The following is a 57,671-nucleotide window of genomic DNA, read 5'->3' as shown; positions in this document are numbered from 1 at the left end:
GGATTTATTTTAAATAAAGGTCCTTTTTCGGCAGCACTACCTGTTCCATTCTTACGTTTAATTAAATGATCCATAGTGATCACACCATCTTTTAAAAGAGGCATAAACTGACCAATAAGCGGATTTTTAGTATGAATGACGGACTTTAAAACAAAATGCTCAATACCACTAATTTCAATAGACTCAGCTCTGATCCAAAACGTTTCTTTATGCTTTTCAATTAAACGCTGACGTAAAGTAGAACCTTTCCAAACGACTATTTCTCCATCACTAATATGCTTTTCGACGAGAAGGTCTTTATCTTCTAAGTACTCAAAAATTAGACCTTGAGAGTTAGCAACTTTAGTACTGATTGAACAATAAAGTTTTAAGTCTTCATCCCGTGTATATCCATATTTATCAATAATTGCACCGCTACTTTTTAAAGGACTGATATCCCAATTGGCAACCTGAGCAAAAATAGTTGAACGTGTTTTTTGAGCCTTATCTTTTTCTCGTGCAGATTTAAGCTCAATTCCTTTGTAGTCCGGATGCTTTGACGAGTTTGCTGAAATACCAAGCGCATGTTCAATGGTCATGCCAATGCCAGTATCGCCAGACTTGATCGATTTTAAAGGACCTAGTTTTGCTATTGCTCTTAGCTTATCTAATAACTCAATAGCGATCGCATCTGATTGAGCAGAAAACTTTTGTAGTAAAGCAAGTTGTTGACTTAAATCGATTTGAGAAATATTAAAAACATAAAGCAAACCATCAACTAAAATCAAAGCAAGTGTGTCATTTGCCTGTACATGTGGTTTTAGTTTATAAACCCAAATACGTGGATCACCTTGTTTTGTTTTTGGTCTATATAAACTGACTTGTGTATCGATAATTTCACTGCTAATTACTAACTTTGCAGGTTTTTTCTCAATATCGCCCTGAGTTTGTGTTGAATAATCATGATAATGATTGAACTTGAAAAAATCTCGTAGGGGCGCAACTGCATCCATAATAGATTTATCAATACCCGTTGCGGTAATGATTAGTTCACTATGATCTAGACCAAGTTTTGCTAATAGCTCACGGTTATGGCGAATTAAATCTTCATTGATCAGTGGATAAGGGACAATAGATGGCGATACTGAAATAGGAGTATCATTTAAAGATTCTTGATTCTTGGATGCATTGTTGAGAGCAATCCAATTTTTATAACCATACTGTTGAGCAATTTTATTTAATGCCAAAGTATGAGAAATTTTTAATTCATCTTTTAAATCTTTGGCATCATCTTTTAAACGCTCGATTTGGCGTTTTGGAAATACTGGTACTTGTTTCACTGAAATCACCTTTTTGGTTCATACTTGGAAATGCTCGACCCGTAACAAAGCTTTCCTGTACAAACAAAAAGACAGAAGTGTTTTCAATGAGATAACCAAAAGGGGTTTTTACAGTTACGGGCTGTAGGCTTACTCAGGGAGGCCTGAGCTAATATTTCCACAACTTAACAAAAATAGCAACTTAACAACGCTATAAAGCGACATTTTGCGTCGTTTGAGCCTGGTTTTTTATTTGGTTTATAATTAAAATGCATACGTTATTAAATTGTCTCGTTAAAGGAATGTCTAATTTGAACCATATTGAATTGTTTGCAGGCTGTGGCGGTTTGTCACTTGGGCTAGAGTCTGTAGGTTTTAAATTAGTCATGGCAAATGAGCTTTCCCCTATGGCAGCAGAGACATTTGCATATAATTTTTTTAATGAAAAACTGGGTGAAGAGACTCAAGAAAGCCAAGTTGTTTGGCTTAGTACTAAATTTAATAAAGAAAAAATAAAAGAACGCTTAAGAGAGGATCCTAGAACTTACCCCGAACTAGGGGAAGGTATTACAGACCTTACTGAAAATGCGACACTGAATAAAAAATTAGTGGTTGGTAATATTGTTCAATTGAATCTATGGTTAGAACAAAACTTAAAGCAGGCAACTGAATTAAAAAATGCTTTTGGCGAGAAGGGCGGATTAGATCTAGTTTCAGGAGGTCCACCTTGCCAAAGCTTTAGTATGGCAGGCTTAAGACAATTCGATAACAAGCGTAATGTTTTACCATGGGAGTTTGCAAAATTTGTTCAAACAACTCAGCCTAAAATAGCATTACTGGAAAATGTCACAGGTATTTTAAGGGCATTTGATGTCGAAGGTAAAAAATACTATGCCTGGTTTGAGGTTGCTAAAGCTTTTGCTCAAATAAACTATATTCCATTATGTCTACATATCAATGCTAAATATGCAGGTGTGGCCCAAAATCGTCCACGCTTTATTTTTCTTGGGATTCGACAAAATGTATTTGATAATATTTATCCTAAGCTTAGCGAGCAAGAGCAAAAGATATTTAAACAGTCTTTGAGTTTTGTTGAGCAGTTGAAACAAGGTGGAAATGTTGAGTATGGTGCTTTAAGTTATTTTGATGTCAGTCATGATGAGCAATTGAGCGTATTCAATAATACTTTTTTAAGCCCGCTGATAAAATATAAAAATAATGAATTTTCAGTTCGAGATGCGATAGATGATTTACGTCATAAAGGGGCACAACACTCTAAATATGTTGAGTTAATTAATAGTACTTTGATGCCTAATCTAGAATCATTAGAGAAAATAAAAAATCATGATTTAAGAAATAATGGTATTCACGTACAAAGACGTTTTAGGATTTATCAAATTCTTCAAACACTGGATAGTGCAGTAAAAAAAGAAGCTTTAGATTTATTGAAGGGAAAGATTTATTCTATTTCAGAAAAATCAGCACAAATTTTACTTAGTCATGATTACTTAGTTGATTTAAATAAATATTCTAAGTTTTCTAATATTGATGACTTAATTAAATACTTTAAGGAGCATCAAACGAAAAAACAAACTCAAAAAGCATTAATTGCAACTCAACCTGCACCTGCTGCTTTATCAATACCTGATGATGCATGCCACTATCACCATGATGAGCTAAGAACCTTAACTGTTCGGGAAATGGCTCGGATCCAATCTTTTCCTGATCATTTTGAGTTTAGATCTAAAGTGACTACGGGAGGGCAAATGCGACAGTTTGAAGTTCCTCAATATACCCAAGTCGGTAATGCTGTACCACCTTTGCTAGGACAGGCGCTAGGCAATGTCGTCAAAGCTTTATTGGATAAATATAAAATTAAAGATTAGCTTCTAATTATGTTGTTAATCCGCCACTCTTATTGAAACTATGAGTGGATTTTTCAACAATCCATTTCAATCGGTCAATCTCACTTTTAAAACTATCTAGTTTGACAGGTGACTCTGTACTGATTTCAGGTATGCTATAGGCGAGACTAATGATAAATTTAGCCATTTGCCGTTTTATCTCATTCATTTTTACATCTGCGGCACGTTGTGTATTTACATTACCAGATTGTTTCTTTAATAACTTATTGCCTCCAACCCGTTTTCGGGGTTATCTGTGGTCACTCGTTGACGTGTGGCTTTACCTAAATCTTGATAGCCAGCAGAACACCAGTGTAATCTGATTCCGATCTTGCTCGCTATAATGGAATTGATCGCTATCACTCCTAGTCACTGTAATGGATAACAAATTTTGACCTTAAGCGGATTTAGCTGAACCAGCCTTAAAAATAAGTAAACGATTTTTTTGACTACCATTTCTACACCATGGGTTTGATGCTTAATTAAAATTACGTAATTTCTAGTGTTCCACCGATCCCTCTTTAATGACGCATTTTTATAACAAGTATCAGTATGCGATAAATAGCGCCTGATCACTTAACAACGACAGTTAATATTTTTAATTTCAATCATTTAAAACTTAACCAAAGGTGTACATATTTCTTGCCTATAATAAAATTAATTAGTTATAGTTAAAAGTATTTTAAATAATTTGAAAATATTTTATTTTTCCCGCTATTTTGAAAAATAACTAAATGATCTCAGTGCGGCTTATCTAGTAAAGAAGATTAGTTTTATTTAAGGAAAATCAAGGACACACCATGAGGATACAGAAATCATAATCGGAGTAAAATTATAATGAATCTAAGTATTATGATCATCATTGGTTTAATCGTGTATTCGATAGCAGCCATGACTTATGTATACCGTTGGCGAGGAAAAGCACGTTATGAGTCACTCTCACAATATTTAAGAAAAAGTTGGCCTATATTTGCACCATTTAATTGTGTTCTGTATATGACGACACGCAGCTTTGCAAAAAAGCCAATATTAGATGCTGATTTTTTGGAAAATATTGAAGTACTTAGAGCCAATTGGACAATTATTAGAGATGAGGCAGTAGCATTAGAATCATCAGGTGTGTTTGAAGTGATCAAGACACCTGGAGCAGACGGTTATTATGATGTTGGTTTTCGCACTTTTTACAAACGTGGTTGGAGTAAATTTTACTTAAAATGGTATGGAACATCGCATGTTTCTGCGCAAAGATTATGTCCCAAGACATTGGCATTACTTAATCAAGTTCCTGCTATTCGCGGTGCCATGTTTTCACTGTTACCAGCAGGTTCTGAACTGAGCTTACACGCAGATCCTATCGGTAGTAGTTTTAGATATCATCTCGGTTTGCTGACACCTAACGCTGAAAATTGCCAAATTAATATTGATGGGCAAACCAGTACTTGGTTTGATGGTAAAGATTTTGTCTTTGATGAAACCTACCCACATTTTGCATATAACACAGCAAATTCAGCGCGTTTAATTCTGATGTGTGATGTTGATCGTCCGATGAACATATTCGGACGAATTTTTAACAGTGCTTATCGTATTCTTGTCAAAGGTACCGTTGTTCCAAACACGCCTGAAGATAAAAGAGGGCTGTATAGTGCGATTTTTAAATTTTTTGCGCCATTTAGACAGTATTCAATACAATTTCGTGAAAAGCATTTCAAGACGTATAAAATACTCAAATTCATTTTAAATTTAACTCTGCTATCTCTGATTTTTATGATCTTGTATGGTGTGGTTTATTTATTTGAAATACTCTTTTTAATAAATTAAAAATAACGTATTTCCTGACTCATTCAAGGTATATCCTTGCTCTGGTTGATGCCGAATTTTACTATTTTGTCTTTTTACAGCGACTTCTGCATCCCTAAACTTGGCTATAGATGCCAATAGGTTGATATCTGATTTATTAATTTGATCACCATGTTTTAAACCATTGGCTTTTATAAAATGCCTAGTTTTTTCTATTCAAATCATAAAAATATATAAGGCTCTAACTGATTGCTCATGTTGAAAAAAATGTGAAATTTATCGAAATTTTCACCCCATTGTTTTTATTTGATTGTATTGCTGTTATATTGTTTTATGTGAACATTTGTAAGTGCTCTTCCAAAGCTGTGTTTTGCAATCTGTCTTAAGTTTTGATGTGTTTGGAAGCAATTGATATTTAAAAGTGGGCGATTTAAATAACTAACGTGTTAACTGAAAGTGCAAATGAGGTAAACATGAAATTAGAATTCTTAGAAGCTCATCAGACCGAACAGCTCAGTGCTTGTCGACTATCGCTGATTTTAGGGGTCTATACCTCAAATAATAAAATTGAACGCTATTTGCGTGTAGCGCGTGCCGTTCTCAATGTAGAAAATGCTTTTTTTACTTTTCATAATGAACCTTATATTTGGGTTGCAAATGAAGACGGTGATTTCAAAGCCGCATCAGTTCCGCATAAACTGAGTTTATCACCGTATTTTGGCAGTCAGCTCATCGTTTCAGAAACCCATAAAAATTATGAAAAATTCTCGCAATATATGGCTGAAATTGGAATAAAACACCAACGCTTATTATGCTATGACTTTAAGTTAGAAGATGATGACTCTATTGCACATGTTTATTTTTATGATGATAAAGATACAAGGTTTACAAGCAAACAACAGGCTTTATTAGAAGAACTTAGCTCAGGTTTGGTGACGATTTTAGCGCGTAAATCTGAATCTCAAGATTATTATGAGCTATATGAGCAAGAACGTGCTTTAAATTTTAGTAAGACCAAGTTTTTCCAAGTCATTGCACATGATTTACGTGCGCCATTCCATGGGTTAATTGGCTTTTCGGATGTTTTAGCAAATGAACGAGAAACATTGAGTGATGACGGTATACAAGATATTGCAGACTATCTGCATGATACCTTGCAATCGACTTATTCCTTACTTGAAAATTTGCTCAATTGGGCGATGGCAGAAGGTGGACGCTTTGTTTATCACCCGATTAATTTTAAATTAAAACAGACCACAAAGATCGTTTACGATGTGCTTAAGCCTTTGGCAGTAAATAAAAATATACAACTGATTGAAAATGTTGCTGAGGATTTAAGTGTTTTTGCTGATATGAATATGGTGACCTCGGTAATTCAAAATTTGGTTTCAAATGCTTTGAAGTTTACCCGTACTGATGGTTCTGGAAAAGTTTCCATTGTTGCGCACCCAGTAGGGAAAAATATAGAAATTATTATTCATGATACTGGTTTGGGAATGACACAGTCGCAAATTGAGCAACTGTTTGAACCACAGATCAAAGCCAGTATAAAAGGTACCATTGGGGAGCGAGGAACAGGTTTAGGGCTGGTTCTATGTAAACGATTTGTGGATCTCAATCATGGAAAAATCTCTGTAAGCTCTAAAACAGGTGAGGGAACGACTTTTATTGTTGCGTTACCTGCTGCAAAAAACACCCATCAAACTTTGGTTTGTCCTGAAATCAAGCAAGATAAAATAAAAATTTCATAATTTTATATTTGAATAATTTAGCTTGATTGTGGGTGGTGGTTTTTTGAGCTTTGTTTTTTAAGAAAAGTACAAAAACCTCCCTAAATGTAAAGCAAACTGCTATAAATAAGTTGATAAAACATAAGTACAGGCTTTTCAATGAACATTGAGCAATTGCAAAAAACATTACATGCAAGTCAGTATGCAGAACAAGTATTAAGTCTACATCAAGCCACTTTAGAACATGATTATGCAATTGATCAATTTCAACAATCGCTCAGTACAGCTCAAATTCAACAACTTGTTTACGATCATTTAGTCAATATTCAAGATGAAAATACGTGGATGAAAGTCTTACGTATTCTTCGTGCTCGCTTAATGTTTCGTTGGATTTGGCAAGATGCCAACCAACTGACCAATGTGGTGAAGTTGACACGAGAACTGTCTGATTTTGCAGATGCCTGTATCGTTGCAGCAAAAGATTTTGCCCGAATTCCTTTGCTAGCAAAACATGGCGAACCAATGGGTTATAACGGAAAGCTTCAAGATTTGATCGTCATTGGGATGGGCAAGCTTGGGGCACAAGAGCTGAACTTATCTAGTGATATTGACCTGATTTTTGCCTTTGATGAACAAGGTGAAAGCAATGGTCGTAAGTGTATTGATGTACAGCAATTTTGCATCTTGTGGGGGCAAAAGCTGATCTATTTATTGGATCACATTACTGCAGATGGTTTTGTATTCCGTGTGGATATGCGTTTACGTCCTTGGGGGGATGGTTCAGCACTGGCAATAAGTCATGTGGCTTTAGAAAAATATTTAAGTCAGCATGGGCGTGAGTGGGAACGTTATGCATGGATTAAGGCACGTATTATCACAGGTGGACAAGACGGTGACAGTTTATTGGACATGACCCGCCCATTCGTTTTTCGTAAATATGTAGATTACACCGCTTTTGAAGCCATGCGTGAAATGAAAGCCATGATTGAACGAGAGGTGGCTCGGCGTAACATTGCAGATGATATTAAGCTGGGCGCTGGTGGTATTCGTGAAGTTGAATTTATTGTGCAGGTTTTTCAGCTGATTTATGGCGGAGCAAAATTAGAGTTACAAGACCGCCAATGCCTTGTTAGCCTAAAACATTTGGGTGAGGCGGGATTACTCGATCATCAATCCGTTGAGGATCTTGAAGATGCTTATCTATTCTTACGACGTGTAGAGCATGCTATTCAAGCTTTGAATGACCAGCAAACACAATCTTTACCGACAGAACCTGAACTTCGTCAGCGAATAATTGATACCTTGGGTTTTGATGATTGGGCTGCTTTTATTGATTTTCTCAACCAAAAGCGCAGCAAAGTAACGTTTCAATTTGAGCTTTTGATTAAAGAAAAAGGGCTAGATTCTCCAATTGAAAGCTTTAGTCAGTTGGAAAGCCAGCTCAATGAGATCTTAGACAGTAATGCTCAAAATCTGATTCATGAGTTTTGGTATGGTCATGCAATCAAGAAACTGCCTGCTAAAGCTGTACAGCGTTTAAAAGAATTCTGGCCGCATTTGGTTGAAGCAGTTTTACAGTCGAATAGTCCGCAAGTGGCTTTAATGAGATTGATGCCGTTGGTCGAATCTGTAATGCGCCGTACTGTGTATTTGGTGATGCTGATTGAAAGCAAAGGGGCGCTGCAACGTTTGGTCAAAATGGCGACAGTCAGTCCATGGATTTGTGAGGAATTGACACATTATCCAGTTCTGCTGGATGAGTTTTTATCCATGGATTTTGAACTGCCTCGACGAGATTATTTGGAAGATTCACTACGCCAGCAATTACTGCGTATTGAAATTGATCAAGTTGAAGATCAAATGCGAGTATTGCGCTTATTTAAAAAATCCAATGTGCTTACCGTTGCCGCAAGCGATGTACTAGCAGAAAGCCCGTTGATGAAAGTTTCGGATGCTTTAACAGATATTGCAGAAGTTTCTGTGATTGCGACATTAAATTTGGCTTATCAGACGGTTGCCAAGCGTCATGGTTATCCTGTCGATGCAGAAGGCTTACGTTGTTCATTAGACCACATGGCCTATGCTGTGATTGGTTATGGCAAAGTAGGCGGCATTGAACTGGGCTATGGTTCAGACCTCGATCTGGTTTTTATTCATTATATGGATGAGCAAGCAGATACTGATGGTCAAAAGGCCATTAGTGGTTTTGAATTTGCGATGCGTGTTGCGCAAAAATTTATGTCTCTGATGACCACACAAACTTTAGATGGTCGAGTCTATGAAATTGATACCCGTTTGCGCCCCTCTGGTGAAGCAGGCTTATTGGTCACCAGTTTAAAAGCATTTGAACAGTACCAACTCAAAAGTGCCTGGTTGTGGGAACATCAAGCAATTGTTCGCGCACGCTCAATTGCTGGTGAGCAAAGCCTAAGAGCAAAATTTGAAGAATTGCGTTGCAGGGTTCTCACATTACCAAGAGAAGAAGAAACGGTTCGCAAAGAAGTCTTGAACATGCGCCAGAAGATGAAAGATCATTTGGGTTCCTCAAAAGATCAGAAAAAAGATGGAATTTTTCATCTAAAACAGGATGCAGGTGGTATCGTTGACATCGAATTTATGGCACAGTATGTCGTATTAGCCTGGAGTGGGACGAATCCTGATCTCGCCCATTATTCCGACAACGTACGAATCCTTGAAGATGCCGCAAAGGCAGGTTGCTTATCCAGCGACGATGTATCCGCATTGATTCAAGCTTATCTCAGTGAACGCGCCGAGAGCCACCGTTTGGCACTTGCAAATCATAATATGCAAGTGAGTGCTGCGGATTGGCACGATACCCGAGAGGTCGTTTGCAAGTTATGGCAAAGATTAATTGATCCAACAGCGAGTTTCGCTTTGGAAAGTGAATAATTGTGTAAAAATTTGGAGTGTGCGCCATGAATTTGGCTGATCGTGATGGTTTTATTTGGCAAGATGGACAAATGGTTGATTGGCGTGAAGCTAAAATTCACGTCTTAACTCATACATTACATTATAGTATGGGTGTTTTTGAGGGTGTCCGTGCTTATGAAACACCTAACGGTACTGCGATTTTCCGTCTCCAAGACCATACAAAACGTTTGTTAAATTCTGCAAAAATTTATCAAATGAAAGTTCCATTTGATCAAGCAACTCTTGAACAAGCTCAAATTGATGTTGTCCGTGAAAATAAATTGGCGTCATGCTATTTACGCCCAATTATTTTCATTGGTTCGGAAAAATTAGGTATCGCTGCAACTGATAATACCATTCATGCGACAGTTGCTGCATGGAGCTGGGGTGCTTACCTCGGTGATGAAGCAATGGCAAAAGGTATTCGTGTTAAAACTTCATCATTTACGCACCATCACCCTAACGTGACTATGTGTAAAGCCAAGGCTTCAGGTAACTATACCTTGTCTATTCTTGCACACCAAGAAGTGGCGCATTCTGGTTATGATGAAGCAATGCTTATGGACCCTCAAGGTTATGTATGCCAAGGTTCAGGTGAAAATGTATTCTTAGTCAAAGACGGTGTATTACATACACCAGATATTGCTGGCGGTGCATTGGATGGGATTACGCGTCAAACGATTATCACCATTGCGAAAGATATGGGTATTGAAGTTGTTGAACGTCGTATTACCCGTGATGAATTCTATATTGGTGATGAAGCATTCTTTACTGGGACTGCTGCTGAAGTGACGCCGATCCGTGAATATGATGATCGTGAAATTGGTTCAGGTGCACGTGGTCCGATTACTGAGAAGATTCAGAAAGCATTCTTTGATGCTGTTCAAGGTAAAGATCCAAAATATGCACATTGGCTGACTTATGTAAAATAAGTGGCTGAATGCTAAAAAGGATTCCTAGTGGAATCCTTTTTTTGTGCTTAAATTTGAGTATTGAAAGAATTGAAAGCAAAATTCAAATGCTAAAATTAAGCTTTAAACTGAACAATACTATTGATTAAACCTGATAAAAATCTCGATACCAATCTACGAATTGCTTAACACCATCATCAACAGATACCGATGGTTTGTATCCGACCATCTGTTCTAAAGCACTACTATCCGCAAAAGTATCCGGCACATCGCCTGGTTGTAATGGAAGTAATTCTAAAATTGCTTCTTTGCCTAAAGCTTTTTCAATAGCATGAATATATTCAATCAATTTTACTGGATTGTTATTGCCGATATTGAAAATACGGAAAGGCGCATAACTGGTCGATGGATCAGGATTTTTGCTGTCCCAGTTTGGATCAGGTTGCGCAATTTGATCACTTGAACGAATCACACCTTCCACAATATCTGAAATAAAAGTGAAGTCACGGGTATGGTTGCCGTGATTGAATACAGGAATAGGTTGGTCTTCAATAATGTTCTTGGTGAACTTAAACAAAGCCATGTCTGGACGGCCCCAAGGACCATAGACAGTAAAAAAGCGTAAGCCGGTTGTCGGTAAATTGAAGAGATGGCTATAACTGTGCGCCATGAGTTCATTGGCACGTTTGGTTGCCGCATAGAACTGCACAGGATGGTTAACACCATGTTTTTCACTAAATGGCATGGTGGTATTCGCGCCATAAACACTACTGGTACTGGCATAGGTTAAATGTGGCGTTTTGGCATAACGGCATGCTTCAATAATATTGGTAAAGCCAATTAAATTACTTTCGACATAACTCAATGGATTTTCTAATGAGTAACGGACACCAGCTTGTGCAGCCAAATGAATCACCCGATCAAATTGATGATCTTGAAAACATTGATCAACGATTGCTTTATCAGCAAGATTGGCATGAATAAAAGTGAACGTTTGCTGGGTTTGTGCCGCCGTATCTTTGAGAACTGCTAATCGGGCTTGTTTTAATGCGGGGTCATAGTAATCATTCATATTGTCAAAGCCGACAACATCATCACCACGCTCTAAAAGTTTTTTTGCAACATTGAAGCCAATAAAACCTGCTGCACCTGTGACGAGGACTTTCATTCATCTGCTCCGAAAATATCTCGTGTATAGACTTTATCTAATACATCACTTAAGTCATTAGAAACCCGATTGGCAATAATCACATCACTTTGCTGTTTAAATTGTTCTAAATCATTGACGACTTTGGACTTAAAGAACTCATCTTCTTGTAAAGTCGGTTCATAGACAATCACTTCAATTCCTTTGGCTTTGATGCGTTTCATCACACCTTGGATTGCGGACGCTCTAAAATTATCTGAACCACTTTTCATCACTAGGCGATAAATACCAACTTTATTGGGATTACGTGCAATTACCGAGTCTGCGATGAAGTCTTTACGCGTACTGTTTGAGTCAACAATAGCTTGAATCAAATTACTTGGAACGTGATTATAGTTGGCTAAAAGTTGTTTGGTGTCTTTCGGTAGGCAATAGCCACCATAACCAAATGACGGATTGTTATAGTGATTACCAATACGTTGATCTAGACAAACACCATCAATAATTTGATGAGTATCTAAACCAAAAATTTGCGCATAGGTATCCAGTTCATTGAAATAGGCAACGCGCATAGCGAGATAGGTATTGGCAAATAACTTAATTGCTTCAGCTTCAGTTGCGTCAGTAAATAAAACAGGGCTGTCTTTTTTGATGGCGCCTTCGATCAATAAGTCAGCAAATAGTTTTGCGCGATCAGATTTTTCCCCAACAATAATACGGGAAGGGTACAAATTGTCATGCAATGCCTTTCCTTCACGTAAAAATTCTGGAGAAAAGATAATATTTTCAGTGTGGAATTTTTCTTTTAAGCTCTTGGTAAAGCCGACAGGGACAGTTGATTTAATCACCATCACTGCATTTGGGTTGACCTCTAAGACTTGCTGAACCACGCTTTCGACACTTTGCGTATTAAAATAATTGGTTTTGGTGTCGTAATCCGTTGGGGTCGCAATAATCACAAAATCTGCATTGCGATAAGCTGCTTGATAATCTGTCGTGGCTGTAAAATTTAATGATTTTTCTTTTAAAAATAATGAAATATCCGCATCTTGAATGGGCGATATTTTATTGTTGAGCAAGTTAACCTTAGATTCTAAAATATCTACTGCAACAACTTCATGATGTTGTGCAAATATCATTGAATTGGATAAGCCAACGTAACCTGTTCCAGCGACTGCTATTTTCATAAAAACCTAATATAGAAAATGTGCTTGCAAAAGTTGTATTCAATTTCACAGAGCGTTCATTCAAAAAAGATTGCTCAATAAAATATCGAACAATTAAAATGATCATGATCAATGTAAATTGTTAACGCATCATAGCATATTCTCATGAAACAAATTGTTCAGCATATGCAATCGAATACAGTAACTTGGCGATGGTAATGGTATGATATAGGGATTGTTCAGGTGGAAGATTGATGCATGCAGGTCAATGAATCAAATTTACAGTCGAATTTAGTTGAATCAGAACAGAATATCGTTTTGTGTATGAAGTGGGGCAGCAAATATGGTGCTGATTATGTCAATCGCCTATATAACATGGTCAAACGACATACCACAATTGATTTCCAAATGGTGTGTTTGACTGACCGTACAGAAGGTATTAATCCAGAGGTTCAATGCTTTCCAATTCCGCCGTTAGCATTGCCTGAAGGAAGTCCTGAACGTGGATGGAATAAGTTATCGACTTTTGAACCTGATTTATATGGTTTAAAAGGTAATTTATTATTTTTAGATCTTGATGTGGTCATTGTAGACAACATTGATGACTTCTTTAGCTACCCAGGTGAATTCCTCATTATTCACGACTGGAAACGTCCTTGGCGTGTGACTGGGAATAGCTCAGTTTATCGTTTTAAGTTGGGTACTTTTCCTGACATCTTGCCTTATTTCCGTGAAAACTTTAAAGAAATTAGTCATAAATTTCGAAATGAACAAGAATATTTGTCTTGGTATGTAGATCAGCAGCAAAAACTTAGCTACTGGCCAAAAGATTGGTGTAAGAGTTATAAATATCATTGTTTGCAAAAGCTACCATTGGCTTATTTTAAGCCACCAGTCAAGCCACAAGATGCCAAAATTATTATTTTCCATGGGGAAATTAATCCACCTGATGCCGTAACTGGAGGTGGGGGTAAATGGTATCGCTATGTGTTGCCTTCAGACTGGATTAAAGACGCTTGGCAATAACTTTATTTAGATGATTAGAACATTTGAGAACAATATAGATGCAAAACCTTGATATCGTGATTGCTTGGGTCGATGGCAATGATGTTGAGTTAAAACGTAAACGTCAGCAATATCTCACAGGTGGTGATGCCTCAGATGCTGTGAGCGATACACGTTTTGCCAGTAATGATGAGATCTATTACAACATTGCATCTATATTGAAGTATGTGCCTTTTTGCCGTCATATTTTCATTGTTACAGATAATCAGCAGCCTGAATTTTTAAATGAATTTGTAGCGCAAGGTCTTTGTGATGCAAATAAAATTCGTGTCGTTGATCATCGTGAGATTTTTGCCGGTTATACGCAATTTCTACCCACGTTTAACACCCGGTCAATTGAAAGCATGTTATGGAATATCAACGGGCTTTCAGATTATTTTATCTACTTAAATGATGACTTCTTTTTTAATTCACCAGCTCAAATTGAAGATTTTCTTGAGAGCGATAAAATCGTCACCTATGGACACTGGAAAAGTTGCTTTAGTTACAAGACCAAGCTGAAATATCGTCAATTTTTAAATCGTAATTTTAATAAACCGATTCAACCTGGTCATGTGATTGCACAAATGCTGGGTGCTGATATTTTAGGATTTAAAGAGTTTTTTGAAATCCATCATTATCCACACTGTGTCGATCGTAAAATTTTAAGTGAATATTTATTGTGTCATCCATACCTATTAGAAACACAGATTAAGTATAAGTTTAGAAGTGTCGAACAATTAAATCCAATCTCCTTGATGAATCATTTAAAGATTCAAAAAAATGAAGCTGTTTTAAAGCCTGATTTGGCTTTGGCTTATTTGAAAAATGCTGAAAGCTTACCTGCGTTTGTAGAAGCATTGAATCAAGACAATATTAAATATGGTTGTATCCAAAGTTTAGATCAACTGAATTCTGAGAATGCTGCACAGGTACGTCGTAAAATGATCGATAAATTATATGACTATTTACCTAAATCAGTTATTTCAGCCAAAGTTTTATCGTAGGAAGCCAATCATGAAAGTTAAAACATATCTGATCAATTTAGATGGTAGTGATGAGCGGCTTGCTCGCGCAACAGAACAATTACAGGCGGTAAACTGGGAGTTTGAGCGTTTTTCTGCTTATGATGGACGCGGCAAAGAATTGTCATCTTTTCAGGATTATGATGATGCGTTAACGCAGCAAACTTTAGGAAGACGGTTACTTAATTCAGAACTGGGTTGTTATCTCAGCCATTATGGCTGCGCTCAGAAATTTTTAGCAAGTGATGCGGATTATCTTGTTGTCTTAGAAGATGATATGAAAATTACAGCTAATTTCAAACAATCTATGGATCAAGTTTTAGCTTATTTAGATCGCCATCAAGCGCTAGATTGGTATCTGGTAAATTTAGCGGCAAAGAAGAAAAAGTTAGCCAAAGATATTACTCAGTTAGGTGACTATTCATTGTGGCATGCTTATTATTTTCCTATTCGTGGCTTGGGCTTAATTTGGTCACGTAAAGGTGCTGAAGCGTTTATTGAACAAGGCAAAACAATTGCCATGCCTGTTGATATCTTTTTCCAAACTTGGTTGAGTAAGAATGGAAAAGGATTAGGTGTTTGGCCTGCTTTTGTTCGCCCAGCAGGTCTAGATAGCGATATTTTAGGTACAGTTGCAACACAAGGAATATCTCGTAAAGAGAAAGAAAATCGTGACCATTCTTATGGTTTTAAGAAGCAAAAACGTATGTGGCGTGATCGGATGTATGCGCTAAGGCATAAGTATTTATGAACTCTATCACTTAGAGTTCATCTAATAAAGAGTTAGGTTTGTATTTTTTATTTAGATAATATTTATTGATAAGGTTTCTTTCTTTACCAATTAATTTAATGAGTTTAGGCATCTTTTCTGGTTTATTTTCTATAGTTAAATCATAAAGGACGTCATGCTTTTTCCATTTGTTTTCAACTTGAATTCGAAGGGCATTTTGATCGCAGTTGATTAAAATAATTGAAGGGCTATGCTTTCGCATAACGACTTGAGCTGCAATATAAGCACATAAATAAACAGGTTGTCCTATTTTTTGAAAATAATCGGCATGATTTGAATAGCTATTTTTAACAAAATCAACATATTTTTGCGGACTTAATTCAATTGCTTTCAAAAGCTCTTGCTTCCATGCTGTTATAAAATCATTATTTTTTGTTGTTGCAATGAGCCATGTCTCAATAACTGGATAGTTGAAATTTAGTGTATTTTTTTTACGATAATAACCGAAAGAATCTGTTTTATTTTCAATAACTAAACTTTGAATCCAATCTAAACTTTCATAAGTGATGATACTTGCATCTAACCAAAAGCCTCCATGGTTTGAAAGCAAGTCTAAGCGGATGAGATCTGACTTTAACTGTGGTGTAATTTCGGGTAAATCATAAAAATTGACAGTGCTATGTTCTGTAATTGTATGTGCATTCAAGAAGAATACTTCATAACTTGGGTTTAAGTGTTTAATTTTCTTTACACAATCCTTCACAAGGATACATTCTTTACCTTCCCAGTAGATCCAAATTTTTTTCGGAATTTCATAGGGAGTATTATTTTTATGTGCATTTAAAACAATTTTCTCATTGAAGTTGTCAAAATCATTGAGTGTTTTTCTGCGATCGAGCATAAAGTTGAGATTAAAAGAAATAATGCTAATGATTTTTTTGATAAAGCTCATGACTTAGCCTGTGAGTCTAATACAAACGATCGTAATAAGGTTAAAGTATAACAACTTTTCTTTGGTAGAGTTAAGCAATGCTAATATTATAAAATTATATTGGATTTTTCTTCAAAAAACCTTAATTTTAATAAAGACTTTTAATTACCCAATAATTTACAAAAAATTATACTACTTTGTTGATAAATACTTGTTAAAATTATTTTGATGGATATAGACACAATTCATGATGAAACTTAAAAAAAATAATAGTAAAATATTTAAAATACCAACTGTTTTAATGTTATGAAAAAAATAGTCATAAGCTTGTCAACAGCACAAGAGCGTAGAGAACACATAAAGAATCAATTCAGTACCAAAAATGTAGATTTTGATTTTTTTGATGCTTTGACTCCAGAACCTGCTGCCATTTTTGCTCAAGAGCTAGGTTTAAATATTGACAATCAAATTTTGACAAAAGGTGAAGTTGCTTGTTTTATGAGCCATGTATATTTATGGGAAAAAATGATTAAAGAGAATATTCCATATATGGTTATTTTTGAGGATGATATTTACCTAGGTGATAATGTTAGTGAGTTTTTATTGGACTCAAATTGGCTAGATTCAGAATGGCATTTAATTAAATTAGAAGAGTTTACTCCTAGAGTTGCACTAGGGAAAAAAAATAAAGTTTTTAATGGGCAAACAGGACGAGCAGTATTTCAATTAAATAGTAAGAATTTAGGTACTGCAGGTTATATTCTATCACAACAAGCCGCTGTTATTTTGATTAATTATATAAAATCATTAGATAAGTTGATTGCACTGGATCACTTAATGTTTGAAAATGTTGTTAAGCAAAAAATTTTAACAGTTAATCAACTTAAACCAGCTTTATGTATTCAAGATGTAACATTATATTCAACTAAAGATAGTGTTAAGTTTGCCAGTCATTTATATAAAGAGCGTTTAACGAGAAGAAAGTACAATAAAAAGAAGGGAATAGATAAAGTTTTTTTAGAACTCTATCGTATATTGCATCAGCTAAAAAGTATCTTGTTTTTTAAGTCGGTAGGTTTTAAATAGAGTAATTTATGGAAAATTTTGTTATTAGTTTAAAATCAGCAGAAGACCGTAGAGCACATATTCTCGAGCAATTTGAAGAGAGAGGCATTCCCTTTTCTTTTTTTGATGCTATTGAACCGAATCAAGTTGAAAAAACTGCGATAAATTTATCTATTCAAATTTCTGGTAGTTCTTTAAGTCATGGTGAAATAGGGTGTTTATTAAGCCATGTGACACTTTGGCAAAAAGTAATTGATGAAAATATAGAATATATAGGTATTTTTGAAGATGATATTTATTTAGGGGACGGTGTTGAAAAATTTATTTGTAACGAAGAGTGGATAAAAGATAATTGGAATATTATTAAGGTTGAAAAAAACTCTAAATTCAACTATTTGTCTTTAATAGATAAACATGTTTTAAGTGATAATAGAGTAATTTCAAAACTATTAAATGCTAATTTTGGTACGGCAGGATATATCTTATCAAATAAAGGGGCACATAGCCTTTTAAGATTTATTCAAAATGAAGTTTTAATTGATCATATAGATCAGATTATGTTTAAAAAATACTTAAGCAAAGGCGAATTTTCTATTTATCAAATTAATCCGGCGTTATGTATTCAAGAATATCTTTTGTACCCAGATAATATTACTTTTAAATCTAGTTTAATGTGGAGAGATTGTAGTAAAAATAAAGAACAGAATATTATAAAAAAAATTAATCGAGAGTTGGTAAGGTTTTTATTGCAGGTATATAGGCTCCCTTTAAAGGTAAAAATACTGTTTAAATAATAGTTCTTTTTGAAAGTACAATTTTTTGCACTCTGTACGAAATAAAACTTTTATAAACATTGCTTGAATTTTGACTAATGCAAGGCGTTTAGTTTAGAGTTATTTATATATTTGATAAGTGAGATACCCATGGAACTTCCAATAATTCATGCTTTATGGATCGGAGATAGACTTGGAAAAATATCAAGTTCTTGTCTTAGATCATTTGTGTTGAGGGGGCACAAGGTTTTATTACATACATATGGTGAGATTTTAGACTTACCTGAAGGGGTTCAGTGTGTTGATGCAAATGCAGTAATTCCAAAAAATAAAATTTTTAAACATAATCGGACAGGAAGTTATGCACTTTTTTCCGATGTTTTTCGATATGAATTACTAAAACAAGTTTCAGGTGTTTATGTTGATTGTGATGTCTATTGCTTAAAACCTGTAATAATTCCACCATCAAATTATTTGTTGGGTTTTGAAAGTAATAATAAAATAAATGGGGCGGTTTTAGCATTACCTCATGAAAGTCAATTATTAACATCTTTATTGAATGCTGCATATAATCCATTTTTTGTACCACCATGGTATAAAAAATCGAGACAAAGAAGATTAAAACTTAAGAAAACTTTCGGTATAGGACAAAACATTGCAGATATGCCATGGGGGGTAATTGGTCCAGATGCTATTACTTATTTCGTGAAAGAATTAAACTTATTAAATCAAGTGCAACCGATCGATATCTTTTATCCTGTTCATTATGATTGCATTAATTTACTGACTGATCCGCTATTAAATATAGAGGATGTTACAAGTTCAAGAACAAGTTGTGTACATTTATATAATGAGATATTGAGAGCAATTGACATAGATAAAATTGATGAAAATTGTATTTTAGCAAGAATGTTTAAAAATGAAATTTAAAGATAGAGTGAAGTTATAAAATGCATCCAGTAAAGAAAAAAATTAAAATCGGTCTAATTATAGATGAGTTTTTTGGGGCGGTTGGTACAGCTTATGGTGGTTATGGATTTTTAGCGAGAAGACATATTGCTAAATATATTCCTAATGAAGATTTTCAAGTGGACGTATTGCTTGGTCGAGGTAAGCGAGATTTTTTTGCTGAATCATATCAAGTAGATGGTAGTAACGTTTATCGTTTACCGAGAAGAAAATGGTTTGCTAGACATTGGTTAGCAAAACAAAACTACGACATCTATTTAAGTATTGAGTTAACATATAGCTATATTTTAGAAAATGAGCGGAATAAAAATAAAAAAATGATTCTATGGATTCAAGATCCAAGACCACATTATGAATGGGACGAAATTAATACAGTAAAGCTTTTTCCAGAAACTAATTATTATAACCAAAAAATTTATGATCTTGTACATGATTGGTATAAAGCAGGGCGGGTAAAATTTGCTTCACAAGGTTACTTTTTAAATCAAAAAGCAAAGGATTTATATGCTTTAAATGATGATGTTTCAATTCAATATTTACCGAACCCAATTGATATTTCACATGAGTTTAATTTTGAGACTTATCAAAAAAAACAAATGATTATTTTTTTAGGACGAATTGAATCTGTTAAACGTGGATGGCTTTTTTGTGAGATTGCAAAAAAATTGCCGCAATATGAGTTCTATATATTAGGGCAAACATTTAGAGAGGATGATAAAAACTCTGAGATTATGAAGGATTATTATGCAATCGAAAATTTACATTTTGCTGGTCATGTTGATGGTGATAAAAAAGAAGAGTATTTAAGAGATGCTAAAATACTGGTAAACACTTCTATTCATGAAGCTTTGCCGATTTCATTTTTAGAGGCTTTATCTTTTGGTACTCTACTTGTGAGTAATCGAAATCCTGAGGATTTAACTGAAAAATTTGGTATTCATGTCGGAGATGTTTTAGGCGATGGATTTGATAAGATTGATCTATTTGTTAAGGCGATTCAAAAACTCATGTCAGATGATGAGATGCGTAATACACTTGGAACACAAGCAATCCAGTATATTAAAGATAGGCATAATGTTGAAAAGTTCAGAGAAGACCTCAGAAAAATGATCTTAACGGAAGTGCAAAGCATTGAGTAAATATGGCTCAATGCTCAACTTATTTATACAAATTCCTACCACCCTCTAACTTCCTAAATCGTTTATAGCCCCATAAATACTGTTCAGGAGCGATATTAATCATTCGCTCCATTTCTTTGTTCAAGGTATCGACAGAAAGCTGTAAATCTTTAGAATTAATATCTTGAGATAGTGCAGTAAAATGTAAATCAAAACCTGAGAAATCAGGGCGACGGACACAAGTTAAACCCACGACTGAACATTGGGTCTTTGCTGCAAGCTTTGAAAGCAAAGTTGAAGAAAATGCTTTTTGCCCATAAAAGTCAGAATAAATACCCCCAGACTCTTTAGGAATATGGTCGGGAAGGATGGCTGTAAACCCACCTTGTTTTAAATGTTTAAATAATGCACGTACACCAGTATCATCAGTGGGTACTAGTGTTGCATTTAAGCGTTGGCGAGACTCTAACATAAACCGATCTAAGTCTTTATTTCTGCTTGGCTTGTACATGATAACGGGATGAGTATGTTGGTTGATCCACGCATTCATGAGCTCCCATGCCCCAAAATGGGGTACCACACCAATACAGCCATTGGGGTTCTTTAAGGCATTGAGAAAAATCTCAGCATTATAGACCTGTTTAATTTGTGCTAAGGCGAATTCTGGAGAAGATCCCCAAATTTTAATTGACTCTGCATAAGTCATACATTGACTTTTTAAACTGGCTTTAATCAGTTGATTACGTTGTTGTTCATCAAGCTCGGGATACGCTGCTGTTAAATTCAATTCAGTGGTGCGTTTTGCTGAAGAATTACTGATAAACAATAAATTCCCGACACCTCTAGCAATACTTTGTATCATCCCTAGAGGTAATTGAGAGAAAGTTTTAAGTAGCTTATACATTTAATTATTATTAGTCGCGATCAGCATTGCCTTTCAACACCAAATAAATTAGTGCTGAAATAATAAAGAAACCAGCAATAAAACTGCTCATGCTGAAATATAGAATACGTTGATAAGTATCTAAATTAAACAACTGATGGCTTAGGATATAACGCATAAATCCCCATTGAACCACTGAAAATACAATGATAATAATTGTATGACGAAGTACATTAGGTCGCATAGCCATAGGTTTTCACCTCAAAAGTTAACAGCGATAGTATGCCATTTATGAGAACTTATCTCAATTAGAACCTATCTAAAAAAATGCATATGAAAAATAGAAAACCCTGCATAGCGCAGGGTTTTCGATGAAACAGCTAAAAATTATTTAGCTTCTTCAGCTTTCGGTTTTTCGCGTAAACGAATACCCAAGTCACGCAATTGATTTGGTTCAACTGGTGCTGGTGCTTGAGTTAATGGACACTCAGCAGTTTTAGTTTTCGGGAAAGCAATCACGTCACGGATAGACGATGAACCTGTCATCAACATCACTAAACGGTCTAGACCGAATGCTAAACCACCATGAGGAGGTGCACCGAATTTTAAAGCATTTAATAAGAAACTGAATTTTTCTTCAGCTTCTTCTTCGCCAATACCTAAAGCTTCAAAAATGGCTTTTTGCATTTCTAAAGTGTAGATACGCAATGAACCACCACCGATTTCAGTACCATTCAATACCATATCGTAAGCAACAGAAAGTGCTGCACCAGGATTACTTTTCACTTCTTCAACACTTGATTTTGGAAGTGTGAATGGGTGGTGAACAGACGTCCATTTACCATCATCAGTTTCTTCGAACATTGGGAAGTCAACCACCCAAAGTGGTGCCCACTCGGTTGTTGACATGTTCATGTCATGACCGATCTTGATACGTAAAGCACCCATTGCATCATTTACAACTTTGGCTTTATCTGCACCAAAGAATACGATGTCACCGTTTTCAGCACCAACACGCTTTAACAAATCAAGCACGATTGGTTCGATGAATTTAACGATTGGGGATTGAAGACCTTCGATACCTTTTTCAAGTTCATTGACTTTAATATAAGCCAAGCCTTTCGCACCATAAATTCCAACGAATTTAGTGTATTCATCAATTTGGCTACGTGGCAGTGAACCTGCTCCTGGTACACGAAGTGCAACAATACGGCCTTTAGGATCTTTTGCTGGGCCTGCAAATACTTTGAACTCAACGTCCTGCATCATGTCAGCAACGTCTACAAGTTTCAAAGGAATACGTAAGTCTGGTTTGTCAGATGCATAATCTCGCATAGCATCTGCATAAGTCATGCGTTGGAATTTGTCGAATTTCACACCAAGAAGTTCATTGAACATCTTAACGGTCATGCCTTCCATCAAATCCATAATATCATCATCGTTTAAGAACGATGTTTCGATGTCGATTTGAGTAAATTCAGGTTGACGATCTGCACGTAAATCTTCGTCACGGAAACATTTTGCGATTTGGTAATAACGGTCTACACCACCAACCATCAACAATTGTTTAAACAATTGTGGTGATTGTGGAAGCGCATAAAAGCTACCATTTGAAACACGGCTAGGCACTAAATAGTCACGCGCACCTTCAGGTGTTGCACGTGTCAAAATTGGTGTTTCAACATCCAAGAAGCCGTTTTCATCTAAGTAGTTACGAATTAACGTGGTCACTTTAGAGCGGAAACGTAAACGATCAATCATTTCTGGACGACGAATATCGAGGAAACGATATTTCAGACGGATTTCTTCAGAAATATTGGCATTTTCATCATTCAATGGGAATGGTGGAGTTTCAGATGCAGCAAGAACTTCGATTTCTTTACCTAAAACTTCGATTTGACCACTCACCATATTGGCATTTTCGGTGCCTTCATAGCGACGACGTACACGTCCTACAATTTTTAATACATATTCTGAACGTGCTTTATCTGCAGTTGCAAATGCTTCTGGGGTATCTGGATCGATGACGACTTGAACGAGACCATCACGATCACGCATATCAAGGAAAATCACCCCACCGTGGTCACGGCGACGATGTACCCAGCCGCAAAGTGTTACAGTCTGGTCAATTTGAGCTTCGGTTAAAGAACCGCAATAATGAGTTCGCATCATAGCGTTAAAAATCCAACTATATGGGTTAAGGAAGCGAGTACGTAAACAGCGCATCGCCTAAAAATGTAATGTGAGATTATGCCTCTTTGAGCGGTGAGTCACAAGGACTTGGGGCAAAAACTAACATGTTGCCGAATAAATTTAAGCTGATTTCGAGAAAGTTTCAGTGACTGAAACGGCAAATAGAGCATCATTGAAAATATTTTTTATAATTTAAATAATGAAACAAAAGACAACCTAAAGTGAAACAAAGGATTGAACCTTGGGTAAAGGCTTTCATAAAAAAGCCAATCAGTACATATAAATCAGTATCCTGTGGAATGAAGCCTGTACTTTTGGCAATATAAACATAATACAAGCAACCACTAAAAAACGCAGTTACAAATAAACTTATACAGAAAAAATTTACTTTAGGATTTCGTATTTGACTGACGCTATATTTAAAAAAGTAATGCAAACCCATCCACATTAAAAACGGTAAAGCCGCAGCAGAACAGCCGATTTGTAGGACTTTATGCATCGGGTAAATACGATCAAACATACTGACGGGTTGCGCTAAAAATTCTTTAAAAGCGAAAGTTCGAAAATCTAAATGGGTTAAACCATCCCAAATAATATGGGTTGCTGTACCTAAGATAATCGCCAATACCATCCAAATTAGAAATTGAAAAAAAGTTGAAAAACAAGCAATATTTAATGGTTTTTGAATGCCTAAAAACTTAAATAATAATGGGCGATATAAGCTATACCAAAGTAAGCAGAACAGTAATCCCACCAATAAATCTGGATAGATAATTCCTTTAAATTGATGATTTAAATAAATTTCAGTTTTAACCAACACTCTATACAAATCTGGTGTCATTGTGCCAATCGCAAGTGCTGCAATCGGCAAGCGATTTCCTGAAAGTTTGGACAAAGGTGGCGCTAAAACAGCATGTGAAAGTGTAAAGGGCATTAGAATATTAAAAAGTTAAGCAATGGTTTTGATCTGATTCTATATAAAAAGCCAAAGAACGAATGTTTTTTATTGCAAAAATATTGAAATGTTATAATATAACATAATTCAAGAATATTGAGCTTTGAGAGCAATCGCATGTCCTTTACCAAAAGTGCCCTAACACTTTCCATTTCTGCAGTTATTTCAACTTCTATTTGGGCGGAAGATCAAACCAATACTGAAAAAAATCCACAACAATTAGAAACCATTACCGTTGTTGGACATCCCTTGGTCCGTTCAAGTCAAGATTTTGGCGTTGCAGATGAAACTGTTTCACGTGAAAAACTACAACAGGCTGGCACGACTTTAGGTGAAGCACTCAAAGATGAATTAGGGGTCTATTCCAATACCTTTGGGGCGGGTTCTAGTCGCCCTGTAATTCGTGGGCAAGAGGGTGCACGGGTTAAAGTAACTCAGAATGCAACAGAGACAATGGATGTTTCAAGCTTATCACCCGATCATGCCGTCACTGTAGATCCGCAGCTGGCACAAAAAATTGAAGTCATTCGTGGACCATCAACATTATTATATGGAGCTGGGTCTGTGGGTGGTTTAGTCAATGTGGTTGACAGTAAGATTCCGACAGCAATGCCTGAAAATGGTTATGAAGGCAATGTTGGTCTGCGTTATAACACAGGCAACGACGAAAAAATGGCACATGCTGGGGTGACTGTTGGTTTAGGTTCAAATGTTGCATTACGTGTAGAAGGCTTAAAACGTGATGCCAATGATTACATTACCCCGAACTATATCGTAACAGAAGAGCATGGTGATCATGCACATAGTACGAAAGAGCGTCGAGTTGGTAATACATTTTCAGAGTCTGAAAATGTAAATGTCGGCTTATCTTGGATCGGTGAACGTGGTTTTGCGGGTGTGTCTTATAGCAATCGCCAAGATCAATACGGTTTACCTGGGCATAGCCATGAATATGAGTCATGCCATTTACATGGCTTATCACTTCATTGTGGTGGGCACGATGATGACGACCATGCGGGTCATGACCATGATCATGGTGAAGAAGACCATGATCACGCTGAAGCTGGGCCATGGATTGATATGAAAACAGAACGTTATGATTTCCGTTCTGAGCTCAATGAACCTTTTGCAGGCTTTAAAAAACTTCGTGCACAAGCAAGTTATACCGACTATCAACATGATGAAATTGAAGGAAGTACAGCAATGACAACCTTCAAGAGCAAAGGTTATGAAGGTCGTGTTGAGTTGTTACACAATCCGATTGCTGCTTGGGAAGGCGTGTGGGGTGTCCAAGCCAGCCAGCAAAAATTAGATATCACAGGTGAAGAAGCGGTTCTTGCACCAAATAAAACCCAAAAATATAGTGTATTTGGCTTAGAGCATCGCCAATTTGGTGATTTTCATGTGGAATTAGGGACTCGTTTTGATCATCAAACAGTGGATGTCGACTCAGATCAAAAAGACTTTGATGGCAATGCATTCTCATATTCTGGTGCTGTGAATTGGGCATTTGCACCAAATTACACGCTCTCTTTAACGGGTTCTCATCAAGAACGATTGCCTTTAGCACAAGAACTTTATGCTGATGGAAAGCATTATGCGACCAACACTTATGAGTTGGGCAATCAAGATTTAAATAAAGAGAAGTCAAATAATGTGGAATTAGGCCTGCATTATGATAATGACAAGTTGAGCTATCATGTACATGTCTATCAAAATTGGTTTGATAACTACATTTATGCCAAAACTTTGGATCAATACGAAAACTTCCGTCTGATCAAATATAGTCAAGATAAAGCCAAGTTCTATGGGACAGAAGGTGAAGTCGCTTATCAGTGGAATGATGTGTATAAAACCAGTCTGTTTGGCGACTATGTACGCGGTAAAATTGAAGATGAAAATGCACCGCGTGTTCCTGCTGGTCGTTTAGGTGCTCGTGTAAATGCTGAGTTTGATGAGCGTTGGTCTGGTTCAGCAGAATATTCACATGTGTTTAATCAAGATAAATTTGCGTCTTATGAACAAGAAACCAAAGGTTATAACATGGTGAACCTAGGCGTTGCTTATCAGTATCCTTTGGCCAACAAACAAGAAGCGAAAGTATTCTTTAAAGCCAACAACCTGTTGGACGAGAAGATTTATGAACACACTTCTTTCTTATCGAATATTCCGCAAATTGGACGTAACTTTGTCATAGGTATGGACTATAAGTTCTAATTATTTGCAATCATTCACCAAATCGTTATTGAAAAATAAAGGAATTCGACCTAGGCTCTAAGGGTCTGCCAATACTTCATCTGTATTTGCGACAACGAGTGTTTTAGAAGGTACAAGGCATGAACTATGAAATTTAGTGATCTAAATGAGTAGGTCATAACGATGTAGCATCAAAAACACTCTAGTCGTTTCTGCTGTGCCTTGCGCTGCAAACAAAGCAGTGCTTTGTTTTTTGCTCAGGGTTGTGGTTAAAATTATCTCAAACATCGTTATGAAACTTGAAAATAGTCTCGCTATTCTCTTCATTTCATGCCTCGTTTGCTCAATTTTAGCCGACAACGCAAGTTATATATGAAATGTTGACAGACCCTAAATTGGTCTAGGTCTTTTCTTATGCGTATCTTCAATAAAATTCAAAACAAACTGAATTGGTCAAAACGTCGCTATTTCGGCATTATTATCGGCATATTGGCCTTAGGATATCTCTCATCTGCGATTTATCATGTTTATAAACCGCTTCCTAAAGGGCTGAATTTTACCGGACCATTGCGTCACGCCAATGTAAAATTTATGGCCGATGAAACCTATATTGATGCGCAAGGGAAGCAGCAACTTGATCAACATATCTTTGATAATGTGTTACAGCTGATTAAGCAAGCCAAGACCACCATTGTGATTGATATGTTTCTATTTAACAGTGAAGTCGGCGATTCTAAAGTTCAGCAACGAGAATTAACCAAGCAATTAACCCAAGCCTTGATTAATGAAAAAATTGTAAACCCAAGCTTAGAAATCAAGTTTATTACCGATCCAATCAATTCTGTTTATGGTGGAATTCAGCCTGAACAATATCGTCAATTACGTTTAGGTGGTATTGACGTGATTGAAACGAATTTAACACCACTCCGCGCATCTAATCCTACTTGGTCTGGGATATGGTATTTATGCTGTCAGGATATTGGCAATAACCCAAATAAAGGCTGGCTGAATAATCCATTTGGCGAAGAAAAAATTACAGTCCGCAGTTATTTAAATTTATTTAATTTTAAAGCCAATCATCGTAAAACCATCGTGGTTGATACTGCAGAAGGTTGGAAAACCATCGTCACATCTGCCAATCCTCATGATGGTAGTTCACGTCACTCCAATATTGCATTAATGGTTGACGGTGCAACTGCGACAGATATTTTAAATACTGAACAAACCGTCGCGCATATGTCGGGAGGTGATACGCCTTTTGTTGCATTTGGCAAACTACCTGAAAATCCAAATGATCCTCAGGTTCAAGTACTCACTGAAAAAGCAATTTATGGTGCAGTTTTAAACATGTTGGCGTCAGCAAAAGCCAATGATCAAATTGATTTAGCCATGTTCTATTTATCAGAGCGCCAAATTGTTAAAGGTTTAGTAGCTGCCAAGCAACGTGGAGTGAAATTACGTATTTTGCTTGATCCGAATAAAGATGCATTTGGTCGTCAAAAAAATGGTATCCCAAACCGTCAAGTGGCTTCAGAGTTAAATGACGCAGGGATTGATGTACGTTGGTGTAATACCCAAGGTGAGCAGTGCCATAGTAAGATGATCGTAAAGCATAATGCGCAATCTGCGGAAATGATTTTAGGTTCTGCCAACTTTACCGCACGTAATTTAAAAAATTATAATTTGGAGACTGATTTACGCGTGGTTGGCAATCCGCAACAGCAAGTTTTTATCGATGCTGAACAGTATTTTAATACGGCTTGGTCAAACTTAAATGGTCGTCAAATGAGTGTGGATTACAGCAAATACGCTGATGAATCAAAACTTAAATACGGGGTTTACCGTTTTATGGAATGGAGTGGTTTGTCGACGTTTTGATTTATTCAAAAAAATATGTATCGAAATGAAGAGATTTCGGTACATAATTTAAAGCTTGGTAGATTTTTTAATAACAAAGCTGAGCTTTAAATGAAAACATTACAAACATCATTTTTAAAATCATTACTTACACTGAGTCTGTTTATTTCACCACTTAGTTTTGCAGAGAATGCTTTAGTAGTTCAAGCAAAAACATTGCAAACAGGTAGTCCCACTGTCTCAATCAATATTGACAAAGCCATTCAATTATTCAGACAAGCTGCAGATCAAGGTGATGCAGAGGCTTATTTTCTACTTTCAAAATATTATTCTAATTCAGCAGATTATCGTTTTTTACCTGAAAATAGTCATTTATATAAACAGCTGCGTTTGGAAGCTGCTCAACGTGGTAATTTTGATGCATATTTATCATTAGATTTAGAAGCGGGTATCGCTGAAGGTTTTGGTATTTCTAATGATATCAGGCAAAAACTAATAAAAATTCGTCCACAAATTTTAAAACTTGCTGAACAAGGTGATGTTGAAGCCATACGTACATTCGTGCTTGCATTAGACAATGGGAATGATGATTACAGTGATGAACAGTGTAAATGGTTATATAAAGCAGTACAGCAGGGGGATTTATTGTGGGCGGGATCTAGTATCCAGAATTGTCCAGAAAACATTCTAAAAAAACTGGGTGCCAAGACGAAAGCTGCTTATGAAAAAGATCATAAAGATAGTGATTTAGCTCATTTTCAAATGCTTCAGCAACGTTCGAATCAAGGTGATATTGGAGCAAAAATAAAATTACTTGAAGATTATGCTGCTGACTCATACTTGTCAGAAAAGGATATTAAACAGCTCGAAAATGAGGTTTTAACGCATTATCAAAAACAAGCATCTCAAGGTGCGAGTGATGCGTATTTGATGCTTGCATTAAAAAAAGATGCGGATAAAGATAAGCAGAATTTGTATCTAAAAGCTGCGCAATTAAATAATCATGTGGCATTAACAGAACTTGGATCTGACTATTTATGGTCAGATGAAGAAAAACAAATAGATATTAATAAAGGTCTAATTTATTTAAAACAAGCTGCAGCACAAAACGATCCTGATGCAATAAATTATCTCGGTGTTTGGTACTATAACGAAGAAAATGAAGGCTATGATGAAGCACTTGCGCAAAAATATTTTAAACAAGCTGCTCAACTAGGGTCTGTCAATGCAATGGATAATTTGGCACGCATCGAAGATGAACCAGAAGATTATCGTTGGGCTGTTTTGGCTTATGAAAATGGATCATCTGAAGAAGATACGCAAAGTAAAGCCCTAGAAGCGTATCAAACAGGCAAGGGCACAATAAAAGATCCGATCAAAGCGAGAAATCTAAAAACATATATTCAAATGCGAGCCCAGTTCAACAATAATTTAGGTGGCTTGATTGAAAGCATCAATAATGATGCTGAGCGTACTGAAACTGAATCTAAGAACCGAAAAAGATAAACTCAGTTCTTCAACCTTAGTGTTGATCAGTTAAGCATTTTTAAAACCTCCCCCTTCAAAGTAAGCTATGCTTGTCGCTGCGAAGGGGACGGTTAACGAATTGAAATGTGTGCTTAGCTGTCGCTTTCTATTTAGTTTTTTGGATTTGGTGGCACTAACTCATCCAAATCTTTATTTGAAATATGATCTAACTCATGTAAATCAGTTTTGATTTTCCATTTGCTTTCATCATCTACAGGTTTTGGTAAACGTGCCTCTAACCAGTCACACACCACATCGGGTGAAAAATCTGCATGGTTACATTGAATCACCCAAGCTAAAAATTGTTTCGCTTCACCATTCATATACGGAGGAGGAGAAACGGGTAAAAACTGAGTCGGAAGGCGTTCATTTTTAGAAATATAATTTAGAACGTGACCAAGTTCTTGTACAGTTTGCCACGCTAAAGGATGGTCAATATTGATTTGAAATTTAAACCACCATGCTTGTTTGCCATCTGAACCATAGCTATCAATAAATGCCTCTTGCACACTTGGGATTTTGCAAAAAAATTGATGTAAACGGTCAAAGCTCAGTTCAGCCACAATACAGCACTCATCAGATTAAAATTATATTTTATCAGATTGATGTCAGAATTTACCCAAGTTGATGTATAAACAATAAAGAAGATTAAATTTCGACTGTAATTCATCCATTATTTATCTTGAATGATGGATTAAGCTGTTGTGTATACGTTCAAGTTTGGAGGTTGAAATGAAACAGATACTCAGTTTAAGTGTCTTGATGTTGATGCTTTCAGTGACTTCAACAATGACATGGGCAGATGCTAAAGATTGGGCGAATTATCGCAGTGTTGAGCGGCCTCAAAAGAAATATCCGACAACGACCTATAAGTATACAGATCAATATGGCCGCCAAATGTCACAGGAGATTCCTGTTCGACCTCAATACCAGCATCCTTATCCGACATACCCAAGCTATCCAAGTCGCCCCTATCCGCATCCAAATGGCCCATACCCAAGTTACCCACCACAAAATGGTGTGACGATTATTTATAATCATCAGTTTCCAACACGGACGGAATATTCAGGTAGCAGTTATGGTTATGTAAATGGTGAGGGTGGTCATATAGAAAGCTCACAATATACCTTAATTAGTGATTGGCGACGTTATGGATTACCTGACCCACAGGTTGGTATGCATTGGATTTTCCAGAATGGTCGTTATTTACAAGTGCTCAATGAGCGCTGAATGTGATTTAAAAGCAGCATCATGATCAATAGCAATGTATTAAATTTTCAACACAATAAAAAAGTCCCTTCTCCACTTTGTCTTACACTTTAATATAGTATTACTTTGATTTTGCTTAGGGAGAAGGGTAAGCGTATGAATCAAGACAAGAGACTAGGCCAGTTCATCGTCTTCTGGTCGTGGTGTTTTGCCATGAGGTAATGATTTTTCAGTATGTTTATCACGAATGACAGAAGGATATGTCCAAGATGCATATCTCACGATCAAAATTGCAATGGCTAAAATTAAAACCGATCCCGTAATAATCACTAAATCCATATCTGCTTTATGGTCATGCTGAATATCTGAAATTAGTAATCGCGTGAGTGCGGTGATTGCGATATAAATTAAGAAACGTACAGGCATGTGGTTGGTCTTAAAATAGATCCCCACCATTGCACCTAATTCCAAATAGATGAATAACAATAAAATATCGTCAATGCTGGCGTATTGTTTCACGGTTAAAATTTCAATAATTGTATGTACCGCTGACCAAGCGATCATACAGCCAATGATAAACAGCGCAATATAATGAAATGCTTCTACTGCAATATTGCCCAATTTATCGAGGAGGTTTTCTATTTTTTCTATACGTGGATCTTTATTCATAACATCCTCCATTTGTGCGTACTATTTATGATTAAACACTATGCAAATTTCATGCACATGAAAAGCGAAGTGAAATGTTTATGGCGAATAAATAACAACTATTTCATTAAGGAATTGATCATTTCATCTGATTAGTCTATAGATAGATTATTTTCAATACAATTAAAGGAATAACAATGTATTTGTACCGACCAATTGGGCTTTTTGAATATCAATTGATTGCAAAGAGTGGCTTTAAAAATTTCCCACCAAGATTGTATTGGCAACCTATTTTCTATCCTGTTTTAAATCAGAAGTATGCTGAAAAAATTGCTTTAGATTGGAATACCAAAGATCAAGCAAGTGGTTATATTGGCTATGTCACACGGTTTGAACTGAATGATGAGTATCTGGCTCAGTTTGAAATACATACGGTTGGTGATGATTTTTGTCAGGAGTTATGGATTCCAGCTGAGCGACTAGACGAGTTTAATCAGCAAATTATAGGGAAAATTGAAGTGGTTAATATTTTTAAAGGTGAAGCTTTTACTGAAGATGCTGAATTACCTGAAATATTTAAAACTAGTCCAGATGGCTCGAAAGAGTATTAGGAAATAAAACATGTATCTTCCTACTCATTTTAAACAAGAGAATCTCCCTGAACTTTTCGATTTAATTGAAAAAAATCCATTGGGAAGTTTGATGGTTACTTATGACGGTGAAATTGAAGCGAACCATATTCCTTTTGAACTGGATCGGTCAGCTGGCAAGACTGGATTGTTACGTGGACATATCGCCAAAGCCAACCCTTTATTTACCTTGTTAGAACAGGTTCGATCGGCTTATGTGATTTTCCATGCTGAGCAAAGTTATATTTCACCGAATTGGTATCCAGGGAAATTTGAGCATCATCGGGAAGTACCGACATGGAATTATCGTGTTGTGCATGTGAAGGGAACAATTCGAAAAATAAATGATGAAAAATATTTGCGGGGTATTTTGGCGCGATTGACTCGTCAGCATGAAGCACCACAGGCGGTACCTTGGAAAATGGGGGATGCGCCCAATGATTATATCGCTGCTTTATTACAGGAAATTGTGGCTATCGAAATAGAGATCGAATCAGTGATGGCTAAGTTTAAAGTGAGTCAAAACCGTTCTCAGATCGATGCGGCAAGTGCGGCAAATGCTTTACAAAACCAATCTCCAGAGATGGCTGAATCGATTCGGAAGTTTTATCCAAAGTAAGATTATCTGATGTAACTTGATTTATGTTGCGATCAACTTTTATAGCCACACGATATAATTGCACCATCCTTGATTTTAAGATGCATAGAAAAGCAAACCTAACGGCTTTATGACATTCAAGAGATATAGATCAGTAGGTGTTCTAAAAAAAGCATCAGTTGCAAATAAAAAACGCCCGAATCATCGGGCGTTTTATGTCTTATTTCAATTGATGATGAAATTAAGCCTGATTAGTAAAATAATCTTCGCTGAAATTCATAATAACTTCTGCACCTGCTTTGATTTTAGCAACACGTGCATTTAAATCAGGCAAGAGGCGTTGGATGAAGTAATGAGTCAATGCAAGTTTGTCTTGATAGAATTGACCTTGCTTATTTTTTGCAGCATTGGCAATACGAGCAAACATATAAGAGAAACTTAATAAGCCAACGACATGCAGATACTCTACTGCCGCAGCATTTGCGAAATCAGCATTTTCTTTTGCACGTTCTAAAATATGCTGCGTAATCATATCTACTTCAGTTGCGATATCTAAAGTCGCATCTTTAATGAAGTTTAAGTCGGTATCTAGACCATTGGCAAAATCACGGATCTCTTCAATATATTCAGCAATGAATTCACCATTACATTTAATTGTTTTACGACCAATTAAATCTTGTGACTGAACGCCGTTGGTACCTTCATAGATTTGCGCGATACGTAAGTCACGCACACATTGTTCCATGCCCCATTCACGAATATAGCCATGACCACCAAACACCATTTGCGCATCGATTGCGGCATTAAACGCGGTGTCTGTTAAATAGGCTTTGGCAATTGGCGTCAATAATGCAACACGATTATTTGCCTTCGCTACAGCTTCAGGATCGGTTGAAAATTTAGTAATGTCGAGTTGTTGACCAACATAGACTGCAAATGCACGAGAAGCTTCATTGTTGGCACGTGCATTGAGTAACATACGACGTACATCACCATGTACAAGGATGCTGTCAGCAGGTTTGTTTGGAGATTTAACACCTGTCGCACTACGGCCTTGTACGCGATCAGTCGCATATTGTGCTGCATTTTGGTATGCATATTCAGAAGCGCCTAGGCCTTGAATACCCATTGACAAGCGTTCGTAATTCATCATCACGAACATTGCTGCAAGCCCTTCATTTTCTTTACCAACAAGGAAACCTTTGGCTGCATCAAAGTTCATGACACATGTTGCAGACGCTTTGATCCCCATTTTGTGTTCAATTGAACCAGGACCAGCTGTATTACGTTCGCCCAATGAACCATCAGCATTGACGAGGAATTTAGGCACGATAAAGAGTGAGATACCACGTGAACCCGCAGGTGCATCAGGTGTTTTTGCTAAAACAAGGTGAATGATGTTGTCAGCAAGATCGTGATCACCACCAGTAATAAAGATTTTAGTACCAGTAATGTTATATGTACCATCTTGATTAGGTTCAGCTTTAGTTTTGATAATCCCTAAATCTGTACCTGCATGAGGTTCAGTTAAACACATCGTACCAGACCATTCACCTGAATAGATTTTAGGTAAATAGGTTTCTTTCTGTTCTTGAGATGCATAGCTATTTAAAGCCATACCAGCACCGACAGAGAGAAGCGGGTAGAGCATGAATGATGGATTGGTAGCAAATAACATTTCATCTGCAAGTACAGTCAGCATTTTTGGCATTGCCTGACCGCCCCATTCCTCTTCAGCACCTAGGCCAATCCAACCGCCTTCAGCGTATTGTTGGAATGCTTCTTTAAAACCAGCAGGTGTCGTGACTTTGCCATTTTCATAATGAGCGCCTTCTTCATCACCTGTACGGTTTAAAGGAAGCGTAACATTTTGTGCAAATTTAGCCATTTCTTCTAAAATTGCTTCAGCCGTTGCTGCATCAACATGTGCAAGCTTTTCGTTGGCTTGCCAGAATTGCTCTGCATTGAAAACGTCATTCAGAATGAATTTCATATCTGCAAGTGGCGCATTATAAATTGGCATGTTCGTTCACCTGTTTATTGTTTGAATCTGTAGACTTAGATCAGTTTAACCAACAAGCATGTATGTTGTTAGATGGTCTAAGTAAATAACGCTCTATTTATAAAGAAAAAGGACTGCCAAAGCTATGACCGTCCTTTCTCTATTTCTGCACTCTTGAGTACAGTTTTCTAAATACCTAGCTCGGCATTCTACTTAGAATGCAAAGTCTTCAGCATCTAATGACATCAATGGATCTAAGCCACCCGCGATCACGTCAACATGTGAACGAACGCGTGGTAAGATTTTCTTGAAGTAGAAACGAGCAGTCTTAATTTTTGCATTATAGAAGCCAGTTTCAGTAGAGCCTTCAGCAAGTTTTTGTTGAGCAACAAGCGCCATGCGAGCCCATAAGAATGCAAGCGTTACATAACCAGAGAAGTATAGGTAGTCAACCGCAGCTGCGCCTACTTCATCTGGATTTTGCATAGCTTTCATACCGATTTGCATGGTTAAATCACCCCACTCTTTGTTAAGAGCAGCAAGTGGTTCAACAAATTCTTTCAGGTCAGCATTGTCTTTGTTTGCTTCCGCAAATTTATGGATGATCTTGGTGAAGTCTTTCAACATTGCACCTTGCGTACCCAATACTTTACGACCTAACAAATCAAGTGCTTGGATTTCAGTTGTACCTTCGTATAAGCAAGAGATACGCGTATCACGTACAATTTGCTCCATACCGTGTTCAGAAATAAAGCCGTGACCACCAAATACTTGTACACCATGCTTCGCTGATTCAGAACCTGTTTCAGTTAAGAATGCTTTCGCAATCGGTGTCAATAATGACAAGATATTGTCGGCAAATTTACGATCTTCTTCAGTAACACCTTGCTCTACGATATCTGCATATTGAGATAAGAAGTAAACCAATGCACGACCACCTTCAGCAAAGGCTTTTTGTGTCATCAACATGTTACGTACAGCTGGGTGAACAATGATTGGATCAGCTTCTTTCTCTGGTGCTTTAGGACCAGAAAGTGAACGCATTGCCAAACGATCTTTCGCATATGCAAGTGCACCTTGGAAAGATGATTCAGACGCTGTTAAACCTTGAACAGCAGTACCAATACGTGCAGTGTTCATGAAGGTAAACATTGCATGTAAACCACGGTTTTCAGGTCCAATCAAGAAACCTTTTGCGTTATCAAAATTGATCACACAAGTTGCATTACCGTGGATACCCATTTTGTGTTCAATTGAACCACAACGTACTGCATTACGGTCTGCAATAGAGCCATCTGCATTTACATTGAACTTAGGTACGATGAATAACGAAATCCCTTTAGTGCCTTTAGGTGCACCTGGTAGACGAGCCAAAACGATGTGAACGATGTTGTCCGCCATATCGTGTTCACCAGCAGAGATAAAGATTTTCTCGCCAGAAATTGCATAGCTACCATCTGCTTGTGGCTCAGCTTTAGAACGGATAATCCCTAAGTCAGAACCTGCATGAGATTCTGTTAAACACATGGTACCAGTCCATTCACCTGAAACAAGTTTAGGTAAATATGTTGCTTTTTGCTCAGCAGAACCATGATGCTCAATTGTACGAACCGCACCATGTGAAAGACCTGGGTACATACCCCACGCCCAGTTTGCAGAACCCACCATTTCAGAAATAGCCGTTGCTAAAGAACCTGGTAAACCTTGACCGCCATGTTCTTCTGGAACTGAAAGAGAAGGGAAGCCTAATTCTACATATTTGTCATAGGCTGCTTTAAAGCCTGTAGGCGTAGTCACTACACCATCATTCCATTTACAGCCTTCACTGTCACCGATTTGGTTAAGTGGAGATAATTCATTTTCACAGAAATCCGCGCCAGCTTCTAAATATTGATCAATCAATTCACGGCTTACGGTTTCTTGGAATGCAGGGAGTTTCGCGTAATGTTCTTCAGCATTTAATAATTCATGCAAAACGAAGTGCATATCACGTAAGGGTGCTTTGTATTGTGGCATATCGGTTTCCTCAATACTGGTTAAACCAGATTTATAATCTTCATAAATACGACGTGTGTCTTCTATGACACATATTTGTTCCGCTACATCGTGCAACATCTTATAGTGACGTACAAGTATTTCATGGTTATTTCTCTGTGACTGTAAAGTCAAAGAAAAAAGGATTGAAAGCTGTAAGTGCATTGAGTGTAAACACTTTTCATTGAAAAATAAGGATACAAATAGTCAAAATCGTAAAAACTTGTGTCCAATAAAATGGCAGTCAAAATATGACGGAAATGCCATTTATATTTTTAAAATGTAGCGAAAAGATTGAAGTGCAGACTTGATCTTGGATGAGGCGTGATTGAATGTGTGGTTAAAACTATAGATATTGAGAACGTTTTTAGTTTTTTTACGCAATATGACTTTGAATGATTTAAACCAATAAACGCACTGCATGTTTTGTTAATGGTGATATTTTTATGGCAATCACTCGCCCCAAAGCCGATCCACAATGTCTTCTACCGAGTATTCAAAATATCGCCCTGTTTGATCTTTATTGCGCTGAAACAATTGATGCTTAAATGCTTTAAAATTGATTTTTAAAAAATTGTAGAAATAGCCCCCAGAGAATATGGTGCGGAGGTAAAAAGCATTGATGAATTCATTTGCATGTTGAGTGTTAAAGTCTGAGCTTTTAATCCGCTGGACGATTTCAGTAAGCTCTTGTTTTGAAATATTATGAATGATTTTAGGCTCAGGTAGGCAAATATCAAAGCTTAAATTTTCGATGCCTTCGGCTTCCCACCACTCCCAAAGATCATATTGAGAGATGTCTTTGCTGGTAATTTCTGTGAGCTTTTCACTGAGTTTTTGATATTCAAGCGAATCTTCATCACCAAACTTATCGCAATAGTCGGTGTAATTAGCAATCAATTTGAGTACGAGCGGGTAATGTTGTTGTGCTGTTTCAAAATCGGGTTCTATTTCTGTACGAAGTTTATTCATCGTTTGCTATGTTTAAATGATCAAAAAGTTTTAATGGTGCTATCAATAAGCGACAAGAAAAGCATAAATTCTAAAATGAAGTCGAGAAATGAGAAATTAATGTTTTAAGCCCATTTTCACAGATTTACCGCTCTCTTTCACCAATTTACCTTACTCGCCAGTATGACCTTCTAAATGAAAACCGTCGTTTATTTTTACTGGGAAGAGGAGGGTAAATTGGATGATTCAAACGGGTAGGCTAATTAAACTCGCCCACTGAGCGCTCTTTTGCCCAGTCACGTAAGATAAATTTTTGCAATTTACCTGTCGATGTTTTTGGAATCTCACAAATCACTACACTTTTAGGGACTTTAAAGCGTGCCAAATGCTGTTTGCAGAATTCAATCACCTCTTCAGGTGTGGTTTCTGCACCTTGTTTAAGTTCAATAAAGGCACAAGGAACTTCTTGCCAACGCGAATCGGGTTGCGCAACCACTGCCGCAGTCATAATTGCGGGGTGAGTATAAAGAACCTCTTCAACTTCTAAAGATGAGATATTTTCACCACCTGAAATAATGATGTCTTTTGAACGATCCATAATTTTTGCATAACCATCGGGCTGGCAAACCGCTAAATCACCAGTATGAAACCAGCCACCTTTAAAGGCTTCTTCTGTGGCTTTGGTATTTTTTAAATAACCTTTCATGACAATGTTGCCACGGAACATAATTTCTCCCATGGTCTTGCCGTCATTAGGTACAGGTTGCATCGTTTCAGCATCCAACACACGCATACCATCTTGTAATGGATAGGGGACACCTTGGCGCGAATGTAATTGTGCTTGCTCTTGAATGGATAGGTCACTCCAACCTGCTTGAGATGCACATAATGCAGAAGGGCCATAAGTTTCAGTGAGACCATAGACATGATTGACTTGAATACCGATATGATGCATTCCTTCAATAATTGCCGCAGGCGGTGCAGCACCAGCCACCATTACTTCTACATGATGTTCAAATTTAATTTGTTGTTCTTTCGGGGTGTTGATCAACATCGATAAGACAATCGGTGCACCACAGAAATAGTCAACTTTGTATTGATCAATGAGTTGATAAACTAACTCAGGATCAATTTTACGTAAGCAGATATTGGTACCGCCGTTGGCTGCAACAGTCCAAGCAAAACACCAACCATTGCAATGGAATAGCGGAAGTGTCCATAAATATTTACAACGTGGCGTCATACCACAGGCGATGATATTACTGGCTGCATTGATATAAGCACCACGATGGTGATAAACCACACCTTTCGGATTGCCTGTAGTGCCAGAGGTATAATTTAGACTAATCGCATCCCATTCATCCTGAGGTAAATGCCACTCAAAATCTACATCGCCGCCTTTTAGCCATTCCTCATATTCAATTTGACCAATACGTGCTGTAGCATCATTGTTTTCGTATTCCTCATCTGCAACATCAATGATATAGATTTGTTGAGCAATAAGCGCTACAGCTTCTTTAGCCAAAGCCGCAAACTCAGGGTCAACCAAAAGAACTTTGGTTTCAGCATGCTCTAACATAAACGCAATGGTTTTGGCATCTAAACGAGTATTCAGCGTATTTAAAACAGCATCAGCCATAGGGACTGCAAAATGCGCTTCGACCATCGCAGGGATATTGGGTAAAAGAACAGAAACGGTATCGTTTTTTTGAATCCCCAGATTTTGTAATTGATGGGCAAATTGACGACAACGGGTATAGGTGTCACGCCAAGAGATATGACGAGCACCATGTACAATCGCATCTTGATTTGGATAAATGTAGGCTGCACGCTCTAGGTAACGTAAAGGTGATAATGCTACAAAGTTTGCAGGTGTTCGTGGTAATTGATCATAGGCACTGACCATGTTTAGCTCCATCTATATTTGTTCTAATTTCCGTGTTTAAAAGATATGCATAAGCCTGTCAGAATTCATTTAGGCTTTAGTCGAGTACTCCCGCTAAATATGCATCGTTAGACATCTTTACCCTTATTTAAATATTTTTTGGAATATTTAATTTATTGAATTAAATTAATATTTTGTAAGCTTAATATAAGTATTAACCCTGATTTTATGCAGAATCTTATTTAAAACTACGTCATTCAAATACGAATAACTGAACCCAACAGTTTCGCTTTTTTGTATTCCGTTGGCGAAGATCCAGTCCATTTTTTAAACGCACGACGAAATTCCCTTAACTCACTAAAACCAAGATTGAAACTGATTTCACTCATCGATTGATTTTCTTCAATCCACTGTTTGGCTTTTTTTTCTAACACCTGTTGCTTTAATAACTGAAAATTTAGTCCTTCATTGAGTAGTAAACGCCGTAAATGGCGTTCGCTAAAATGAAAATATTGCGCTGCTTGCTGCATATCAAAGCGTTCAGGTAGATGGCTTTCAACCAAATGTGCTAACACTTTTGCCAAACTGTGTTGATTCATTTGATCAAATTGTTTTAAAGCTTGATCACAAATCAGAATTGCACTTTGATAATTGACAGGACTATAGTTTTTGAGGCTTCTCGACAAGAGTGTTTTGTTAAATCGGATGACATTTTTAGCCGTTTTAAAATAAATTGGACAATTGAAAATTCTTTGATAATCATTGATATATGCTGAATGATCATAGCTCAGTTCTAAGCTGATTAACTCATAGCTATGGTCTAGCATCATATTGACACAGGTAATAATACTGGCAAAAACTTCATCACAGAAAAAGGCTTTTAGCTCACCACAGTTACTTCGCTCAGAAAGTTCAATTTCACAATAATCATCAACAAGATTGACGGTTAAATCTAAGACACTGCCTGAAATGGGATGATAGTGCAGTGCGGTCTCCAATGCTTCAGCCACCGTTTTACAGGCTTGCATGGCAAAGCCCAAAATACCAATTGAAATCTGACCTTCACTACTGCCCAGCAATAAGCCTAAATTTTGTTGCTGGGTATCTTTAACTGCGAGATGAATAACCTCACAGAGTTCTGAAAAAGCAACAAAACCATGCCCTTGGCGAATTTGTTCCAAGTCTAAATTTTGTGCTGCGAACCAATTGTCATATTGCCAGTGTTGTTGTTCTGCATAATGAACCAAACTCGTCAGTATCATTGGTGGAATATAAAATTGAGTATTGGCAATTTCCTTTTGCTGCAAGCTCATAAAGTCCGCTTCGCCCCCCATATTATTGTTGCTTTTACCCTAGTTGGTATCGCATATTTTTGATTAAGATTCAATCTACTTCTCGTGTTCGCTGATATAAAAAAGATAAAGGATGACTGCATATGTTTATGGTGGGTTGGGATAAACAAGAAATAAACATTCAGCCACAAGGTTATGCCATGTTTGGTTATGGTATGTGGTCGCATCGTGCTTATCAAAAACGTACAGCATTGTTTGCTCGTACATTCACTATCCGTCGTTTAGCTTTAGAACAACCCATTATTTTTTGTTGTCTGGATTTTGGTTGTATTACTTATGCGATCCGTAGTGGTGTTGTTGAGCGCTTAAAACAACAACTAGCTGAGCAATTTAATGAACAGCACTTGGTCTTGATGGCAACCCATACTCATTCTGGCCCTGGCGGTTGTGCTTATGAAGCTTTATACAATATGCCGACCCCAGGTTTTGTTCCAGAGCATGTCGAAGCTGTAGTAAAGGCGGTCATGCTCAGTATTTCCAATGCCTTAGACACTGAAAAAGAAACTGAACTTCGTTATCAAAGTTGCCAATTTCCTGATGATATTCCAGTGGCATGGAATCGATCATTGCAGGCATATAATCGTAACCCCGATGTGATTCAAAGAGCCGAAGCAGAAACCCATCTCGCCTTAAATCGTGAAATGCAATTAATCGGTTTTTACCGTGATGATCAATTATGTTCATTGATTTCATTATTTGGAGTGCATGCAACCTGTTTGAGTAGTCAACTCAAAGCCCATGATGGCGACAATAAAGGTTATGCTGCTGCGTTAAGTGAACATTATCTATTAACACAAGGTATTCCAAACCCTGTTGCAATTTTCGCACAAGCAACGGCAGGAGATGTCTCTCCAAATTTTCATGGCCCCAAACAAGATGCGATTCGCAATAAAATTAAGGGCGAAAAAGAATATCAATATGCTGAGCAAAATGGGCGTTATCAAAGTGAAATTGCGATTAAAGCACTGACTACACCGCTTGAAAAAAACACTAACAATGTGATGGAAGCATGTTTACTCCAAGGCAGTATCGATGCTGTTTTATCTTATGTAGATCTGAGTCAAGTCAATGTGCCAAGTGAATTTAGTCAGGGGATCCAAGGCGCTAAAACCAGTGCAGCTTGTCATGGTGTTGGCTTCTTCGGGGGAACACCTATAGATGGTAAGGGGACACCTACAGCGATTCTTAAAGTGATGTCTTTACTTGCTAAACGAGTACGTAAGCAACGTTTAGCAAACTCGAATTCTCTACAGTACAGCAAATATAAAGCACTCTATGACTCACAATTCCCGAAAGAGATTGTTTTAGAAAGTCCGGATAATCAGTTGCTGGGTAAAGGTTTAGATTTTTCACCAAGCATTTTTGATCCTTTAATTGCAGAAATGAATCGCCAAGTTAAAGCAGGTGCCATTCAAGACAGCCCACTGGTTCCAAGTGTTATTCCGCTACAGATTATCCAAATTGGTCAATTGGCTTTAATTTGTTGTCCCGGAGAAATTACCACAACAGCAGGGCAACGTGTGATTCAGACTGTGGCAAAACAGTTCTCAAAGCATCATGGTATTTCAAAGGTTGGTTTAGTGTCTTATTGCAATGATTATATGGGCTATATCACCACCAATGAAGAATATCAGCAACAAGCTTATGAGGGTGCGCATACCTTATATGGTCAATGGACACATGCGGCAATTCAGTACAAATTTCAGCAATTGGCAACGCAACTGAATCTAGATAAATCTCAACGCGAATATGACCAAATCACATGGCCCGTAGCGATTCCACCACACGAAATAGAAAAAAGAACAAATCATGGCAATTTAAAAACTGCTGTACGCTAAAGGATGAGCATTATGAATCAATTGATTAATCAAGCACCGAACAAGCACAAATTAAATCAGCAAAAATGGAACAATTGGTCGGGCTATCAACAGTCTCACCCTGAGCAGATTTTAAAGCCTGAAAGTCTTGATGAGTTAAAATACATTGTCCAAACCCAAGCAAAGATTCGGGTGGTAGGAGCAGGGCATTCATTTACACCTTTGGTGGCTACCGATGCAACACTGCTGTCTTTGGATTGTCTTTCTGGTGTGGATCAAGTCAATACTGAATTTGCTCAAGCCAGTATTTGGGCAGGAACACGATTATTTAATTTAGGGCAATATTTAGAACCGATGCAGCAGTCTTTAATGCAACAGGGTGATATTGACCAGCAAAGTTTAGCTGGTGCTGTTTCAACGGGAACACATGGTACGGGTGTGGGCTTACATTGTATTTCAGGTTATGTACAAGCATTTGAATTACTCACAGCATCAGGAGAAATTCTTCATTGTAATCGCCATGAAAATCCAGATATTTTTGTAGCAGGGCGAGTGTCTTTAGGGAGCTTAGGGGTTTTGACTAAAATCACCATGCAGAATAAACCACGCTATAAACTTAAAGAGCAAGTTAGACTGTGTGCGGTCAAAGACTTTATTCAAAATATTGACCAATGGAAAGCACAACATCGGCATATCGAGTGTTTTGCATTTTCGCATGCAGATAAATTGATTTTAAAAACCTTAGATATTACTGAAGATGAGATTCAACCACGCACTGAATCATGGCCATCTGAGGATACGTTATTAACCTTATGTTGCGAGTTAACCAAATCTTTTCCGGCATTGAATCCAAAACTACAAAAGCTCTTAGGCGTTTTTATTAAGCCAAGCACATTTGTTGATTGGTCAGGCAAGATTTTCCCGACACCGCGTGAAACAAAATTTAATGAAATGGAATATCAGATTCCAGTTGAATTGGGTGTGGAATGTTTGCAAGCTGTTCTAGCTGCGCTAAAAAACTCAAAAGCACAAACCTTTTTCCCTGTGGAGTTTCGATTTGTCAAAGGTGATGATATTTGGTTGAGTCCGTTTTATCAGCGGGACTCTATTTCCATCTCAGTACACCAATATTATAAGCAAGCACCTAGACAATTATTTGATGAAGTTGAGTCGATTTTGCAACATTATCAAGGGAGACCACATTGGGGGAAAATGCATAGTATGGCAGCAACACAACTTAAAACCCGATACCCTAAGTGGGATGCGTTTATGCAGTTGAGAGAAAGACTTGATCCAAGCAGAAAGTTTTTAAACCCTTATTTAGAAAAGTTATTCTTATCTGATTAATGGGTAAAGTTGAGTGAATGGGTAAAATTAAAATAGACCATAAAGGTAGACTATGAACAACTTTTTTGAGCAATTAAATCGTGATTTAAAACAGTCAAATGGTGCATTACCTCGATTAATTGTTGATGATCAGGCGCTTGAACAAAATCTACAGTACGTTGCCAAAAAGCTTAAATATGGAAGCCATTTGCAACCACGTATCGTGGTAAAGTCTTTGGCATGCTTAGCATTATTAAAAACCATTAGTCTAAAGCTTTCGACTCAACGGTTTATGGTGTTTCATATGCCACAGCTTTTGCCAATCCTTGAGAACTTTTTGGATGTAGATGTGTTGTTTGGGAAACCGATGCCTGTAAGTACGGTTCAGCATTTTTATGCGATGAATCAAAATTGCAGACAAGCTGATATACAATGGTTAATTGATTCTAAAGCACGTTTATTACAGTACCTTGAGGTCGCAAAACAGTTTAGTTTAAAGCTTAAAATCAATATTGAAATTGATGTGGGTTTGCATCGCGGTGGTGTTCGTTCCGATTTTGCACTCATCGAAATATTAAGATTGATTGAACAAAATCCTGAGCATTTAGTACTTGCTGGCTTGATGGGCTATGATGCCCATGTGACGAAGCTGCCTTCAGTGATTAAAAAGATTGATGTCGCGTATCGAGAGTCACAAGACATTTATCAAAATTATAAAAATATTATTCAACAGCAATTTCCACATTTATGGCGAGCTGATCTTTGTTTTAATGGTGGTGGTAGTCCTACATTTTACCTCCACGTGGAGCAAAGTGTGTGTAATGATCTTTCTTTTGGTTCGATGTTGCTTAAACCAAGTGACTTTGACAGTGATGGTTTAAGTGTTTTACAAGCTGCGCTATGGATTTCAACCCCTGTTTTAAAAGTGCTGCCATTTACCCAGTTACCTGGATTAGAAGTTTTAGATAAATTACCCCATAGCTCTAAAGCTTTATTTGTTTATGGTGGATATTGGATGGCGCATTATGTTTATCCGCGAGGGATTCATCCGCATGCACTTTATGGGCGGAGTACCAATCAGGAAATGGTTAATGTGCCTAAAAACACTGAAATAGCCGTTGATGATTTTGCATTTTTAAGACCCACACAAAGCGAAGCGATTATTCCTCAATTTCATAAATTATATTGTTATAAAAATCGAGATTTTGAAGCATGGGAAACCTTTAGAGAGTAATGCGCCAAAAAGAGGAAGTTGATGGATAATCAAAAGTACAATTTAAATCAGAATAAAGAATAATTTTAAGACAAAGGTTTATAAATATGCTGTAAAGGTGTAAAATTCGACACACTTTTATTTTGTTCCACCGATTTTATCTTGAGGATCTTCCTCGATCATAATCTCGCGGTGACATGCTCCATTGTACGGGGCATCACTCCTTAAGGATTTTTAAATATGCCTATTATCACATTGCCAAATGGCGATCAAAAAAGTTTTGATCAAGCTGTTTCCGTTATGGAAGTTGCTCAAAGTATTGGACCTGGACTGGCTAAAAATACAGTTGCTGGGAAAGTAAATGGTCGCTTAGTCGATGCAAGTGATTTAATTACCGAAGACTCAACCTTACAAATCATCACTCCAAAAGATCAAGACGGTGTAGAAATTATTCGTCACTCTTGTGCACACTTGGTGGGTCATGCGGTAAAACAACTCTTCCCTGAAGCAAAAATGGTGATTGGCCCTGTCATTGAAGAAGGTTTCTACTATGACATCTGGATGCCTCGTCCATTTACTTTAGATGATATGGCTGCAATCGAAGCGCGCATGAAAAAGCTTATCGATCAAGATTATGATGTCATTAAAAAAATGACACCTCGTGATGATGTGATTGCTGAGTTCACTGCACGTGGTGAAGATTATAAGTTACGTTTGATTGCTGACATGCCTGAAGAAACTCAAATGGGCTTGTACTATCATCAAGATTATTTAGATATGTGTCGTGGTCCACACGTACCGAATACTAAATTTTTAAAGTCATTCAAATTGACTAAAATCTCTGGCGCTTACTGGCGCGGTGATGCCAAGAATGAACAATTACAGCGTATTTATGGTACTGCTTGGGCAGACAAAAAAGAATTAGCAGCATATATCAAGCGTATTGAAGAAGCTGAAAAGCGTGACCATCGTAAAATTGGTAAAGCTTTAGATTTGTTCCATATGCAAGAAGAAGCACCAGGTATGGTGTTTTGGCATGCCAATGGTTGGACGATCTACCAAGTGCTTGAACAATACATGCGTAAAGTTCAACAGGACAATGGCTACCAAGAGATTAAAACACCACAAATTGTAGACTTCACTTTGTGGGAAAAATCGGGTCATGCTGCCAACTATGCAGAAAATATGTTTACGACCCATTCAGAAAGTCGTAACTATGCAGTAAAACCAATGAACTGCCCATGTCACGTTCAAGTGTTTAACCAAGGTTTAAAATCTTACCGTGATCTTCCAATTCGTTTGGCAGAGTTTGGTTCATGCCACCGTAATGAGCCATCAGGTTCGTTACACGGGATTATGCGTGTACGTGGCTTTACTCAAGATGATGCACATATTTTCTGTACAACTGAACAAATTGGTAAAGAAGTTGCAGACTTTATTAAACTGACTTTAGATGTTTATAAAGATTTTGGCTTTGAAGAAGTTCAAATGAAATTGTCTACACGTCCTGAAAAGCGTGTGGGTGCTGATGAGCTTTGGGATGTTGCAGAAAAATCTTTAGCGGATGCTTTAGATGCTGCAAATCTTAAATGGGAAGAACAACCTGGTGAAGGTGCTTTCTACGGTCCGAAGATTGAATTTTCATTAAAAGACTGTTTAGGACGTATCTGGCAGTGCGGTACAATCCAGTGTGATTTTAACTTACCGTTACGTTTAGACGCTTCATATGTAACAGAAGATAACGATCGTGACCATCCTGTGATGTTACATCGTGCAATTCTTGGCAGTTTTGAACGTTTTATTGGTATACTAATTGAACACTACGCAGGCTTTATGCCACCATGGTTGGCTCCAATCCAAACATGTGTCATGAATATTACGGATTCTCAAGCGGAAGCTTGTGAGCAAGTCGTCGCAAAACTCAAAGAAAATGGAATTCGAGCAATTTCAGACTTGAGAAATGAGAAAATCGGCTTTAAGATTCGTGAGCGTACACTAGAGCGTATTCCATACCTATTGGTACTTGGAGATCGAGAAGTAGAGGAAGGGACTGTGAATGTTCGTACTCGCTCTGGAAAAAATTTAGGTACTATGTCAATAGACGCATTTATTGACCTAGTGAAAGCAGCCGTAGCCGAACGCGGCCGGTATATTGTGGAGTAAGAAAGATTAAACAGCCTGACCGTAACCAACAACAAGGTGCTAAAAGTAATCGTCCTGCATTAAATGATGAGATCAAAGCGAAAGATGTGCGTCTCGTTGCTGCAGATGGAGAGCAAAAAGGCATCGTTTCACTTGCTGAAGCTTTGCGTGCTGCTGAAGAAGTTGATCTTGATCTTGTTGAGATCGTGGCGAATGCAGAGCCACCTGTTTGTAAAATCATGGATTTCAACAAACATTTATTTGACTTGAAGCAAAAGCAAAAAGATGCGAAAAAGAAACAGCATCAAGTTCAAGTGAAAGAAATTAAGTTGCGCCCTGGTACAGACGTTGGTGATTACAATGTTAAGTTGCGTGCTATTCTGAAGTTTCTTGAAGAAGGCAACAAAGTCAAAATTACTCTACGTTTCCGTGGTCGTGAAATGGCTCACCAACAGTTGGGTCTTGCACAATTGCAAAAAATTGAAGCAGACGTAGCAGAGTTTGGTATTGTTGAACAAGCACCAAAAATGGAAGGCCGTCAAATGGGTATGTTACTTGGACCTAAAAAGAAAAAGTAATTACTCATCTGTTAAAAAAGCACTGCATTAAGCAGTGCTTTTTTACGTTAAAATGCGGGTAAATTAATCTGAATCGAGTGGAGTTGATATGTCATCTATTCAAAATTCAAATGCGCTATCGAGTATTAACCAAAAAATTATTCAAGCAGGTGAGGTGTTGCCTGTGGTTAAGTTAAAGGATGGTAGCGCTGTACAAACGGGTACAGTGGCAACCATGTTGCATAATATCAATCTGTATAACTCAGGTGTACGTGGAGAGATTGAGCAAGAACTGATCCTCGCGATCCCCACCTTAGTGAAAGTTGGTTTATTTGACTTATTTAATCCAGATGAATGGATATTGGGAAACAATGCTGGTCGTAAATTTGTGGGGGAGAAGGCTAAAGCATATATAGATGCAATTGCTGAAGTAGATATTTGAAATTAATATCATAATATGAGAACGTGCTGTATTTAATAAAATGCAATAACATAATTTTAGAATAGATTATTAGAATAATCTCTTTTTATAGCATACTGAATCAAGCCAATTCATGTTATAAAAGTAAACGATTAACGCAATAAAATTCAGAAAATACGTGAAAACGAAGAAGGATGAAATATGATTGATCTCTATTATTGGGGTACTCCCAATGGTCATAAAATTACCATTGCACTTGAAGAAATGGGTTTGGATTATCAGATTTTTCCTATCAATATCTTAGAGAATGACCAGTTCCAGCCCGATTTTCTTCGTATCTCACCGAACAATAAAATCCCCGCGATTGTGGACCAAGATGGCCCAAATGGTGAGCCGATTTCAGTGTTTGAATCAGGCGCAATCTTGCAATATCTTGGCCGTAAAACAGGACTGTATTATCCAAGCGATGAGCAAGATCGTGTTGAAGTCGAACAATGGTTAATGTGGCAAATGGGTGGGCTAGGGCCGATGTTAGGGCAAAACCATCATTTTGGTAAATTTGCTAAAGAAAAAATTCCTTATGCAATTGATCGTTATGTTACTGAAACTCAACGTTTGTATGGTGTTTTAAATAAGCAGCTCATTGGACAAAAATATGTGGCTGGTGAATATTCGATTGCAGATATGGCCATTTTACCGTGGGTATTACGCTATGAGTGGCAGCAAATAGAGCTAGATGATTATCCTTATGTTAAAGAATATATTGAGCGTTTAACTGCGCGCCCAGCGATACAAAGAGCGCTATCAATCAAAGTTTAAAATATATTTTATGTTAAGATGAGAAACCACGTTATGTGGTTTTTTATTTTTAAATGATCGATTTTTGGATGGTTGGTAGGCTCTAGTCATGAAAGATTTCTTTTTGAACTTTACGAAAATATTAGAAACGAATCCAAAAATCTACTGGAGTATTATTGTCGGTATTGCAGGTTGTTTAATGCTCTATATTGCGGAAATTGTGCATATCCAAAATATTTTAGAGCAATTAAATGGTCAAGCATCAGCACTGATTAGAAGTGTGATCGACCCGATTGCGCAACGTTATCAATGGTCTCGGATTATCTTTATGTTATTGGCGATCATTTGGGCACATTTTCAGTATCGTAAAACCAAAAAAATGCTAAATTTAGGGTGATTGAACTGTTAGTAGTACATTCAACAGGGGGGAGTATGAAGCAAAACTTTGTTTGGCACTTCCTTATCTCTTTTGCCGTGATGCTAATCACAGCAATGCTTTGTAGCATCTTGCAGTATCACTCCGCATATGATTACTTCTGGTTTATTATTTTTAGCATCGTGAGTGTTTCAGGCTTGGTTTTTGCTATGGTCTTTGGCATTTTTCAAAGTAAATTACAGCAAAGTCTTTTGAATACCACGATCTTACTCGTTTTGCTTTCGCTTTATTTTATTGTTTTATTCTACGGCTTTATTCATATCAAAATTGATTGGCAAGCGATTTCAGAGGGTAAAGCTCAACTCACATTGTTGCAGAAATTTTTTAAATCAGATCTTTCATTTTGGTTGGCTTTTCTGGCTCCCTTTATACTGTCATTCTTGACTTATACCTTAAAACCTAAACCCAACTTTAGCTAACTTTATGGCTTATCTTCTCTTATTTTTTTCCGCATTTGGTGCAGCGACGCTATTACCTTTACAGTCTGAAGCAGTATTGCTTGGATTACTGGTACAAACCCAGCATTCTGCATATTTATTGCTTGTTGTTGCAACGATTGGCAATGTTTTAGGTTCATGCGTGAATTGGTATTTGGGACTCAAAATCGAGCAGTTTAAAGATAAGAAATGGTTTCCTGTCTCTGAAAAGAATATGCTCAAAGCAGAAAAAATATATCAAAAGTATGGCTTTTGGTCTTTGTTGTTAAGCTGGACCCCAATTATTGGAGATCCAATCACACTTATTGCAGGGCTAATGAAAGAGAACTTTTGGCGTTTTCTATTGATTGTGACCATAGCAAAAGGTGGTCGGTATGCTTTTATCTATTTGGTGTATATCGGATTATTTTAATAAAAAGGTTAAAGACACTAAACTATCTTTAACCTTAAAAGACGCATCTTGATGAATTTATTTACATTCATTGATTTTAAATTGAATCGTATCATTGAAGCTGGATTGTTTATAGATCCATAAAGTACGGTAAGAACGTTTTACATTGATTAATGCATGCTCTACGGCTGTAAGTACCTGTTGATCAAGTGCATTAATACCAGAACGTTGAGTTAGCTTAACTTGGGTAATTTCGCCTTGTTTATTGGCTTTAAATTTAAACTTTACTGTACGATCTTTATTTTTTAATAGTGATTGATCCAGTGCGAGTTGTGGTTGTTTTAAATAAACAAAGGCAACCGACTTATCGAGTTGTTGTTTGTTCCAATTCTTTGAATTAAAGCTATATGTACATTGCTTAGCGCGCTGAACATGATCCGTTGCATTCTCTAGCGTTAAGGTAAATGTTTGATAACCGACTAAAGCAATGGCTTTTCCATTTTTTGAATAGGGTTTTACTTTTGCATTTTCCACAGCATCTACAAGTTTCTGATCCAATGCACGGATGCCTGTACTCTCTTGGATATCGGCCTCTGTGACTTCACCAGCGTTATTGGCTTTTACTCGAATGATTGCTGAACGATCTTGATCTTTTAATTCAGTGATTTGATAGTGAATTTGAGGAAATTTGACCCATTGTATACGTGTAGTCAAATGTTGAGGATCATTTTGTTCAGATTGCTCCCCTTTGACCTTTATTGTTGGAAGTTTATCCGCACTATAGCTATAGGTTGAAAGGCACAATAAACAAGTGGTAAAAAGAGCTTTATTCATAGGTTTGGCAATCCATGCGGTTTAATACGCATGAGAGTAGTTTAATTGCGCAAAGTATTTATCGAATTTTGTATTCTCGCAATAGAAAATGCACCCGAAGGTGCATTTTTTTACTGTTTTTTATTCTGTAAAAGGCATTATTCTTGACCTTTGGTAATGTCTACTTTGAATAAATCAGAGGTTTTTACCCAACTTATTGCGACGACAGCCAAGGTTATACATCCACCAAATACAGTGGCTGTGATTGTTCCTAAATATTTTGCAGCCAGCCCAGATTCAAATGCGCCCAATTCATTACTCGATGAAACAAACATCCCATTCACCGCAGCGACACGGCCACGCATATTTTCAGGTGGGTAAACTTGCAAAATGGTTTGGCGTACAACCACAGAGATACTGTCACAAGCACCAGTCATAGCCAAAGCAAATAAAGAGAGCCAGACGTTGTTTGAGAATGCAAAAATAATGGTAAATACCCCAAAACCAGCAACAGCAATCAGCATATTTCGCCAAGCATGATGTGTAGGTGGAAATTTGGTTAAAGCGATCATGGTGAGTAATGCGCCAATAGAGGGGGCCGCACGTAAATAACCTAAACCTTCAGGTCCAACTTTTAGAATATCTTCTGCAAAAATTGGCAGTAGGGCAATCACACCACCAAACAGCACTGAAACCAAATCTAAAGATATGGCCCACAGTACAATTTTAGTTTTCCAGATAAAGCGAAAACCTTCACTTAAACTGTCCCAAAGATTGTCTTGTTCCATAGTTGGAAAAGTACGCTTCTTTAATAAGTTAATCAGACAGAAGCAAATAAATAAAAGTACTGCTACCGAGAGTAAGCTGTTTTCACGACCGATTCCTGCCAGCATAAAACCACCCAGCATTGGGCCAATAATGACACCACTTTGCCATCCAATCGTGGTCCATGTTGCACCATTGGCATACAGTTCACGAGGAATTAAAAATGGTTTTAATGAGGTTGCTGATGGATTGTAGAAACCTCGGATGGTACCCAAACCAAAAATAACCGCATAAATCCCCCAAGACAGTGTAGTAACACCAATTTGGCCATGATCATAACTGTGAAATAACCACCAAAGCACCAATGGCAAAGGGAAGGAGAAGAATAAGCAAACTTTCATTATGGTTTGTTTATTCAGCTTATCTGCAAAATAACCGCCCCAAAGCGACAGCGCAATAAAGGGGATTGCTTCTGCTAGTCCAATCAGACCCAAGGTAAGTGGATCTTTGGTAATTTGATAGAGTGAATAGGCAACAATAATTTCTTGAATTAAAATTGCGAGTGTTAAACAAAATTGATTGATGGTAACAATTGAGAAATCTCGATAGCGAAGCGCAGCAAAAGCATCCTGTGCAGGGGTCATAACTGTCCAGTTTTATCATGATGTGATGATTATAAAGATTTAATCCTGATTTTTCTTATAAAACTAGGTGAAATTTACATCGAAAATTACATTGGAGAATTGTGAAATTGTTGGATGTTTTGCTTTTGTTTTGTACAGAGATGATTTAGAATATTGCCTCCCTTACCTGCAGGTCGTTGTCGCAATGGTGCGAACGTACCGAACAGGTGTTTAAAGAGGTTGTTATGGCTAAGTTAAAAACTCGCCGTGGTGCAGCTAAGCGTTTCAAAGCGACTGCTAACGGTTTCAAGCGTAAACAAGCGTTCAAACGCCACATTTTGACCAAAAAATCTGCTAAACGTATTCGTCAATTGCGCGGTTGTGTCATGGTTCACGTAAGTGACATGAATTCAGTTCGTCGTATGTGCCCATACATCTAAGGAGATTATAAATGGCTCGTGTAAAACGTGGTGTACAGGCTCATCGCCGTCATAAAAAAATTCTTGCTCGTGCTAAAGGTTACTATGGCGCGCGTTCACGTGTTTATCGTGTAGCGTTCCAAGCAGTAATTAAAGCAGGTCAATACGCTTACCGTGACCGTCGTCAAAAGAAACGTCAATTCCGTGCTTTATGGATTGCGCGTATCAATGCTGGTGCTCGTCAAAATGGTTTGTCGTACAGCCGTATGATCGATGGCTTGAAAAAAGCTCAAGTGATCATCGACCGTCGCGTACTTGCTGACATCGCTATGCATGACTCAGTTGCATTTGCTGCTTTAGCTGAAAAAGCTAAAGGCGCATTAGCTGCTTAATCATCTTCGATGATTAAAAAAGACCGCTTTTATAGCGGTCTTTTTTATGCCTAAAAATTTATTTTCAAACTCTTGCGGGAACTTTTCGAGATGAGTTTCTATTGAGTTTGATTGTTCGAATACAGCACTAATCAGTAAAATTTGTGTTGAAGTAAAATCTGTCATTATGGTTGCTCTAACTATTTTGTTATGGCATTGAATTGACCAAATTATAGAATCTAGTCTTATGCGTAAACAATATCACTTTCGCCAAGTTGGTGAAGACACTTATATTTGGGATGTGCATCATCTGGTTGAACTGAGCCAAGACTTCCCAATCCATGAAGTTCTATTATCCGATATACAAGAACTCAATGAAGCGTATTGGTTTCCAGATACACATCCAACAACACAGCAAATGATTGAACATTTTCAACTGATGCAACAGGCAGATCTAAGTTATCCAATTATTCTATCTGCTGATGGCAGGGTGATGGATGGTATGCATCGTGCGGCAAAAGCAAAATTACTCGATCATCTTACGATTAAAGCCGTCAGGTTTGAAATTACACCACCAGCAAATTTTATCAATATTGACGAGGATGATTTGGATTATGCTGATTGAGTAGGCCATCCGAATGATTTAAATATTCAAATAACTTTGCATACACATTACACAATATCAACGTGAAAGCATTATTGTTTTAGAAATAGCTCGCATAGAGTAGAACAACGAATAATAGAAAATGATGGAGTGGGTATGCGTGTTGAGATTGAAGGTTTACAACAAGGTGCAATTGAAGTTGAGTTGCAACTACTACCCAGAGTTGGGGAAGTTTTAAAAGTGATGTATGGTGCAGATGCGGAAGTTAAAGGTGAAGTAACAGCAGTTGAGCACTATATTAATCAGCATGCAAATGAACATAAAGTGATACTCAGCATACGACCCGTATTTTGATATAGATCAGCTAAAATGATTGAATGATGATTGGGTTGTTACGTGATTTAAAGTAGCTTATTTGGCTACTTTTTATTTTTAGAGAGTTCTTAAATTTATGAAACGCATCAATGTTGTGGGGACTTCTGCATCAGGAAAAACAACATTTTCAATAAGATTAGCTCAAAAATTAAAGCTCACCTACATTGAATTGGATGATTTATTCTGGCTGGATGATTGGCAAGAGTCTACCGATACTGCATTTTTTCAGAAAATTCAGGCCAAACTAGATCAAGCTAAATCTGGTTTTGTCATAGATGGTAATTATACGCGAACTACGCAGATCAAATGGCAAGATATTGATACTGTAATTTGGTTGGATATTCCTTTTTATATCAATCTTTACCAATCCATACAGAGAGCTGTTCGTCGTGCTATTTTTAGACACAGACTTTGGGAGAGTTCAAATAATCGTGAAAGTTTTAGTAAAATGTTTAGTCGTGATTCGATTATTTGGTGGATGATTAAAACGCATCAAAAAAATCGTCAGCATTATATAACAATGATAAATGATCCTCAATATTCACATATTCGATTTATCCATTTAAAATCGCGAAAGGATATTGATAAATTTTTAGCGTCTATTTGACGCGTTATAATTTAGCCCCCCCTAAAAGTTAACTTATCCTGCTATACCTTGTATTGATTGAATATATTTGTGTAGCTGATATCTTAAGTTACGCTACAGACAGCTGTGTTTTTACTTGGCATGCAAAGTGATAAAAATCTTGGATTGGGTGGGGTATGTGCAGTACTTTCCCCTGTTGCTGATATCCATGACATCGCGCGATAGATACAAACATATAAGATTAAACAATATAAAAAAGTTTTTTACCTAATTTTTTGAAGGGTATAAAGTTTGCTTTCGAGGTAAATCCCAATAAATGAGGATGATATGATTCGATTAGCTGTTTCTGGTGATGTTCAGCAGATTGCTGAAATACATGTGCAAAGCTGGAATGAAACCTATACAGGTATGATTAAGCAAGAAATTATAGAGCGCGAAAATATTGAAAAACGAATACAGCTTTGGCAACAGATTTTTTCGCATCAAGATTATCATGTATTGGTGTATGAACAAGATGGTCAAATTGTTGGTTTTTTAAGTGGTTATTTAAATACTTCGTATAATGTTGCTGAAATTAAAGCTTTTTATTTATTAAAGAAAATTCAAAAACAAGGTATTGGTCGTGAGATGTTTGAGCGCTTTTATCAATATGTACATGCTAAGCATTATCAATTTATTCGCTTGGGCGTGATCAATAAAAATCCAAGTCGTCATTTCTATGAGAAATTAGGGGGAAATGTACTTGGAGAAGAGATTCTTTCTGATTATGGTGATGGCATAACAGAAGTATCGTATCAGTGGGATATTAATCATAGGGAAATAAAATGAGTGACTCTCAATTTTTAACAACTTTACAAGAACAAGTAAAGAACGGGCAAAAGCATAGTTATTTGTGTTTTTGGGGGCATAGTCAAAAGATTTCTGGAAAAATAGATAAGAGCTGATTAAGTCAATGGTTTCCCGCAAAATTTGAAATTGATGGTGTCAATTATCAAAGTACAGAACAATACATGATGGCTCAGAAAGCCAAACTATTTAATGACGAAGATATCTTTCAGAAAATTTTACAAACAGATGATCCCAAGAAAATAAAAGCATTAGGTCGTTTGGTCAAAAATTATCAAGATGAGATTTGGATTGCTCATCGTTATGAAATTGTGGTTCAAGGTAATTTGGCTAAGTTTTCTCAAGACAGAGATCTTAAAGCATTTCTACTGAGTACCTCAGATCAAATCATTGTTGAAGCCTCGCCTGTAGATCAAATTTGGGGGATTGGACTTGCAGCAGATCATGTTAATGCGACAAATCCAAACGCATGGCAAGGTTTAAATCTTTTGGGTTTTGCCTTAATGGAAGTAAGAAAGCAACTTTAATGTTGCTTTCTTTTTAAGATTCATTTTATCAAATAGATAAGACATTATAGTCCAAAATAATAAGCCGCAAGGCAGATTAAAATGGTCACAATAATTAATGCAAAAACACCTGTTTTACCTGGTTTATGCTCAGGATTTGCTTTGCTGTTAAACGCTTGGTGCTGCTCGGTTTTGATATTTTCATGCGTGTCAAAGGGCGAGGCAATTTGTTTTGGCGTTAAGCGTGCAGATTTATAATGATTTGCAACTTTAACGATAAATTTTGATTTTAAATCTTCAACTTTTTGCAGGAAATGACGCAAATTCATTTGTTCTTCAGGGCTCATGATTTGCTCATTTTCATCATAGGGATGCTTTAATTTTGCAGAAATAAAACCCTCTAATGCATCGATACGACAGAAGGTTTCGTGTGCGTAATCAGCTTGATAATCAGTGGGTAACAGTGCAAGTTTAAGACTTGAATCCTCGGTCGTGTATAGCGTTTCATCTAATCCATAATAAGGTAAATCTTTATTGACAGGTTCTGGAAAACCTTTGGCATATTGGGTATCAAACAATTCATTGTCTGTATAAATTTGAATATCATCCCAATTCGGTTGAACTAAATCTTGTTCAATCCGTTTAATCAATTTTGTATTGAGATCATAGCGCCAAAAAATCTCGGTACGCAAATTGGGACGTTGCTGCTCAGGCGCTTCGTAATCATTGTCTGCGCTATACCATTCCGCTAATTCTTTACCAAAAAT

Annotated in this window: 53 protein-coding genes and 1 pseudogene (2 of these 54 cut by a window edge); 35 read left to right on the top strand and 19 right to left on the bottom strand. The window is 37.1% G+C overall.

The window, feature by feature from the left end:
• Positions 1-1,319: the 5' portion of an MvaI/BcnI family restriction endonuclease gene (locus GJV03_RS04595; protein WP_354666832.1), read on the bottom strand. The gene continues 49 nt to the left of window position 1, outside the view; 1,319 of the gene's 1,368 nt are visible here — the first part of the coding sequence; it begins with the start codon at positions 1,317-1,319; the stop codon falls past the left edge of the window.
• 290 nt (positions 1,320-1,609) lie between these two features.
• Between GJV03_RS04595 and dcm the strand changes: the two genes are divergently transcribed.
• The 5 genes from dcm (at position 1,610) to GJV03_RS04570 (ending at position 10,592) form a co-directional block, all read left to right on the top strand.
• Positions 1,610-3,184: a DNA (cytosine-5-)-methyltransferase gene (gene dcm / locus GJV03_RS04590; RefSeq protein WP_154129571.1), complete on the top strand. Its 1,575-nt coding sequence runs from the start codon at positions 1,610-1,612 to the stop codon at positions 3,182-3,184.
• Between the two features lie 855 nt (positions 3,185-4,039).
• On the top strand, positions 4,040-5,020 hold the full coding sequence (locus tag GJV03_RS04585) for an aspartyl/asparaginyl beta-hydroxylase domain-containing protein (protein WP_154129570.1): 981 nt from the start codon (positions 4,040-4,042) through the stop codon (positions 5,018-5,020).
• A gap of 452 nt (positions 5,021-5,472) precedes the next feature.
• Complete coding sequence (locus GJV03_RS04580) at positions 5,473-6,750, top strand: HAMP domain-containing sensor histidine kinase (RefSeq protein WP_154129569.1); 1,278 nt, start codon at positions 5,473-5,475, stop codon at positions 6,748-6,750.
• A 138-nt stretch (positions 6,751-6,888) separates the two neighbouring features.
• Positions 6,889-9,639, top strand: a complete 2,751-nt coding sequence (gene glnE / locus GJV03_RS04575; RefSeq protein WP_154129568.1) for a bifunctional [glutamate--ammonia ligase]-adenylyl-L-tyrosine phosphorylase/[glutamate--ammonia-ligase] adenylyltransferase — start codon at positions 6,889-6,891, stop codon at positions 9,637-9,639.
• 26 nt (positions 9,640-9,665) lie between these two features.
• Positions 9,666-10,592: a branched-chain amino acid transaminase gene (locus GJV03_RS04570; RefSeq protein ID WP_004723137.1), complete on the top strand. Its 927-nt coding sequence runs from the start codon at positions 9,666-9,668 to the stop codon at positions 10,590-10,592.
• A 124-nt stretch (positions 10,593-10,716) separates the two neighbouring features.
• Here GJV03_RS04570 and GJV03_RS04565 read toward each other — a convergent pair whose 3' ends face one another.
• Positions 10,717-11,739, bottom strand: coding sequence for an NAD-dependent epimerase (locus GJV03_RS04565; protein WP_154129567.1), 1,023 nt, complete (start codon positions 11,737-11,739; stop codon positions 10,717-10,719).
• Positions 11,736-12,905: a nucleotide sugar dehydrogenase gene (locus tag GJV03_RS04560; protein ID WP_004723131.1), complete on the bottom strand. Its 1,170-nt coding sequence runs from the start codon at positions 12,903-12,905 to the stop codon at positions 11,736-11,738. Before GJV03_RS04560 ends, GJV03_RS04565 begins: the two co-directional genes overlap by 4 nt.
• Before the next feature lie 237 nt (positions 12,906-13,142).
• Between GJV03_RS04560 and GJV03_RS04555 the strand changes: the two genes are divergently transcribed.
• The 3 genes from GJV03_RS04555 to GJV03_RS04545 are packed head-to-tail and all read left to right on the top strand — an operon-like array spanning position 13,143 to position 15,704.
• Positions 13,143-13,910 (top strand): hypothetical protein, encoded by a 768-nt coding sequence (locus GJV03_RS04555; protein ID WP_004723130.1) that lies wholly within the window; start codon positions 13,143-13,145, stop codon positions 13,908-13,910.
• A 38-nt stretch (positions 13,911-13,948) separates the two neighbouring features.
• Positions 13,949-14,935 (top strand): Stealth CR1 domain-containing protein, encoded by a 987-nt coding sequence (locus GJV03_RS04550; RefSeq protein ID WP_151957045.1) that lies wholly within the window; start codon positions 13,949-13,951, stop codon positions 14,933-14,935.
• A gap of 10 nt (positions 14,936-14,945) precedes the next feature.
• Complete coding sequence (locus GJV03_RS04545; protein ID WP_154129566.1) at positions 14,946-15,704, top strand: glycosyltransferase family 25 protein; 759 nt, start codon at positions 14,946-14,948, stop codon at positions 15,702-15,704.
• A 10-nt stretch (positions 15,705-15,714) separates the two neighbouring features.
• Here the strand turns inward: GJV03_RS04545 and GJV03_RS04540 are convergent, their stop codons facing one another.
• On the bottom strand, positions 15,715-16,635 hold the full coding sequence (locus tag GJV03_RS04540; protein WP_154129565.1) for a capsular polysaccharide synthesis protein: 921 nt from the start codon (positions 16,633-16,635) through the stop codon (positions 15,715-15,717).
• A gap of 285 nt (positions 16,636-16,920) precedes the next feature.
• Here GJV03_RS04540 and GJV03_RS04535 point away from each other — a divergent pair, with 285 nt between their 5' ends.
• The 4 genes from GJV03_RS04535 (at position 16,921) to GJV03_RS04520 (ending at position 20,560) form a co-directional block, all read left to right on the top strand.
• On the top strand, positions 16,921-17,700 hold the full coding sequence (locus tag GJV03_RS04535; RefSeq protein ID WP_154129564.1) for a glycosyltransferase family 25 protein: 780 nt from the start codon (positions 16,921-16,923) through the stop codon (positions 17,698-17,700).
• Positions 17,701-17,708: 8 nt separating this feature from the next.
• On the top strand, positions 17,709-18,473 hold the full coding sequence (locus tag GJV03_RS04530; RefSeq protein WP_105713327.1) for a glycosyltransferase family 25 protein: 765 nt from the start codon (positions 17,709-17,711) through the stop codon (positions 18,471-18,473).
• 129 nt (positions 18,474-18,602) lie between these two features.
• On the top strand, positions 18,603-19,382 hold the full coding sequence (locus GJV03_RS04525) for a glycosyltransferase (protein ID WP_105713326.1): 780 nt from the start codon (positions 18,603-18,605) through the stop codon (positions 19,380-19,382).
• A gap of 20 nt (positions 19,383-19,402) precedes the next feature.
• Positions 19,403-20,560, top strand: coding sequence for a glycosyltransferase family 4 protein (locus GJV03_RS04520; protein ID WP_154129563.1), 1,158 nt, complete (start codon positions 19,403-19,405; stop codon positions 20,558-20,560).
• A 19-nt stretch (positions 20,561-20,579) separates the two neighbouring features.
• Here the strand turns inward: GJV03_RS04520 and GJV03_RS04515 are convergent, their stop codons facing one another.
• The 4 genes from GJV03_RS04515 to GJV03_RS04500 all read right to left on the bottom strand — a co-directional run bounded on the left by GJV03_RS04515 (position 20,580) and on the right by GJV03_RS04500 (position 24,549).
• Entirely contained in the window at positions 20,580-21,443 is an 864-nt protein-coding gene (locus GJV03_RS04515) for a lysophospholipid acyltransferase family protein (protein WP_105713324.1), read from the bottom strand.
• A 10-nt stretch (positions 21,444-21,453) separates the two neighbouring features.
• Complete coding sequence (locus tag GJV03_RS04510; RefSeq protein ID WP_004723114.1) at positions 21,454-21,672, bottom strand: hypothetical protein; 219 nt, start codon at positions 21,670-21,672, stop codon at positions 21,454-21,456.
• Positions 21,673-21,809: 137 nt separating this feature from the next.
• Complete coding sequence (gene aspS, locus GJV03_RS04505) at positions 21,810-23,594, bottom strand: aspartate--tRNA ligase (RefSeq protein ID WP_004723113.1); 1,785 nt, start codon at positions 23,592-23,594, stop codon at positions 21,810-21,812.
• A 190-nt stretch (positions 23,595-23,784) separates the two neighbouring features.
• Positions 23,785-24,549: a DUF4184 family protein gene (locus tag GJV03_RS04500; RefSeq protein WP_154129562.1), complete on the bottom strand. Its 765-nt coding sequence runs from the start codon at positions 24,547-24,549 to the stop codon at positions 23,785-23,787.
• A 138-nt stretch (positions 24,550-24,687) separates the two neighbouring features.
• Here GJV03_RS04500 and znuD point away from each other — a divergent pair, with 138 nt between their 5' ends.
• Positions 24,688-26,787, top strand: coding sequence for a zinc piracy TonB-dependent receptor ZnuD (znuD, locus tag GJV03_RS04495; RefSeq protein ID WP_154129561.1), 2,100 nt, complete (start codon positions 24,688-24,690; stop codon positions 26,785-26,787).
• 141 nt (positions 26,788-26,928) lie between these two features.
• Here znuD and GJV03_RS21880 read toward each other — a convergent pair whose 3' ends face one another.
• Positions 26,929-27,054 carry a hypothetical protein gene (locus GJV03_RS21880; RefSeq protein WP_289845615.1) on the bottom strand — a complete coding sequence of 42 codons (126 nt, stop codon included), beginning with the start codon at positions 27,052-27,054 and terminating at the stop codon, positions 26,929-26,931.
• Positions 27,055-27,180: 126 nt separating this feature from the next.
• On the opposite strand from GJV03_RS21880, the gene GJV03_RS04490 reads away from it, so the two are divergent.
• A complete protein-coding gene (locus tag GJV03_RS04490) occupies positions 27,181-28,644 on the top strand; it encodes a phospholipase D family protein (RefSeq protein ID WP_154129560.1) in 1,464 nt (487 codons plus the stop codon).
• Between the two features lie 90 nt (positions 28,645-28,734).
• The gene (locus tag GJV03_RS04485; protein ID WP_154129559.1) at positions 28,735-30,129 is read left to right on the top strand and encodes a tetratricopeptide repeat protein; all 1,395 of its coding nucleotides are present in this window, start codon (positions 28,735-28,737) and stop codon (positions 30,127-30,129) included.
• A gap of 131 nt (positions 30,130-30,260) precedes the next feature.
• On the opposite strand, the gene GJV03_RS04480 is transcribed toward GJV03_RS04485, so the two are convergent.
• Entirely contained in the window at positions 30,261-30,713 is a 453-nt protein-coding gene (locus GJV03_RS04480) for a hypothetical protein (protein ID WP_004723101.1), read from the bottom strand.
• 169 nt (positions 30,714-30,882) lie between these two features.
• On the opposite strand from GJV03_RS04480, the gene GJV03_RS04475 reads away from it, so the two are divergent.
• Positions 30,883-31,380 carry an RcnB family protein gene (locus tag GJV03_RS04475; protein ID WP_151957156.1) on the top strand — a complete coding sequence of 166 codons (498 nt, stop codon included), beginning with the start codon at positions 30,883-30,885 and terminating at the stop codon, positions 31,378-31,380.
• A gap of 153 nt (positions 31,381-31,533) precedes the next feature.
• On the opposite strand, the gene GJV03_RS04470 is transcribed toward GJV03_RS04475, so the two are convergent.
• Positions 31,534-32,028: a phosphate-starvation-inducible PsiE family protein gene (locus GJV03_RS04470; RefSeq protein ID WP_004723097.1), complete on the bottom strand. Its 495-nt coding sequence runs from the start codon at positions 32,026-32,028 to the stop codon at positions 31,534-31,536.
• A gap of 176 nt (positions 32,029-32,204) precedes the next feature.
• On the opposite strand from GJV03_RS04470, the gene GJV03_RS04465 reads away from it, so the two are divergent.
• Both GJV03_RS04465 and GJV03_RS04460 read left to right on the top strand, forming a co-directional pair.
• The gene (locus GJV03_RS04465) at positions 32,205-32,618 is read left to right on the top strand and encodes a hypothetical protein (RefSeq protein ID WP_004723094.1); all 414 of its coding nucleotides are present in this window, start codon (positions 32,205-32,207) and stop codon (positions 32,616-32,618) included.
• Between the two features lie 10 nt (positions 32,619-32,628).
• Positions 32,629-33,255 carry an FMN-binding negative transcriptional regulator gene (locus tag GJV03_RS04460; RefSeq protein WP_154129558.1) on the top strand — a complete coding sequence of 209 codons (627 nt, stop codon included), beginning with the start codon at positions 32,629-32,631 and terminating at the stop codon, positions 33,253-33,255.
• Positions 33,256-33,475: 220 nt separating this feature from the next.
• On the opposite strand, the gene GJV03_RS04455 is transcribed toward GJV03_RS04460, so the two are convergent.
• The 5 genes from GJV03_RS04455 to GJV03_RS04435 all read right to left on the bottom strand — a co-directional run bounded on the left by GJV03_RS04455 (position 33,476) and on the right by GJV03_RS04435 (position 41,419).
• A complete protein-coding gene (locus tag GJV03_RS04455) occupies positions 33,476-35,257 on the bottom strand; it encodes an acyl-CoA dehydrogenase C-terminal domain-containing protein (protein WP_004723090.1) in 1,782 nt (593 codons plus the stop codon).
• Between the two features lie 192 nt (positions 35,258-35,449).
• A complete protein-coding gene (locus GJV03_RS04450; protein WP_105713405.1) occupies positions 35,450-37,252 on the bottom strand; it encodes an acyl-CoA dehydrogenase C-terminal domain-containing protein in 1,803 nt (600 codons plus the stop codon).
• Positions 37,253-37,723: 471 nt separating this feature from the next.
• Positions 37,724-38,242, bottom strand: coding sequence for a hypothetical protein (locus GJV03_RS04445; RefSeq protein ID WP_154129557.1), 519 nt, complete (start codon positions 38,240-38,242; stop codon positions 37,724-37,726).
• A gap of 238 nt (positions 38,243-38,480) precedes the next feature.
• Positions 38,481-40,127 carry an acyl-CoA synthetase gene (locus GJV03_RS04440; RefSeq protein ID WP_154129556.1) on the bottom strand — a complete coding sequence of 549 codons (1,647 nt, stop codon included), beginning with the start codon at positions 40,125-40,127 and terminating at the stop codon, positions 38,481-38,483.
• A 236-nt stretch (positions 40,128-40,363) separates the two neighbouring features.
• Positions 40,364-41,419 carry an AraC family transcriptional regulator gene (locus GJV03_RS04435; protein WP_171501832.1) on the bottom strand — a complete coding sequence of 352 codons (1,056 nt, stop codon included), beginning with the start codon at positions 41,417-41,419 and terminating at the stop codon, positions 40,364-40,366.
• Positions 41,420-41,541: 122 nt separating this feature from the next.
• Between GJV03_RS04435 and GJV03_RS04430 the strand changes: the two genes are divergently transcribed.
• The 10 genes from GJV03_RS04430 to GJV03_RS04385 all read left to right on the top strand — a co-directional run bounded on the left by GJV03_RS04430 (position 41,542) and on the right by GJV03_RS04385 (position 51,017).
• Positions 41,542-43,296: a neutral/alkaline non-lysosomal ceramidase N-terminal domain-containing protein gene (locus tag GJV03_RS04430; RefSeq protein WP_154129554.1), complete on the top strand. Its 1,755-nt coding sequence runs from the start codon at positions 41,542-41,544 to the stop codon at positions 43,294-43,296.
• 12 nt (positions 43,297-43,308) lie between these two features.
• The gene (locus tag GJV03_RS04425; RefSeq protein WP_154129553.1) at positions 43,309-44,622 is read left to right on the top strand and encodes a D-arabinono-1,4-lactone oxidase; all 1,314 of its coding nucleotides are present in this window, start codon (positions 43,309-43,311) and stop codon (positions 44,620-44,622) included.
• A gap of 52 nt (positions 44,623-44,674) precedes the next feature.
• The gene (locus GJV03_RS04420; protein WP_154129552.1) at positions 44,675-45,835 is read left to right on the top strand and encodes an alanine racemase; all 1,161 of its coding nucleotides are present in this window, start codon (positions 44,675-44,677) and stop codon (positions 45,833-45,835) included.
• Between the two features lie 219 nt (positions 45,836-46,054).
• Positions 46,055-47,977 carry a threonine--tRNA ligase gene (gene thrS / locus GJV03_RS04415; protein WP_004723075.1) on the top strand — a complete coding sequence of 641 codons (1,923 nt, stop codon included), beginning with the start codon at positions 46,055-46,057 and terminating at the stop codon, positions 47,975-47,977.
• Between the two features lie 5 nt (positions 47,978-47,982).
• The gene (gene infC / locus GJV03_RS04410) at positions 47,983-48,534 is read left to right on the top strand and encodes a translation initiation factor IF-3 (protein ID WP_081401514.1); all 552 of its coding nucleotides are present in this window, start codon (positions 47,983-47,985) and stop codon (positions 48,532-48,534) included.
• 88 nt (positions 48,535-48,622) lie between these two features.
• A complete protein-coding gene (locus GJV03_RS04405) occupies positions 48,623-48,955 on the top strand; it encodes a hypothetical protein (protein ID WP_004723073.1) in 333 nt (110 codons plus the stop codon).
• Positions 48,956-49,135: 180 nt separating this feature from the next.
• Complete coding sequence (locus GJV03_RS04400) at positions 49,136-49,753, top strand: glutathione S-transferase N-terminal domain-containing protein (RefSeq protein WP_004723071.1); 618 nt, start codon at positions 49,136-49,138, stop codon at positions 49,751-49,753.
• Positions 49,754-49,841: 88 nt separating this feature from the next.
• A complete protein-coding gene (locus GJV03_RS04395) occupies positions 49,842-50,129 on the top strand; it encodes a hypothetical protein (protein ID WP_004723070.1) in 288 nt (95 codons plus the stop codon).
• Between the two features lie 35 nt (positions 50,130-50,164).
• Entirely contained in the window at positions 50,165-50,587 is a 423-nt protein-coding gene (locus tag GJV03_RS04390; protein ID WP_105713310.1) for a hypothetical protein, read from the top strand.
• A gap of 4 nt (positions 50,588-50,591) precedes the next feature.
• Entirely contained in the window at positions 50,592-51,017 is a 426-nt protein-coding gene (locus GJV03_RS04385; protein WP_096733182.1) for a YqaA family protein, read from the top strand.
• 57 nt (positions 51,018-51,074) lie between these two features.
• Here GJV03_RS04385 and GJV03_RS04380 read toward each other — a convergent pair whose 3' ends face one another.
• Together GJV03_RS04380 and GJV03_RS04375 are read right to left on the bottom strand one after the other, a co-directional pair.
• The gene (locus tag GJV03_RS04380) at positions 51,075-51,830 is read right to left on the bottom strand and encodes an energy transducer TonB (protein ID WP_154129551.1); all 756 of its coding nucleotides are present in this window, start codon (positions 51,828-51,830) and stop codon (positions 51,075-51,077) included.
• Between the two features lie 137 nt (positions 51,831-51,967).
• Positions 51,968-53,218: an MFS transporter gene (locus GJV03_RS04375; RefSeq protein WP_154129550.1), complete on the bottom strand. Its 1,251-nt coding sequence runs from the start codon at positions 53,216-53,218 to the stop codon at positions 51,968-51,970.
• 224 nt (positions 53,219-53,442) lie between these two features.
• On the opposite strand from GJV03_RS04375, the gene rpmI reads away from it, so the two are divergent.
• The 7 genes and pseudogenes from rpmI to GJV03_RS04340 all read left to right on the top strand — a co-directional run bounded on the left by rpmI (position 53,443) and on the right by GJV03_RS04340 (position 56,925).
• On the top strand, positions 53,443-53,637 hold the full coding sequence (gene rpmI, locus GJV03_RS04370) for a 50S ribosomal protein L35 (protein ID WP_002054552.1): 195 nt from the start codon (positions 53,443-53,445) through the stop codon (positions 53,635-53,637).
• 11 nt (positions 53,638-53,648) lie between these two features.
• Positions 53,649-54,008, top strand: coding sequence for a 50S ribosomal protein L20 (gene rplT / locus GJV03_RS04365; protein WP_004723060.1), 360 nt, complete (start codon positions 53,649-53,651; stop codon positions 54,006-54,008).
• A 226-nt stretch (positions 54,009-54,234) separates the two neighbouring features.
• Positions 54,235-54,612, top strand: coding sequence for a hypothetical protein (locus tag GJV03_RS04360; RefSeq protein WP_004723059.1), 378 nt, complete (start codon positions 54,235-54,237; stop codon positions 54,610-54,612).
• Positions 54,613-54,747: 135 nt separating this feature from the next.
• Positions 54,748-54,945: a hypothetical protein gene (locus GJV03_RS04355; RefSeq protein WP_004723056.1), complete on the top strand. Its 198-nt coding sequence runs from the start codon at positions 54,748-54,750 to the stop codon at positions 54,943-54,945.
• 97 nt (positions 54,946-55,042) lie between these two features.
• Complete coding sequence (locus GJV03_RS04350; protein ID WP_154129549.1) at positions 55,043-55,573, top strand: adenylate kinase; 531 nt, start codon at positions 55,043-55,045, stop codon at positions 55,571-55,573.
• Between the two features lie 306 nt (positions 55,574-55,879).
• Complete coding sequence (locus GJV03_RS04345) at positions 55,880-56,380, top strand: GNAT family N-acetyltransferase (protein ID WP_004723051.1); 501 nt, start codon at positions 55,880-55,882, stop codon at positions 56,378-56,380.
• Positions 56,377-56,925: pseudogene (locus GJV03_RS04340) on the top strand (NADAR family protein). The gene GJV03_RS04345 and the pseudogene GJV03_RS04340 overlap by 4 nt, the downstream one beginning before the upstream one ends.
• Before the next feature lie 44 nt (positions 56,926-56,969).
• Here GJV03_RS04340 and GJV03_RS04335 read toward each other — a convergent pair.
• On the bottom strand, positions 56,970-57,671 hold the 3' portion of the coding sequence (locus tag GJV03_RS04335) for a hypothetical protein (protein WP_154129548.1). Its footprint extends 327 nt past the window's final position; the window shows 702 of its 1,029 coding nt (coding positions 328-1,029); its start codon lies off the right edge, out of view; it ends in the stop codon at positions 56,970-56,972.

The organism is Acinetobacter sp. RIT698 (assembly GCF_009668065.1).
In the GTDB taxonomy this organism is placed as follows: domain Bacteria; phylum Pseudomonadota; class Gammaproteobacteria; order Pseudomonadales; family Moraxellaceae; genus Acinetobacter; species Acinetobacter guillouiae.
The sequence above is the reverse complement of the archived record's forward strand: the minus strand, read 5'-3'. Positions and strand labels throughout refer to the sequence as shown.

Excerpts from the sequence above, each read along its gene's own strand:
- GJV03_RS04440 (WP_154129556.1), bottom strand. The coding sequence starts at position 40,127 with ATGGTCAGTGCCTATGATCAATTACCACGAACACCTGCAAACTTTGTA.
- GJV03_RS04485 (WP_154129559.1), top strand. The coding sequence starts at position 28,735 with ATGAAAACATTACAAACATCATTTTTAAAATCATTACTTACACTGAGT.
- GJV03_RS04515 (WP_105713324.1), bottom strand. The coding sequence starts at position 21,443 with ATGTATAAGCTACTTAAAACTTTCTCTCAATTACCTCTAGGGATGATA.
- thrS (WP_004723075.1), top strand. The coding sequence starts at position 46,055 with ATGCCTATTATCACATTGCCAAATGGCGATCAAAAAAGTTTTGATCAA.
- rplT (WP_004723060.1), top strand. The coding sequence starts at position 53,649 with ATGGCTCGTGTAAAACGTGGTGTACAGGCTCATCGCCGTCATAAAAAA.
- GJV03_RS04445 (WP_154129557.1), bottom strand. The coding sequence starts at position 38,242 with ATGAATAAACTTCGTACAGAAATAGAACCCGATTTTGAAACAGCACAA.
- GJV03_RS04345 (WP_004723051.1), top strand. The coding sequence starts at position 55,880 with ATGATTCGATTAGCTGTTTCTGGTGATGTTCAGCAGATTGCTGAAATA.
- GJV03_RS04455 (WP_004723090.1), bottom strand. The coding sequence starts at position 35,257 with ATGCCAATTTATAATGCGCCACTTGCAGATATGAAATTCATTCTGAAT.
- GJV03_RS21880 (WP_289845615.1), bottom strand. The coding sequence starts at position 27,054 with ATGTTTGAGATAATTTTAACCACAACCCTGAGCAAAAAACAAAGCACT.
- GJV03_RS04435 (WP_171501832.1), bottom strand. The coding sequence starts at position 41,419 with ATGAGCTTGCAGCAAAAGGAAATTGCCAATACTCAATTTTATATTCCA.
- GJV03_RS04405 (WP_004723073.1), top strand. The coding sequence starts at position 48,623 with ATGTCATCTATTCAAAATTCAAATGCGCTATCGAGTATTAACCAAAAA.
- GJV03_RS04385 (WP_096733182.1), top strand. The coding sequence starts at position 50,592 with ATGGCTTATCTTCTCTTATTTTTTTCCGCATTTGGTGCAGCGACGCTA.
- GJV03_RS04400 (WP_004723071.1), top strand. The coding sequence starts at position 49,136 with ATGATTGATCTCTATTATTGGGGTACTCCCAATGGTCATAAAATTACC.
- glnE (WP_154129568.1), top strand. The coding sequence starts at position 6,889 with ATGAACATTGAGCAATTGCAAAAAACATTACATGCAAGTCAGTATGCA.
- GJV03_RS04355 (WP_004723056.1), top strand. The coding sequence starts at position 54,748 with ATGCGTGTTGAGATTGAAGGTTTACAACAAGGTGCAATTGAAGTTGAG.
- GJV03_RS04380 (WP_154129551.1), bottom strand. The coding sequence starts at position 51,830 with ATGAATAAAGCTCTTTTTACCACTTGTTTATTGTGCCTTTCAACCTAT.
- GJV03_RS04565 (WP_154129567.1), bottom strand. The coding sequence starts at position 11,739 with ATGAAAGTCCTCGTCACAGGTGCAGCAGGTTTTATTGGCTTCAATGTT.
- GJV03_RS04375 (WP_154129550.1), bottom strand. The coding sequence starts at position 53,218 with ATGACCCCTGCACAGGATGCTTTTGCTGCGCTTCGCTATCGAGATTTC.
- znuD (WP_154129561.1), top strand. The coding sequence starts at position 24,688 with ATGTCCTTTACCAAAAGTGCCCTAACACTTTCCATTTCTGCAGTTATT.
- GJV03_RS04350 (WP_154129549.1), top strand. The coding sequence starts at position 55,043 with ATGAAACGCATCAATGTTGTGGGGACTTCTGCATCAGGAAAAACAACA.
- GJV03_RS04395 (WP_004723070.1), top strand. The coding sequence starts at position 49,842 with ATGAAAGATTTCTTTTTGAACTTTACGAAAATATTAGAAACGAATCCA.
- rpmI (WP_002054552.1), top strand. The coding sequence starts at position 53,443 with ATGGCTAAGTTAAAAACTCGCCGTGGTGCAGCTAAGCGTTTCAAAGCG.
- GJV03_RS04420 (WP_154129552.1), top strand. The coding sequence starts at position 44,675 with ATGAACAACTTTTTTGAGCAATTAAATCGTGATTTAAAACAGTCAAAT.
- GJV03_RS04535 (WP_154129564.1), top strand. The coding sequence starts at position 16,921 with ATGAAAAAAATAGTCATAAGCTTGTCAACAGCACAAGAGCGTAGAGAA.
- GJV03_RS04545 (WP_154129566.1), top strand. The coding sequence starts at position 14,946 with ATGAAAGTTAAAACATATCTGATCAATTTAGATGGTAGTGATGAGCGG.
- GJV03_RS04490 (WP_154129560.1), top strand. The coding sequence starts at position 27,181 with ATGCGTATCTTCAATAAAATTCAAAACAAACTGAATTGGTCAAAACGT.
- GJV03_RS04360 (WP_004723059.1), top strand. The coding sequence starts at position 54,235 with ATGCGTAAACAATATCACTTTCGCCAAGTTGGTGAAGACACTTATATT.
- GJV03_RS04585 (WP_154129570.1), top strand. The coding sequence starts at position 4,040 with ATGAATCTAAGTATTATGATCATCATTGGTTTAATCGTGTATTCGATA.
- aspS (WP_004723113.1), bottom strand. The coding sequence starts at position 23,594 with ATGATGCGAACTCATTATTGCGGTTCTTTAACCGAAGCTCAAATTGAC.
- GJV03_RS04425 (WP_154129553.1), top strand. The coding sequence starts at position 43,309 with ATGAATCAATTGATTAATCAAGCACCGAACAAGCACAAATTAAATCAG.
- GJV03_RS04510 (WP_004723114.1), bottom strand. The coding sequence starts at position 21,672 with ATGGCTATGCGACCTAATGTACTTCGTCATACAATTATTATCATTGTA.
- GJV03_RS04390 (WP_105713310.1), top strand. The coding sequence starts at position 50,165 with ATGAAGCAAAACTTTGTTTGGCACTTCCTTATCTCTTTTGCCGTGATG.
- GJV03_RS04475 (WP_151957156.1), top strand. The coding sequence starts at position 30,883 with ATGAAACAGATACTCAGTTTAAGTGTCTTGATGTTGATGCTTTCAGTG.
- GJV03_RS04580 (WP_154129569.1), top strand. The coding sequence starts at position 5,473 with ATGAAATTAGAATTCTTAGAAGCTCATCAGACCGAACAGCTCAGTGCT.
- GJV03_RS04555 (WP_004723130.1), top strand. The coding sequence starts at position 13,143 with ATGCAGGTCAATGAATCAAATTTACAGTCGAATTTAGTTGAATCAGAA.
- GJV03_RS04570 (WP_004723137.1), top strand. The coding sequence starts at position 9,666 with ATGAATTTGGCTGATCGTGATGGTTTTATTTGGCAAGATGGACAAATG.
- GJV03_RS04540 (WP_154129565.1), bottom strand. The coding sequence starts at position 16,635 with ATGAGCTTTATCAAAAAAATCATTAGCATTATTTCTTTTAATCTCAAC.
- GJV03_RS04560 (WP_004723131.1), bottom strand. The coding sequence starts at position 12,905 with ATGAAAATAGCAGTCGCTGGAACAGGTTACGTTGGCTTATCCAATTCA.
- GJV03_RS04450 (WP_105713405.1), bottom strand. The coding sequence starts at position 37,252 with ATGCCACAATACAAAGCACCCTTACGTGATATGCACTTCGTTTTGCAT.
- GJV03_RS04525 (WP_105713326.1), top strand. The coding sequence starts at position 18,603 with ATGGAACTTCCAATAATTCATGCTTTATGGATCGGAGATAGACTTGGA.
- GJV03_RS04460 (WP_154129558.1), top strand. The coding sequence starts at position 32,629 with ATGTATCTTCCTACTCATTTTAAACAAGAGAATCTCCCTGAACTTTTC.
- GJV03_RS04530 (WP_105713327.1), top strand. The coding sequence starts at position 17,709 with ATGGAAAATTTTGTTATTAGTTTAAAATCAGCAGAAGACCGTAGAGCA.
- GJV03_RS04520 (WP_154129563.1), top strand. The coding sequence starts at position 19,403 with ATGCATCCAGTAAAGAAAAAAATTAAAATCGGTCTAATTATAGATGAG.
- GJV03_RS04465 (WP_004723094.1), top strand. The coding sequence starts at position 32,205 with ATGTATTTGTACCGACCAATTGGGCTTTTTGAATATCAATTGATTGCA.
- GJV03_RS04550 (WP_151957045.1), top strand. The coding sequence starts at position 13,949 with ATGCAAAACCTTGATATCGTGATTGCTTGGGTCGATGGCAATGATGTT.
- GJV03_RS04470 (WP_004723097.1), bottom strand. The coding sequence starts at position 32,028 with ATGAATAAAGATCCACGTATAGAAAAAATAGAAAACCTCCTCGATAAA.
- GJV03_RS04500 (WP_154129562.1), bottom strand. The coding sequence starts at position 24,549 with ATGCCCTTTACACTTTCACATGCTGTTTTAGCGCCACCTTTGTCCAAA.
- GJV03_RS04430 (WP_154129554.1), top strand. The coding sequence starts at position 41,542 with ATGTTTATGGTGGGTTGGGATAAACAAGAAATAAACATTCAGCCACAA.